The sequence below is a fragment of the Pseudacidovorax sp. DMC4 genome (assembly GCF_056314265.1).
On sequence record NZ_JBQUYR010000022.1, the window covers coordinates 1 to 56219 of the forward strand.

Genomic DNA, 56219 nt, shown 5'->3' on the forward strand with positions numbered 1-56219 from the left:
AGTTCTGCCGCGGCCCGTCTGTCCGAGCACCGGAGGGGAGTCGGCGCGCAGCGCCGACCGCCCCACTTGAAGCGCCGCCACGCCCTCACCGGCGCCAGGGCCGGACCATCGCGCACACACTTCGAAGCCCAAAGCCCAAAGCCCAAAGCCAACAAACACCGCGCACAACAGCGCCGAGATCGCCCGTCACGGGTGCCGACAGTGGCCGCTCCGGATCAACCCAGTCCTAGGCCGATTCGTCCTGCAGTTCGTTCACCGGCACGCAGCTGCAGAACAGGTTCCGGTCGCCATAGACGTTGTCCACCCGCCCGACCGGCGGCCAGTACTTGGCCTGCTTGAGGGTGGCCAGCGGAAAGGCCGCCACCTCGCGGGAGTAGGGATGCGCCCAGTCGGTCGCCACCAGCGTGGCTGCCGTGTGCGGCGCGTTCTTCAGCGGGTTGTCCTCGCGCGGCCATACGCCTTCCTCGATGCGACGGATCTCACCGCGGATGGCGATCATGGCCTCGATGAAGCGGTCCAGCTCGGCCAGCGGCTCGCTCTCGGTGGGCTCCACCATCAGCGTGTTGGCCACCGGGAAGCTCAGCGTCGGCGCATGGAAGCCGTAGTCGATCAGGCGCTTGGCCACGTCCTCGGCCATCACGCCGCTGCTCTCCTTCAGGCCGCGCAGGTCCAGGATGCATTCGTGGGCCACATGGCCGTTGGCGCTGGCGTAGAGCGTGGGGTAGTGGTCGGCGAGGCGTGCGCTGATGTAGTTGGCGTTGAGGATGGCCGTTTCGGTGGCCTGCTTCAGCCCCTCGGCGCCCATCATGCGGATGTACATCCAGCTGATCGGCAGCACGGCGGCGTTGCCGAAGGGCGCGGCGGACACCGCCCCCACGGTCGCCGGCTTGCCGCCCGTCGCATGGCCGGGGAGGAAGGGCACCAGGTCCTCCACCACGCACACCGGACCCACGCCGGGGCCGCCGCCACCGTGGGGAATGCAGAAGGTCTTGTGCAGGTTCAGGTGGCTCACGTCCCCGCCGAAGTCGCCGGGCGCCGCCACGCCCACCAGCGCGTTCATGTTGGCGCCGTCCACGTACACGCGGCCGCCGTGGGCATGCACGATCTCGCACAGCTCCTTCACTCGCGTCTCGAACACGCCATGCGTGCTGGGGTAGGTGATCATGATGCAGGCCAGCTTGTCGCCGTGCTTCTCGCAGGCGCGCTTCAGGTCGTCGATGTCGACGTTGCCGTTGGCGTCGCAGGCCGTCACCACCACCTGCATGCCCGCCATCTGCGCGCTGGCCGGGTTGGTGCCGTGCGCGGAGGAGGGGATCAGGCAGATGTTGCGGTGGCTGTCGCCGCGGCTCTCGTGCCAGGCCTTGATGGCCAGCAGGCCGGCGTACTCGCCCTGGCTGCCGGCATTGGGCTGCAGGCTGATGCCGGCATAGCCCGTGGCCTGGCACAGCCAGTCGCGCAGTTGCGCGTCGAGTTCGGCATAGCCGGCCAGTTGCCCGGCGGGCGCAAAGGGATGCACATCGGCGAACTCGGGCCAGGTGATGGGGATCATCTCGCTGGTCGCGTTGAGCTTCATCGTGCAGCTGCCCAGCGGGATCATGCTGCGGTCCAGCGCGAGGTCCTTGTCGGAGAGGCTGCGGATGTAGCGCAGCATGGCCGTCTCGCTGAGGTGCGTGTTGAAGACCGGGTGCGTCAGGAAGGCACTGGTGCGCCGCAGGCTGGCGGGAATCAGCGAGGGCAGCTCGGCTTCGAAGTCCTCCACGCGCGGCAGCGCCTGGCCGTCGGCGGCGAAGGCCTGCCAGATCAGCGCCAGGTCGGCGCGGGTCGTGGTTTCGTCCAGGGCGATGCAGAGGTATTCGCCGAAGTACACGCGCAGGTTGAGGCCCAGCGACAGGGCCTTCGCCAGGATCGCCTGGGTCTGGTCCTTGGTGTGCAGCGACAACGTGTCGAAGCTGGGCACCTCGCGCAGCGGCGCGCCCAGTTGCTTCAGACCCGCGGCCAGGATGGCGGTATAGGCGGCCACGCGGCGTGCAATGCGCGTCAGCCCGGCGGGGCCGTGGTAGACGGCATACATGCTGGCCACGACGGCCGGCAGCACCTGCGCCGTGCAGATGTTGGAGGTGGCCTTCTCGCGGCGGATGTGCTGCTCGCGCGTCTGCAGGGCCAGGCGGTAGGCGGGCGAGCCGTGGCTGTCCACGCTCACGCCCACCAGCCGGCCGGGCAGCGAGCGCTTGAACTCGTCGCGGCAGGCCATGAAGGCCGCGTGCGGGCCGCCGGCGCCCATGGGCATGCCGAAGCGCTGGGTGCTGCCGACCACGATGTCGGCGCCCCATTCGCCGGGCGGCGCGATCAGCGTCAGGGCCAGCAGGTCGGTGGCGACGATCAGCGCGGCCTGCTTGCCGTGGATCAGCTCGGCGTCGGCGCGCAGGTCGTCGATGCGGCCGCTGGTGGCGGGGTACTGCGCCAGCACGGCGAAGTAGTCGCCGGCTAGCAGATCGTTCCATTGCTGCAGTGAGTTGGCCAGCACCACCTCGATGCCCAGCGGCGCAGCGCGGGTCTGGATCACCTCGATGGTCTGCGGATGCGCGTCGCCGGCAACGACGAAGCGGCTGCTCTTGCTCTTGACGCTGCGCTTGGCCAGGGTCATGGCCTCGGCGGCGGCGGTGGCCTCGTCCAGCATCGAGGCATTGGCAATGGCCATGCCGGTCAGGTCGGTGACCATGGTCTGGAAGTTGACCAGCGCCTCCATGCGGCCCTGGCTGATCTCGGCCTGGTAGGGCGTGTAGGCGGTGTACCAGGCGGGGTTCTCCAGCACGTTGCGCAGGATGACGCCTGGCGTGTGCGTGCCGTGGTAGCCCTGGCCGATGAAGCTCTTCACGCGCTGGTTCTTCGATGCGATGGCCTTCAACTCGGCCAGCGCCACGGCCTCGGTCACCGCCGGCGGCAGCTGCATCGGCTGGCTCCGGCGGATCGAGGGCGGCACGATGCTGTCGATGAGCTGCGCGCGCGAGCTTTCTCCCACGGTGGCCAGCATGCGCGCCTCGGCTTCGGCGTCGGGGCCGATATGGCGGGCGATGAATTCGGTGGGGTTCTCGAGGTCGCGCAGGGAGGGGGCGGAAGAGCTCATGGCAGCGAACCGGCGGGGTGGTGGGAAGAAGAGAAAAAAAGAGGGGCTCTCGCACAGCGGGAGCTCTGGGCCGTGGGAAATGGAAGCGCGGAGGGTGAAGGAGAGGCCGTGGCCCTCACCCCGACCCTCTCCCAGAGGGAGAGGGAGTGATGCCAGCGCGTCCACGCGAACGCGCCGGCGGGGGCCTCAGGCGCCTTCGGTGAACTTGGCGTAGCCCGGCTCGTCCATCAGCTGGTCGAACTCGGCCATGTCCTTGTCCTGCAGCAGCACCTTGAAGAACCAGCCGGCGCCCATCGGGTCGCTGTTGGCCAGCGAGGGGTCGGCGCGCAATGCTTCGTTGACCTCGACGACTTCACCGGTCACGGGCATGTAGATGTCGGCGGCCGCCTTGACGGACTCGACCACGCCGGCCACTTCGCCCTGCTTGAAGGTCTTGCCCACCTCGGGCAGGTCGACGAAGACCACGTCACCGAGCGCTTCCTGCGCATGCACGGTGATGCCGACGGTGGCGGCTTCGTGATCGGCGATCTCGATCCACTCGTGGTCCTTGGAGTAGTGAATGGTCATGCGGGGCTCCTGAAAGAAGAAGAGGGGGATTGAATGAAAAGGTCGAGCGACGAGTATCAGCGCAGGGCGGGGCGGCTGCGTGTACGCCCCGGGCGCAGGCGCGTCGGCATTTGTCTGACGGCACGGACGCGGTGCGGCATGTCGGAACGCAGGCGGAGAGGGGCGCGCGCAGCGGCTCAGCCGCGGTAGTAGCGTGCCGGCACGAAGGGCATGGGAACGACCTCCATCGGCACCGGCTTGCCGCGCACCAGGGCGTCGATGCGGGTGCCGACAACGGCGTGGGCCGTATCGACGTACGCCATGGCGATGGGCCGGTCGACCGTGGGCGCCAGCAGGCCGCTGGTCACCTCGCCGATGGCTGCGCCGCCGGGCACATGCAGGGCCGTGTGCTCGCGCACCGGCACGCGCTCCAGCGCCACCAGGCCGACGCGGCGGCGGGCGACCGGGGCGCTGCCGTCCAGCTGGGCCAGCACCTTGTCCGCGCCCGGGAAGCCGCCTGCGCGTTCGCCGCCCGTGCGGCGCACTTTCTGGATGGCCCAGGTGAGCGCGGCCTCGACGGGCGTGGTCGTGGTGTCGATGTCGTTGCCGTAGAGGCACAGGCCGGCTTCCAGCCGCAGCGAGTTGCGGGCCCCCAGGCCGATGGGCGCCACCTCGGGCTGGGCCAGCAGCAGGCGGGCCAGGCGCTCGGCGTCGGCGGCGGCGACGGAGATCTCGAAGCCGTCCTCGCCGGTGTAGCCGCTGCGGGTGGCGAAGACCGGGATGCCGCCGATGGCCATGGCGCCGCCGGTCATGAACACGTGGCGCTCGCTGCCCGGCGCCAGCCGCGTCATCACGGCCGCCGCCTGCGGGCCCTGCAGCGCCAACAGTGCGTGATCCGGCAGGGGCTGCACCGTGCAGCGCCGGCCGATGCGGGCCTGGATATGGGCGATGTCGGCCGCCTTGCAGGCGCCGTTGACGATGACGAAGAAGGAATCGCCGCCCTCGTTGAAGAACATCAGGTCGTCGAGGATGCCGCCTGCGTCGTCCAGCAGCAGACCGTAGCGCTGCTTGCCGGGTGCCAGGCCGATGACGTCCACCGGCATCAGCGTCTCCAGCGCCGCGGCGGCTTCGGGGCCCGAGACGCGCAGCTGTCCCATGTGCGAAATGTCGAACAGCCCGGCGGCGGTGCGCGTGTGGCGGTGCTCGGCGATCAGGCCGGCGGAGTACTGCACCGGCATCGAATAGCCGGCAAAGGGCACCATGCGGGCGCCGAGTTCGACATGCAGGCCGCGCAGCGGGGTGTCAAGAAGGGGTGTGGCAGGAGAGGGGGCAGCAGCGGACATGGGCATCTCACGGGGTGTACAGCGCCACGACGGCTGTCGTGGTCCACCCCGGCTGTCCGCTTTACCTGAGAGATTCACCCCGCGATGGGGGCTTGCTCCTTCGGTGGACGCGCGGCCTGGGCCGCGACGCCTCTCTCCAGCAGGGAAACGCCCCGAACCCGGGGCGTGCCGCCAGTCCTTTTGCCTGAGCGTTCGGAACTCGTCGAGTCCTGCGCCTTCGGCGGCCCCGTCGCGCGGGGCTCTCTCCTGACGAAGCGCGCAGTGTAAGGGACAAGGCGCGCGTCGCGGACGCTATCTGAAGCCGCTCAGCGCCCGTACACCAGGTCACGCAGGCCCAGCGACACCGCCGGCACGTAGGTGATGACCATCAGGCAGGCCAGCACCACCAGGATGAACGGGATCAGCCGCGTCACGATCTTGTCGAGCGAGATGCGCGCCACGGTGCAGGCGGCGAACAGGTTGACGCCGAAGGGCGGGGTGATCATGCCCAGCGCCAGGTTCACCACCATGATCAGCCCGAAGTGCACCGGATCGATGCCGAAGTGCTGGGCCACGGGCGCGAGGATGGGGGCGAGCACGATGATGGCGGCGCTGGTCTCGATGAACATGCCGATCACGAACAGCGCCGCGTTGACGCCGAGCAGGAACATGGTGGGCGACTGCAGCACCGCCTCCAGCCAGTGGCCGATGGCCTCGGGCACGCCGGCGCGGGTGATCAGGAAGGCGAACAACCCCGCATTGGCGATGATGAACATGATCACGGCCGAGGACAGCACCGACTTGCGCAGGATGGCGTAGAGGTCCGGCAGGCGGATCTCGCGGTAGATCACCATGCCGACGACCAGCGCGTAGAACACCGCCACGGCCGACGCTTCGGTGGGCGTGAACACGCCGCCATAGATGCCCCCTAGGATGATCACCGGCATCAGCAGCGCCCAGCCGGCCTGCCACAGCGCACGGCCGAAGGGCATGCGGCCCTCGCCATCGTTCTTGCCCCAGCCCTTCCATTTGCAGTAGACCCACACGAAGAGCATCAGCGCCCCGCTGATCAGCAGGCCCGGGCCGAAGCCGGCGATGAACAGCTCGCCGATCGACACCTCGGCGCTCACGCCGTACAGGATCATGGGGATCGAAGGCGGAATGATCACGCCCAGTTCGGCGCTCGTCGCCTGCAGCGCCGCCGCGTAGTTGGTCGGATAGCCATGCTTGATGAGCGCCGGGATCAGGATGGCGCCGATGGCGAAGGTGGTGGCCACCGACGAGCCCGACACCGCCGCGAAGATCATGCAGGTCAGCACGCAGGTCATGGGCAGGCCGCCCTGGATGCCGCCCACGATGCTCTTGGCGAACTCCACCAGCCGCCGGGAGATGCCGCCGGTCTCCATCAGGTTGCCCGCCAGGATGAAGAAGGGAATGGCCGCCAGCGGAAACTTGTTGATCGAGTTGAAGATCTCCTTGGCGGAGATCAGCATGTTGGCGCCGTTGACCTGGATGCCGACGATGGACGCGAGGCCGATGGACACCGCCACCGACACCGACAGCGCGAAGCACAGCACCATCGTGCCGACCATGATGGGGGTCATTGCGCGGTCTCCAGTTCGAGGCGCTTGGGGTCGAGGTAGTTGCCCACGATGCCGAAGATCGAGAACGCGGCGCCGACGGGCAGCGCCAGGTAGGCCCACACCATCGACAGGCTTTCGAGCCCCGCCATCGACTGCACCCGGCCGCGCATCGCGTAGTCGAAGCCCCACCACAGGATGACGGCGATCAGGGCCAGGGCCGCCAGGCTAACCGCCGCGTCGAGCAGGCGGCGCACGCGCGGCGGGCTCCAGCGGTAGAGCACGTCCACGCTCACCATCGCGCCCTGGCGGAAGGCCATGGGAATGCCCAGGAACACCATCCAGATCAGGCTGATGCGGATCAGGATCTCGCTCCACTCGGCCGGCTGCTCCAGCACGAAGCGGGTGACGATCTGGAACATGCCGAGCGACGCGGCCACCACCAGCATCAGGCAGGCCAGCGCCATGGACAGTGCGGTGGTCCGGCGTTCGAAGGCCAGGAACTTGTCTTTCATCTCACAGGCGTTTCTTGGGAATGAAAAAGCCCGCCGGCGGGGGCGGGCCAAAGGCGCAGGCGTGTTGCCGAGGCGCGGTCAGGGCTGGTAGTTGCGGATGCGGTCCAGGTTGGCCTTGCCGAAGTCCTTCTCGAACTGGGCCTGGGCCGGGGCGAGCGCCGCCACGAACTTGGCCTTGTCGAGGTTGTCGATCACCGTCATGCCCTTGGCACGCAGGTCGGCCACGCCCCGGGCGTCGTCCTCGTCCACGCGGGCGCGGTTGGCCTTGGCGGCCTCCTTGGCGGCGTCCAGGAAGGCCTGTTGGTCGGCCGGTGCGAGCTTGTCGAACACGCCCTTGTTCATCACGAAGATGCAGGGCGAGTAGACATGGCCCGTGAGCGACAGGTGCTTCTGTACCTGGTCGAACTTGGCCGAGATGATCACGGGCAGCGGATTTTCCTGGCCGTCCACCGTGCCCTGCTGCAGGGCGGTGAAGACCTCGGGGAAGGCCATGGGCGTGGTGATGATGCCGAAGGTCTTGTACGCAGCGATATGGACCGGGTTCTCCATCGTGCGCATCTTCAGGCCCTTGAGGTCCTCGGGGGCCTTCACGTCGCGCTTGCTGTTCGTCATGTGGCGGAAGCCGTTCTCGGCCCAGGCCAACGCCTTGAAGCCCTTGGCGTCGAACTTCTTCAGCAGGTCCTGCCCGATGGGGCCGTCGAGCACGGCGCGCGCATGGGCCTTGTCGCGGAACAGGAAGGGCACGTCCAGGATCTTGGTCTCGGGCACGAAGTTGGGCACCGGACCGGTGGACGAGAAGGCCAGCTCCTGCGTGCCCAGTTGCACCGCCTCGATGGATTCGCGTTCGCCACCCAAGGCACCGTTGTAAAAGGTCTGGACCTTGTAGCGCCCGTTGGTGCGCTTCTCGACTTCCTTGGCGAAGGTGTCGATGGCCACGCCCTGGTGTGAGTTCTGCGCGACCGAGATGCTGATCTTCATGGTGGTCTGCGCCAGCGCGGCGCAGGCCATGCCGAGGCCCAGTGCAAGGCCGGCGGCCAGGCGGGTGAGTTTCATGGGGGAGTCTCCTGATTCGCTGCAGCAAGGCGGCTGGATTGCCCAGCGCCTGAAGGGATCCTGACTATGCCCCGCAGCCCCCGCCCAGCGAGTCGGGACTTTCACGGACGGAGCGTCCGCGGACACCGCGTCGCCCGGTCGTGCAGGCGACAGGCCGCTCCCGGGGGCTGACCGAGGGCTGACGCCATCCGCACGCCGGGCGCGCCGCGCGCCCATACTGTCCGACGCGCCCGCAGCAGCAAGCGCGCGGCCGCGCATCCGACGGCAAGAGGAGACAACGCATGGAAGACATCGCACGGCGCACCGTGTCCAAGCTGAGCTGGCGGCTGCTGCCGCTGCTCATGGTCAGCTACTTCATCGCCTACCTGGACCGGGTCAACCTGGGCTTCGCGGGCGCCTCGATGTCCAAGGATCTGGGCTTCACCAGCACCGTGTTCGGCAATGCCGCCGGCATCTTCTTCGTTGCCTACTTCCTGCTCGAGGTGCCGAGCAACCTGGCACTGGAGCGCTTCGGCGCGCGGCGCTGGATCGCCCGCATCATGCTCAGCTGGGGCGTGCTGTCGGCCATCCAGGCCGGCGTGGGCGGCGCCACCAGCTTCAACCTCGTGCGCTTCCTGCTGGGCGCGGCCGAAGCGGGCTTCTTTCCCGGCGTCCTCTTCTACCTGACGCTCTGGTTCCCGGCGGCGTACCGGGCGCGCATCGTGGGCTGGTTCATGTTCGCGGTGCCCATTTCCACGGTGATCGGCTCGCCCATTTCGGGCTACATCCTCAACATGGAAGGCGCGATGGGCCTGCACGGCTGGCAGTGGCTGTTCATCCTGGAGGCGCTGCCGGCGCTGGTGCTGGCCGGGGTGGTGCTGGCCTGCCTGCCCGACGGGCCGGCCGACGCCAAGTGGCTGACGAGCGAGGAGCGCCAGTGGCTCACGACCACGCTGGCCGCCGAGCGCCGCAACCGCGAGGCGCTGCATGCCATCTCCTGGACGCAGTCGCTGCGCAACTGGCGCGTCATCGCCATGGGCTTCATCTACATGGGCATCACGGTGCCGCTGTACGGCCTGGGCTTCTTCCTGCCGCAGATCATCAAGGGCTTCGGCGGGCTGGGCAATGTGGAGGTCGGCTTCGTCAACGCCTTCCCCTACCTGGTGGGCGCCATCGCCATGCTGTTCTGGTCGCGCGCCTCGGACGCGCGGCGCGAGCGCAAGGCCTTCCTGCTGATTCCGCTGGCCTGCATCTTCGTCGGGCTGGTGGCCGCGGCCAACATCGCGGCGCCGGTGCCCAAGATGGCGGCGGTGACGCTGGCCGCGTTCGGCATCTTCAGCGCGCTGCCGGTGTTCTGGACCTTTCCCACTGCCATCCTGAGCGGCGTGGCCGCGGCGGCGGGCATCGCATGGATCAATGCCATCGGCAACCTCGGCGGCTACATCGGCCCGACGATCTTCGGCATGCTGCGCGACCGCATGGGCAACGACGTGTTCGCGGTCATGTTCCTGGCGCTGCTGTCGGTGCTGGCCTTCGTGCTGGTGCTGCTGGTCGGCCACGACGCGCGGGCCGAGCAGGCGCAGCAGGTGCCGGCGCGCGCCTGAGCTTCGCAGGCGCAGGCCGTGGTGGTCTGCTGCGCGGGCCGTGAACCTGCCAAAAAGAAGAAGGGCGCCGATGGCGCCCTTGCTGCTTACATGCCGGTGTAATTCGGCCCGCCGCCGCCTTCGGGCGTGACCCACACGATGTTCTGCGTCGGGTCTTTGATGTCGCAGGTCTTGCAGTGCACGCAGTTCTGCGCGTTGATCTGCAGCCGCTCCTTGCCGCCGCCGGCGGCTTCGTCGGGCACGAACTCGTACACGCCGGCCGGGCAGTAGCGGCTCTCGGGGCCGGCGTACTGGGGCAGGTTGATGCGCGTGGGCACCGTCGGATCCTTCAGCGTCAGGTGCGCCGGCTGGTTCTCTTCGTGGTTGGTATTGCTGATGAACACCGAGCTCAGGCGGTCGAAGGTGAGCTTGCCGTCGGGCTTGGGGTACGCGATCTTCTTGCACTCGGCCGCCGGCTTCAGACGGGCATGGTCGGCCTCGGTGCGGTGGATGGTCCAGGGGATGTGGCCGCGCAGCACGAACTGCTCGATGCCGGTCATCACCGTGCCCACCGTCAGGCCCTTCTTGAACCACTGCTTGAAGTTGCGGGCCTTGTACAGCTCGGTGTGCAGCCAGCTCTTCTCGAAGGCCTCGGGGTAAGACGACAGTTCGTCGAACTGGCGGCCGGCCTGCACCGCCTCGAAAGCGGCGTCGGCGGCCAGCATGCCGGTCTTGATGGCGGCATGGCTGCCCTTGATGCGGCTGGCATTGAGGTAGCCGGCTTCGCAGCCGATCAGCGCGCCGCCCGGGAACACCGTCTTGGGCAGTGAGAGCAGGCCGCCGGCCGTGATGGCCCGCGCGCCGTACGAGATGCGCTTGGCGGGCTTCAGGCCCTGGTCCTGGCCTTCGAGGTACCAGCGGATGTTGGGGTGCGTCTTGAAGCGCTGGAACTCCTCGAAGGGGCTCAGGTGCGGGTTCTGGTAGTCCAGGCCGACCACGTAGCCGATGATCAGCTGGTTGTTCTCGGCGTGGTAGACGAAGGAGCCGCCGTAGGTGTCGTTGGGCAGCGGCCAGCCGGCGGTGTGGATCGCCAGGCCAGGCTCGTGGCGGGCGGGGTCGATCTCCCACAGCTCCTTGATGCCGATGCCGTAGCTCTGCGGATCGCGGCCGTCGTCGAGCTTGAAGCGGTTGATCAGCTGCCGGCCCAGGTGGCCACGCGCGCCTTCGGCGAACAGCGTGTACTTGGCATGCAGCTCCATGCCGAGCTGGAAGTTCTCGGTCGGCTCGCCGTCCTTGCCGATGCCCAGGTTGCCGGTGGCCACGCCCTTGACCGAGCCGTCCTCGTTGTAGAGCACCTCGGCGGCAGGGAAGCCCGGGAAGATCTCCACGCCCAGCTCCTCGGCCTGCGTCGCGAGCCAGCGCACCACGTTGCCCAGGCTGACGATGTAGTTGCCCTCGTTGTGGAAGTTGGGCGGCAGCATGAAGTTGGGCACGCGCGTCGCACCCGTCTCGCTCATCAGCAGGAAGGTGTCGGCCGTGACCGGCTGGTTCAGCGGTGCGCCCTTGGCCTGCCAGTCGGGGATCAGCTCGGTGAGTGCCCGCGGGTCCATGATGGCGCCCGACAGGATGTGCGCGCCGGGCTCCGAGCCCTTCTCCAGCACCACGACCGAGATCTCCTTTTCGTTGAGCGCCGCAAGCTGCTTCAGGCGGATGGCGGCCGAGAGGCCGGCGGGGCCGCCGCCGACGACGACGACGTCGTACTCCATGGCTTCGCGCGGGCCGAACTGGGCGAGGATCTCTTCTTGTGTCATCGGGTGGGATCGGAGAATGGGTTCGAGGGGGCGCGGCCATGGGGCTGGCACGCCTGTGAAGCACTGCGCATTCTAGAGGTCAGGCCCTGGTCACATAGGCGACGCCAGCCCGGGGAGATACCGCTCCTGATGGGCCCGCGGACGGGCCTACGATGCCATGCCATGCGCATCGAGATTCCCGAACAGAAGAAGCTGGTCTACGAGATGGCAATCCCCATCCGCTGGGGCGACATGGACGCCATGGGCCATCTCAATAACGGCAGCTATTTCCGCTACATGGAGACGGCACGCATCGACTGGATGCGCGCCATCGGCTTCCAGCCCGACCCGAAGGGCGAGGGCATGGTGATCGTCAATGCCTTCTGCAACTTCTACCGCCAGATCGAGTATCCCGGCGACGTGCTGCTGCGCATGTACGTGAGCGATCCGGCGCGCACCACCTTCGAGAGCTGGGCCACCATGGCCCGCGCCGAGGCGCCCGAGGTGATCTGCGCCGCGGGTGGCGCCACGACCATCTGGGTGGACTTTCCGGCGCAGAAGGCCAAGCCCCTGCCGGGCTGGCTGCGCGCCCTGGTCGGCGGCTGAGTTCAGCCGGGCATCGACAGCCGCGCCTCGAAGCCGCGGGCGCGGCCGGGGGGCGGCGACAGGAGCTGCAGCTCGGCCCCCTGGTGCTCGGCGATCGTGGTGACGATGGACAGGCCCAGGCCGTAGCCGGTGCGGTCGTCGGTCTGCCGGACGTGGCGCTCGCGCAGGGCCTGCAGCTTGTCGGGTGCCACGCCCGGGCCGCTGTCGCGCACCAGCACCGTGCGGGGTGCGACCACCTCCAGTTCGACCGCGCCCTCGGGGGCGTAGCGCAGCGCGTTCTCGATCAGGTTGCGCAGGGCGATGGCCAGGGCATCCACGTCACCCTGGACGGGGGACATCGTCTCCTCGGGCACATGCAGGGTGAGCCGTTCGGCGGCGCGGGCGTCCTGCCAGAACTCCTCGGCCACCGCGCCAGCGAGCTTGACCAGGTCGACCGGCCGCCGTGCCAGCGCAGCCCCCGATTCGGCGCGCGAGAGCTGCAGCAGCTTCTCGGCCCGGTGGCTCAGCTGCCGCAGCGAATCGAGCGCAGCCTGTACGTCCTGGCGCGAGAGGCCGTGGTCCAGCGCGGTCTGCAGGCGCAGGCGGGCCGCCGCCAACGGCGTGCGCAGCTCGTGCGCCGCATTGGCGGCCAGCGCGCGCTCCACGTTCAGCGCCTGGGCCAGCCGCTCCAGCAGGTGGTTGACGTCGTCGCACACCGAACGCAGCTCGTGCGGCAGGCCCGCCAGCTCGATGGGCCGCAGGTCGGTGCTGCTGCGGCTGGCGATCTCGTCCGCCAGCGTCTGCAACGGCCGCAGTTCGCGCCGGGCGATGCGCCAGAGCACGAGCCCCAGCAGCGGCAGGGCGGTGATCAGCGGCACCATCAGGCCGAACAGCGTGCGGTCCACCGCCTCGCGCCGTTCGGAGATCGGGTCGGCCACCTGCAGGAAGAGGTCGCGCGTGGGATGCCGGACGGTGTAGATGCGCCAGTCCGGCGTGTCGGCAAAGCCCGGCGCGAGCGGCACGTCGAAGTAGTCGGGCCGTGCGTTGGACGAATGCAGCAGCAGTCGCGTGCCGCCGTCGACCATCTGGTAGACCACTTCGTCCTGGATGAACAGCGGCGCGGGCGCCACCAGCGGCTGCTCGGGCTTCTTGCCGCCGGAGAGGCTGTCGTACTGCTCCACGGCGATGTCGAACATGCGGTGCGACACCTCGACCAGTTCGTTGTCGAAGTTGAAGCTGATCTCGCGGTCCACATACCAGACGACGGCCAGCACGCACAGAAGCCAGATGGCGCCGACGGAGAGGATCAGCGTGCGCGTGAGGCGGGCCGCGAGGGAAGCCCGCTCCGGCCTCGCGTCGGCGTCGGACTGGCCGTCGGTACGCGCGCCCTTCTGGACCGCGGCCCCGCCGGAGGCGACGGGCCGTCCGGCCTCGTCGATGGGACGGGCGCTCACGGGCCCGGCTCCGGACTGGCGTCGGGGGCATCGTCCCCAGGAGCCAGCCGGTAGCCGAGGCCACGCAAGGTCTGGATGTGCGACCGGCCCAGCTTGCGGCGCAGCCGGCTGACGAAGACTTCCAGCGTGTTGCTGTCGGTGTCGTCGTCGAAGCCGTACAGCGCATCGAGCAGGGTCTCCCGGCTGTGGATGCGGTCGGGGCGGCTGGCCATCACGCGCAGCAGCGCCCATTCCTTCTGCGTGAGCGTGACCGGCGCGCCGTGCACGCGGACCTGGTCGTTGCCCAGGTCGATCTCGAGCGAACCCAGGCGGACGGTGGCCGACTCGACGCTGCTGCGCCGGCGCTCCACGGCGCGCAGCCGGGCCAGCAGCTCGGCGGGGTCGTAGGGCTTGATCAGGTAGTCGTCGGCGCCGGCATCCAGGCCCCGGATGCGGTCGCTGACCTGGTCGCGGGCCGTCAGCACGATGACGATGGGCCGCTCGGGCAGGGTGCGCAGGCCGGGCATGAGCATCAACCCGTCGCCGTCGCCCAGGTGCAGGTCGAGCAGCACCGCGGCATAGCGCGCGCTGGCCAGCGCCGCGCGCGCGCCCGCCAGGCTGGGCACCGCATCGACGATGAAGGCCTTCGCACGCAGGTAACTGCAGACGGCGTCGGCGAGGTTGAGGTCGTCTTCGACGAGAAGGATGCGCATGGGGCGGAGTCTAGTGCGGGGCACCGTCCGGGGCCGGCGCCAGCCGCCGAGGTGGGCCGCTTCAGGCTGCATTCACGGCCCGGGCTTAGGCTGCGCGCCGCCCATGGATGCGTCTTCCCGTTCCGTTTCCCCCCTCTGGCCGACACTGGCCGTCACCGCGGCCCTCGTCGGCTGGGACCTGGGGGGCGGCGACCTGTGGCTGGCCAGCCTGCCGGGCACGCCCTTCGGTTTTCCGCTGCGCAGCAACTGGGCACTGGCCAGCCTGATGCACGAAGGGGGCAAGGCGCTCAGCTGGGTTCTGGTGCTGGGGATGCTGGCTGCCGTGTGGCTGCCAATGGGCCCCTGGCGCCGGCTGTCGCGCCCCGAGCGCTGGCAGCTGCTGCTGTCGGTGCTGGCGGCGGTTGGCGCCGTCACCCTGCTCAAGAAGTTCAGCCTGACCAGTTGCCCGTGGGACCTGCGTGTCTTCGGTGGCGTGGCCGAGCATGTCTCGCACTGGCGCTGGGGCGTGGCCGATGGCGGGCCGGGGCACTGCTTTCCGGCGGGCCATGCCTCGGCGGCCTTCGGCTTCGTCGGCGGCTGGTTCGTGTGGCGGCGGCATTCGGCGGCATTCGCCCGGGGATGGCTCATGGCGGTCGTCGTGGCCGGGCTGGTGCTGGGCGTCGGCCAGCAGCTGCGCGGCGCGCACTTTCTGAGCCACACGCTGTGGAGCGGCTGGGCATGCTGGATGGCCGGTTGGGCGGTGGACATGGCCATGACGGGCCGGCGCCGGCGCGCAACTGACGCCAAACTGAACGCAGCCTGAAGAAGAGGTTCAGGGTGACTTCAGTGCCGACACCTACGCTGTCGGCATGCCGTTGATCTCTCCCGCGCCGCGTCTGGGCGCGTATTCCGCGCCCGACTTTGCGGGTCCCCGCGGCTGGCTGTTGCGCGCACGCTCGCCGCGCACGATCGTCCTGGTGCTCACCGCCTACCTGCTGCTGGCAGCGAACTGGCCGCTGTGGATGGAACTCGCCGAACTCGGCCGCGCCCCCAGCCTCTACATGCCCAACATCGTCGGCATGGCCTGGCTGCTGGGCGGCGGTCTGGTGGCGCTGCTGTCGCTCACGGCCTGGTCGCGCTTCATGAAGCCGCTATGGATGCTGCTGGTGGTCGTGGCTGCGGTGGTGCAGCACTACATGGCCACCTACCGGATGGTGATGGACCCGTCCATGGCGCTCAACGTGCTGCAGACCGATCCGGGCGAGGCGCGCGATCTGCTCAGCCTGACGATGGCGCTGCGTGTGCTGGTCGTGGCGGTGCCCGCGATCTGGTGGCTGTGGTGCGTGCCGGTGATCCCGCAGCGGCCGCTGCGTGCGCTTTGGCGCAATGCGGTGCTGTTTGCGGCCGCGGTCGCCGTCACCGTGGGCGGCGGCATGGTCATGTCGCGTCAAATCGCGCCGCTCATGCGCAACCAGCCCCATCTGCGCTACATGATGAATCCGCTGGCCAGCGTGTATTCCTTCGGCATGGCGGCCACGCGCCCCTTGCTGCATCGCAGCCGCAAGCTGGTGCCGATTTCCGGTGGTGCGGCGCTGGGCGCCAGCTATGCGGGGCAGAGCCGGCCGCGCCTGCTGCTGCTGGTGGTGGGCGAGACGGCCCGGGCCGACCACTTCGGCCTCAACGGCTATGCGCGCGACACCACCCCTGCGCTCAAGGCCCGCAACGTGGTGAGCTTCCACGACATGCGTTCCTGCGGCACCAACACCGCCGCGTCGGTGCCCTGCATGTTCTCGCACCTGGGCAAGCAGGACTACGAAGGCCGCAAGCAGGACTACGAGAACCTGCTCGACGTGGTGCAGGCCGCCGGGCTGGCCGTGCTCTGGATCGACAACCAGTCGGGCTGCAAGGGCGTGTGCGAGCGCGTGCCCCATGTCGAGGCCAACGACGCCAAGGAGATTGCGGCCAACCCCACGCTGTGCAGCGGCGACGAATGCCTGGACGACGTGATGCTCAAGGGCCTGGACGCGCGCATCGCCGCCTTGCCGCCCGAGCGCGTGGCGCGCGGCGTGGTGCTGGTGATGCACCAGATCGGCAGCCATGGCCCGGCCTACTTCCGCCGCTCACCGCCGGACGGCAAGCCTTTCCAGCCCGAATGCCGCACCGTGACGCTGTCCGACTGCGCGCACAGCGAGCTGATCAACGCCTACGACAACTCGATCGCACACACGGATCGGTTCCTGGGTGACGCCATCGACTGGCTCAAGGCCCGCCGCAACCGCTTCGACACGGGCATGCTCTACCTCAGCGACCATGGCGAATCGCTGGGCGAGTACGGCCTTTTCCTACACGGTGTGCCCTATGCCTTTGCGCCGGACGTGCAGAAGCACGTGCCCTTCGTGGCCTGGCTCGATGGCGGGCTCGGCGGGCGCACCGGCGTGCGAGACGCCTGCCTGCGCAAGTCGGTGGACATGCCGTTGACGCACGACAACCTGTACCACACCGTCATGGGGCTGGTAGACGTCAAGAGCCCCACCCACAAGCCGACGCTGGATGCCTTCGAAGGGTGCCGGCAGGCGGCCGGCTGATCCCTCCGTGGCAGCCGGTCCGGGCGTTCCGACCCGAACCTTCTTCACTCCCGATGCGCGCGAACAGCGGAAGCCGGCATGGCCTGGGCCGCGGACAGCGCCTCGTGACACAGCAGCAGGAGTTCGAAGGCCCGCCGTGCCGCAGCCGCGGCTGCATCCAGCCGGGCGTCGCTGTGCAGTGCGGTCCGGAGCTCGGCAATGAAGAGTTTCCACCTCGGACCCGTGTCGGCCCCGCTCCCACGCAGATAGTTCAGCGCCAGCGGCGCCATCGCAGGTCCCAGCCGCTTGCGCAGCACCTGGCCACCCAGCCGGGAGCCTTCCAGCACATACGCGAGTCCCCAGTCTGAACCTTCGGCCTGGAACAGGGGTTCCCGCGCAGCCGCCAGATCGATGCGTGGCGCACGCTGGCCCAGCAGGTCCTGGGCCTCGGCCAGCTCTGCATCCAGGGCGCCTCGCTCCTCCTCCAGGCGCGGCAAATCGGCGCCGGACCGCTGAAGCAGGTCGACCCAGCCGCGCAGCAATGCAAGGTGCCGGAGGTAGTCGACCGGACCGGCGCCCTCGCGTGCGATGGGCAGCCCCGTATCGAGCCGGGCATGCAGTGACGAGGTCGCTTCGCGCAGGCGCTGCAGGGGATCGGTGGCCGCAGCCGTGGGGGAATGGGCCGAGGCGGCGGAGGGCGCAGAGATCATGGAGGACGCGAGCGGGTGTGGCCAGCCATCATAGGCAGGCGGCCTCCGTCATCCTTGCTGCGGGGGCTTGTCGGCCGGCTTCTCGCGCGGCACCCGGCCCATCAGGAAGAACTCCGGATTCGGCTGCATGCCGCTGAAGCTGGCCAGCCGGTTCGACAGGCCGAAGAAGGCGGTGATGGCGGCGATGTCCCAGATGTCCTCGTCGTCGAAGCCGTGGGCATGCAGGGCGGCGAAGTCGGCCTCGTCGACCTCGTGCGACCGCTCGCACACCTTCATCGCAAAGGCCAGCATGGCGCGCTGGCGCTCGGAGATGTCGGCCTTGCGCCAGTTGACGGCCACCTGGTCGGCCACGAGCGGCTTCTTCTCGTAGATGCGAAGCAGCGCACCGTGCGCCACCACGCAGTAGAGGCACTGGTTGGCCGCGCTGGTGGTGGTGACGATCATCTCGCGGTCGCCTTTGCTGAGTGCGCTGGTGCGGCCCACGCTCTCGGGCTCCATCAGCGCATCGTGGTAGGCGAAGAAGGCGCGCCACTCGGCGGGGCGGCGGGCCAGCGCCAGGAAGACGTTGGGCACGAAGCCTGCCTTTTCCTGCACGGCCAGAATGCGGGCGCGGATGTCCTCGGGGACCTGGTCGAGTTCGGCAAGCGGGTAGCGTTGGCTCATGGCGGATGTCTCCTGTCTCGTTGGAGCTGTGTGGTCCAGCGTTCGATCATAGGCAGCGGAGACTGGGGCCGCGGTCGCGCGGATTGCGCCCGGGCGCAGGGCCTGCGGCGTTGGCTATGGCTGCGATGAGGACGTTCGAATTCACAGCGCAGGACCTGCTGCCTAGCATTGACGTCCATGAACACCGCCATCACCGCTCCCCGTCGCCTCCTCGGTCTCGTCATCAACGCCGGCGGCCTCGCCGTCGGCATCGCGCATGGCCTGAGCCTGCTGCGCTGACGCGCCAGGCGAAGCCCGGCGTCAGTCGATGCGCGGCGGGCGGTCGTCGTCGAGCACCGCGTCGTCGCTTTCGTCCTTGAGCTGAACGCCGGTCAGGCCACGTCGCAGCGCCTCGCGCACCAGCCAGCCGAGCTTGAAGGCGGCCGCCTCGTAGCCCAGGCCCTCCGGACGTACGTTCGAGATGCAGTTGCGCTGCGCGTCATGTCGCCCGCGTTGTGGTTCGTGGGTGAGGTAGATGCCCAGGCTGTCCGGGCTGGAGAGGCCAGGCCGCTCGCCGATCAGGATCGCGCCGAGGCGCGCGCCCAGGGCCTCGCCCACCTCGTCGGCCAGTGCGACGCGCGCCTGCGTCGCCACGACGACGGGCGCGATGCGCAGGTCGGTCGGCAACTGCGCGCGAAGGGCGGCCAGCAGCGGCCGCGCATGGCGCTCGATGGCCAACGACGACAGGCCGTCGCCCACCATCAGGCAGAGATCGCAGCCTCGTTCCGGACGCCCGCGCAGGGCCTCGGCGTCGGCCGGGTCCAGGCTGCGGCCCAGGTCGGGCCGGCGCAGGTAGGTGGCCCGGTCGGGCGCCTGGCTGCGGGCACGCAGGACGGACCAGCCGTCTTCTTCGAGCGACCGGGCGAGCGCGTCGGCGTCCAGCGCCGCATGGATGGCATCGCGCGCCATGGCATGCGCCCAGCCGAAGCGCAGCGTCTCGTCGGTGGGCATGCCGCTGCCGGCGCGGCCGAGGGCCAGCCGGGCGGGCGTGGCGGCGCGCCAGGCCTGCCAGGGGTCGGGCGTCACGGGCGGGGCAGATCGGTCTTCTGCTGGAGTAACCCGGGTAGAGGCTTGGGTCGGTTCGTTCGATGCGGTGCTCATGCGGCGGCTCCCAGAAGGCGCAGCCGCTGCATGCCCTGCTGCAGCATCGGTGCAGGCCCTGGCACCAAGCGGCCATCGGCACCGGTGATGCCCATGTGCTGAAGCCAAGCCTCGAACTCGGGTGCGCGCTTCAAGCCCAGGGTGTCGCGCAGGAACAGAGCGTCGTGGAAGGACGTGCTCTGGTAGTTGAGCATCACGTCGTCCGCCCCCGGCACGCCGATCAGGAAGGTGAGCCCAGCCGTGGCCAGCAGCACCAGCAGCGTGTCCATGTCGTCCTGATCGGCCTCGGCATGGTTGGTGTAGCAGACGTCGCAGCCGATGGGCAGGCCCAGCAGCTTGCCGCAGAAATGGTCTTCCAGCCCGGCGCGGATGATCTGCTTGCCGTCGAACAGGTATTCCGGCCCGATGAATCCCACGACGGTGTTGACCAGCAGCGGCCGGTAGCGCCGCGCCAGCGCATAGGCCCGCGCCTCGCAGGTCTGCTGGTCGACGCCGTGGTGCGCATTGGCCGACAGCGCGCTGCCCTGGCCGGTCTCGAAGTACATGACGTTGTCGCCCAGCGTGCCGCGGCCCAGTGCGCGGGCGGCTTCGCAGGCCTCGTCCAGCAGTTCGGGCGTGACGCCGAAGGAGAGGTTGGCCTTCTCGGTGCCGGCGATGGACTGGAACACCAGGTCCACCGGCGCGGCCCGTTCCATGAGCTTCATCGTGTTGGTCACATGGGTGAGCACGCAGCTCTGGGTGGGAATGGCAAAGCGCTCGATGACCTCGGCCAGCATGTGCTGCAGCCGCTCGAGCACCGGCAGGCTGTCGGAGACAGGGTTGACGCCGATCACCGCATCGCCTGCGCCGTAGAGCAGTCCGTCCAGCGTGGAGGCGGCGATGCCGCGCAGGTCATCGGTCGGATGGTTAGGCTGCAGCCGGACGGCCAGATGGCCGGGAAGACCGAGGGTGTTGCGGAAGCGGCTGGTGACCCGGCACTTGCGCGCGACGACGATCAGGTCCTGGTTGCGCATGATCTTGGAGACGGCAGCCACCATCTCCGGCGTGAGCCCGGGCGCCAGCGCGGTCAGCGCCGCGGTGTCCGCCGCATCGGACAGCAGCCAGTTGCGGAAATCGCCCACGGTGCGATGCGCGACCGGTGCGAAGGCGGCCGCGTCATGGCCGTCGAGGATCAACCGGGTGATGTTGTCCTCTTCGTAGGGCACCAGCGCCTCGCTGAGGAACTGCTTGAGCGGCGTGTCGGCCAGCACATGCCGCGCCGCCATCCGTTGCTGCGCGGTGGCGGCGCCGACGCCGGCCAAGTAGTCGCCCGAACGTGCCGGGCTGGCACAGGCCATCACCTGGCGGAGATCGTCGAAGTCGAAGACCTGATGCTGGATCGTCGTGCGGTAGCGCATGGGCGGTGTCGGTGGGCGAGGGGCCGGCCGTGGCGGGAGACCGACGCATGATCGCGCTTGCCGCCCGGCTGCCGGGTAGGACAAGCGATGCAGGTTCCGGGCCCGCGCTCGGCCTGACCTGCTGCGGCGGGGGCGCAGAGAGCGTCAGGGGCGCGGCTTATGATCCGCCGCTTTTCCACCTCGGGAGAGCCCATGACCATCGTTTCGCGTGCCCTCGGCGCCGCTGCCGCCACCCTTCTCTTCGCCTGTGGCGCTGTCCACGCCCAGAGCGCCGCCGTCACCACGCCCAGCGGCCTGGTCTACCAGAGCGTCAAGGAGGGCACCGGCCCCAGCCCCTCGGCGACCGACACAGTGCGGGTGCACTACCGCGGCACCTTCCCGGACAGCGGCAAGGAATTCGACAGCTCCTATGCCCGCAACCAGCCGGCCGAGTTCCCGCTCAACCGCGTGATTCCGTGCTGGACCGAGGGACTGCAGAAGATGAAGGTGGGCGGCAAGGCCAAGCTGGTGTGCCCGCCGGCCATCGCCTACGGCAGCCGCGGCGCGGGCGGGGTGATCCCACCCAATGCCACGCTGAACTTCGAGGTCGAATTGCTGGGTATCCAGGGCCGCTGAGCCCCGGCGGCCCGCCGCCGTTCAGGTTCAGCGGCGGCCTGCGCGGCCCACCGCAAGCCGCAGCAGCGCCAGCAGGATCAACGCCGCGGCGCCCAATGCCGCGGCCGCCATGATCCAGAACGCCAGCGGCGAATGTTGCGCCGGCCTGGGCCCGAGGCCGTGGTAGGCCAGCCAGTAGCCGCCGCCCAGCCCCACGCCCCACAGCAGGGCGCAGTACACGAGCAGCGGCGCGACCGTGATGCGGAAGCAGCGCAGCACGAAGATGCACAGCGTCTGGGTCGCGTCGGCCAGGTGGTAGGCGGCGCAGGCCGCGAGCAGGCCCGCCGCCAGATGGGCCACGGCCGCCTCGCGCGTGTAGAACTGGACGATGGTGCCGCGCAAAGCCAGCAGCGAGCCGGCCACCATCAACGCGGCCAGCACCGCCATGCCCAGACCCTGCCAGCAGGCGCGCCGCGCCTGGTCCGGCCGGCCGGCGCCCATCCAGTAGCCGACCCGGGCGCTGGTGGCCAGGCCCAGCGAGAGCGGCACCATGTAGGCCACCGCGGTGAGGTTCGATGCGATCTGGTGTGCCGCCGTGGCCGTGCTGCCCAGGCGGGCGATGAACAGGGCCATGAAGGTGAAGGAGCTCACCTCCACCATCACCGACAGCCCCGCCGGCACCCCCAGCCGGGCAAAGGCGCCCAGTTGCGGCCAGTCCGGCCGCTCGGGCCGGCGCCAGAGGCGATAGGGTTGGTATTCGGGGCGGTGGCGCAGCATCAGCACCGCAACGGCCAGCATCAGCCAGTTGACGGTCAGCGTGCCGAGTGCGCAGCCCATCAGGCCCAGTGCGGGCACGCCCAGGCCGCCGAAGGTCAGCCAGATCGACAGCGGCACCTTGACCGCCAGCGCGCCGACCTGCAGCCAGGTGACGAAACTCGGCCGGCCGATGGACTGGTTCAGGGTGGCGTAGATGCGAAACAGCAGCGCCGCCGGCAGGGCCGCGGCCAGCACGGCCAGGTACTGGCCGACCGCGCCCCGCATGGCGGGCGGCACCTCGGTCCAGGCCAGCAGCGGGCCGGGCGACAGCAGCAGCGTCGCGCCGACCGCCGTGGTGGCCGCGCACAGGTACAGCGCCTGCCGCACCGAGCGGCCCATGGCCTCGCGCCGGCCGGCCCCGTGCAGCTCGGCCCAGACCGGCAGCAGCGCCTGCAGTGTGCCGGTCAGCGCCACGAACACGCTGATGAAGATGGCCGCACCGATGGACAGCGCCGCCAGCGCATCCTGGTCGAAGCGGCCGGCGACCACGGTGTCGGTGACGCCGAAGGCCATGGTCGCCATCTGGCCGACCAGCACCGTGCCGGCGTGGCGGGCGATGAGGCGCCGCTCGCTCACTGCGGTGCCTGTCGGCGGAACAGCAGCAGGTCGTCGCTGGGGCTGGTGGGCCGGCGGAAGGTGCCCTCGAAATGCCAGTCGGCCATGCGGACCCGGTTGGGCAGGCTGAACAGGTAGTCCGGATGCACGAGCAGCCAAGTGCACCGGCTGCCGTCGGCCAGCGGTTGCAGCGCCACGCGGCCGTGGTGGCGCAGCGCGGCGATCTGGGCGCGGTTGAGGCCGAGCTCGTCCACGCAGCCGGGCTGCGCGCCCATGCGTTGCGAGAGGGCGCGCACCTGCGGCTCGTAGCTGCGGGCGTAGTCGAGCAGCGGCAGCCACAAGGTCATCAGCAGCAGCCAGCACAGCGCGGCGCCGCCGGCGGGCAGGGCCATCGTCTTCCAGAGCGCGGCGCGGTGTCGCCCGGTGCGCCAGCGCACCAGCCAGGCCCAGGCGATGGTGGCGGCCAGCGCCAGACCGAAGCCGATCCAGGAGAAATCGGGCACGAAGCCCGGCGCCAGCCGGTACACATTGGCGGCGGGTTTGGCCGGCACGCCGGTGTGCAGCGAGATCCAGTACACCCAGATGAACAGCGCCACGCCGCTGAAGAAGAGCAGGGTGAACCAGTCGATCAGCGCCGAGACGCTGCGCCGGAAGGTGGGCAGCGCGAAGGCCGCCAGCGTGGCGAAGGCGGGCAGACCGATCAGCAGGGAGCGTTCGCCGAAGTCCGTGAAGATGGTCGAGAACGAGGCCGCCAGCATGAAGCCCAGGGGCAGCGCCACGTGCCGGGCCGTCAGTTGCCGGCGCCAGCGCCACAGCGTCCAGATCGCCAACGGCCAGGCCGGCCAGGTGAACCAGAGGAAGAGCTTGAGCAGGCCGCGCGCCTCGGCGATGAGGCGCTCGTTGGGGTCGCTGCCGGGCAGGGAGAGGTTCCAGTGGAACTGGCCCAGGGCAGCCGCCACGGCTGCCCCGATCAGTGCCAGGGCGGCCAGGCCGAAGACGCCGGTGCGGTCGTACACCGGACTGGCGTCGCCGTCGGGCTCGCGCTGGCCGAGCAGCCATTCGCGGCAGGCCAGCACCGCGCAGCCACCGCTCAGGATCAGGCCCATGGAGGGCGCACCGCTGAGCGACAGCCCCAGCGTGCCGATGCCGAAGGCGGTGAGGGGCGCTGCGCGCCGATAGGGCAGCGCCGCGGCGCCATAGAACAGCAGCGAGGCAAAGAAGAGCTGTGCCAGCGCCGGCGTGGTTTCATGGCCCAGTTGGGCCAGACCCAGGCTGGCGATCAGTGCGAGCAGCCCGCCATCGGCCACCGCGCGCGCATAGTCCGTCGGCCGGGCCTCCCCGCCGAAGGCAAAGGCCACCGGCTGGGCCCGCGGCGTCCGTGCCAGGTAGTACACGGCATACCAGGTGGCGGTGAAGGTGCACCACAGCATCAGCGCGAACACGATGCGCACCGCCAGGTCGGGCGGCAGCCACGAGGGTGAGAGCTGGATCGCCCAGGCCCCGATCCAGTAGGGCAGCAGGGCCGGAATCTCCGGCCGCAGGCCCAGCAGCAGCGGGTCGAGCCAGCGTGCCAGGCCGCCGCCCTCGGCCAGCGCCGCCATGTAGCCGAAGGAGGCGACATCCGCACTCTTCCACGGCCCCCGGCCCAGCAGGCCGGGCATCAGGTAGGCGGCACACAGCAGCAACAGCGCCGCCCGGGGCAGGCGGCGCACGGCGTTCTGGGCAACGATGGCGGGATTGGGGGGGCTCAATGCGCGGGGCTCACGGTCTGGCGGGCGGGCGTGCGGCCCGGATCATCGGGCGGCGCATGGGGGAAAAAACAAAGGGCAGCACGGAGATCCGGGCTGCCCTCGGTGCACCGCACGGGGCGGCGCTGTGTGCAAAGACGGCTTACTTGGAGGACAGCGCGGTCTTGCCGAACTTGTTGCGGAACTTCTCGACGCGGCCGCCCATGTTGTCCACCGACTTCTGGGTGCCGGTGTAGAAGGGGTGCGACTCGCTGGAGGTGTCCAGCTTGTACAGGGGGTATTCCTTGCCTTCGAAGGTCTCGGTCTCGCGCGTGTTCACGCAGGAGCGGGTGACGAACTTGAAGCCGTTGGACAGGTCCAGGAACAGGACTTCGCGGTAGTCGGGATGGATGCCTTCTTTGGCCATGGTGGTTCCTTGAGCGTCGATGCGGGAGCCACTGTGCACAACCATCGTGCCAGCACTTGCCGCGAAAAGCCCTCGATTCTAGCGCGGCAGTTCACAGAGCGCCAGTGCAGGGCGCGCTCGGCCGCTCAGGCTTCCACCACGCCGCACCAGTCGACGATGAACTGCGCCATGGCGGCCGTCACGCGCTGCATGCTTTCGAGGGAGACAGCCTCGTCGATGCCGTGGATGTGGCGGGCCACGGGCCCGTAGTTGGTCACTGGGATGTCGCTCATCAGCCGGAAGTGCCGGCCATCAGTTGTGGCCGTGCAGGCGAGGCGCGCCGGTGGCTGGCCCGCGATCTTCTCGTGGGCGTCGGCCAGCGTGCGCATGGCGGGCGCCTCCAGGTCGTAGACGCAGCCGGGCGAGCGGTGGCCGCGTGCGTCGATCTCGACCATCAGCGCCGGGTTGAGCGCCTGAGCCTTGGCACGGATGCGCGCGCCGACCTGGGCCTCAACGTCCGCCGGGTCCATGCCGGGGTAGTAGCCGATCCGCAGACCCAGCGTGCAGGTGCAGGGCACGGAAGAATTCCATTCCCCGCCGTCGATCCGGCCCAGGTTGAAGTTGACCGGATGGGCCACGTCGGCGAAGGCGGGGTGGCGGTTCTCGGGACGGTTCCACTCGGCTTCCAGCTCCTTCAGGTCGGCCATGATCGCCATCGCCGCCTCGATGGGGTTGAGCCCCTGGCCCATGTAGGCGACGTGGGCCGGCCGCCCGGTCAGGGTGACGAACAGCCAGCTCACGCCCACCTGGGCGCTCATCAGCGTCTCGCCGAAGGGCTCGGGAATGATGACGGCGTCGAAGTCGTTGAGCTTCGCCTTGGCCCGGGCGGTCTGCAGCGCATGCAGGGTCGCGAGCGTGCCGTTGCCGGTGTTCTCTTCGTCCAGCACGGCGTTGAAGCCGACAGTGCCGGCCGGGGTGAATCCCAGCGTGCGCAGCAACTGGAGCGCCGCCAGCGCGCAGACGATGCCGCCCTTCATGTCGCCGGCGCCGCGGCCATACAGCCAGCCGTCCTCCACGCGCGGCACGTAGGGGCCGGTGGTCCACAGCGATTCCGGGCCGGTCGGCACCACGTCCAGGTGGCCGTTGAAGAGCACCGAGCGGCCTTTGGAACCCGTGGGTGGCAGATGGCGGGCGAGCAGGTTGTGGCGGCCGCCGTCCGGATCGCAAGGGCAGGAGAACAGTGCCAGGCCCTCGATCTGCCGGCTGTCGAGCACGATGCGCTCGCAGTCCAGGCCCATGTCCTGCATCAGGCGTTCCAGGAAGTCGGCAGCCGGTTGCTCGGCGCCGGAAGGGCTGGGCGCAGCAACAAAGGCGCTGAGCGTGTCGATCATCCAGGGCGTCAGGGCCTGGGCCGCGTCGCGCAGCTGGTCGGGGGTCGGGATGGCAGCCATGGGCGGTTCCTGGTTCAGAGTCGGGCCAGCACGTCGTCCAGCGTCTGCACCAGCAGGTCGGCATGGGCACGCTCGAAGACCAGGGGCGGCCGCAGCTTGAGGATGTGGGCCGCTTCGCCCGTGGCGCTGAGCAGCACGCCGGCCTGCCGCAGGCCGTTGACGACGCGCGCCGCCTCGGCCGTGGCCGGCGTGCGGCGGGCGCGGTCGGTGACCAGTTCGACGCCGATGAACAGGCCCGCGCCGCGCACCTGGCCGATCAGCGCATGTTTCTCGGCCAGTTGTCGCAGGCCGGTCATCAGATGGTCGCCGACCGCCTGCGCGTTGGCCTGCAGCCCACCGTCCTGGAGCACATCGAGCACGGCACTTGCCGCTGCCATCGAGACCGGGTTGCCGCCGAAGGTGTTGAAGTAGCGGCACTGCCGGCCGAAGGCTGCCATCACCTCGGGCTGAACGGCCAGGCCCGCGACCGGATGCCCATTGCCCATCGGCTTGCCCATCGTGACGATGTTCGGGACCACGCCGTGCCGCTCGAAGCCCCAGAAGGCCTCGCCGGTGCGTCCGAAGCCGGGCTGCACCTCGTCGGCGATGAACACGCCGCCGGCCTCGCGGATCGCGGCCACGGCTTCCTGCAGGAAGCCGCGCGGGCCGGTGAAGATGCCATCGCTGGAGAAGACCGTGTCCACCAGCAGCGCCGCCGGCCGGATTCCGTCGGCCTGCAGTTCGGCGATGGCGCGCCGCACGCCGTCGGCGAAATGGCCGCCCAGCGTTTCGGCGTCCAGGTCGTCGCCATCGGGCGGGGGCACGGTGCGCACCGCCCGGCCCAACTGCACATAGCGGCCCAGCGAGGGCGAGGCCTCGGCCAGGCTGGCGGTGACGCCGTGGTACGCGAAGCTCGTGATGATCACGCCCTCGCCGCCGGTGTGGGTGCGGGCGATGCGCAGGGCCAGGTCGTTGGCCTCGCTGCCGGTGCAGGTGAAGACGGCATGGCCCAGTTCGGCGGGCATCGTCGCCAGCAGGCGCTCGGCATAGTCGAGCACCCCCTCGTGCAGGTAGCGCGTGTGGGTGTTGAGCGTGGCGGCCTGCCGCGCGATGGCCTCGACCACCTGCGGATGCGCATGGCCCACGCAGACGACGTTGTTGTACGCGTCAAGGTAGCGGCGGCCCTCGGCGTCGAACAGCCACACGCCTTCGCCGCGCACCGGGTGCAGCGGCTCGTCGTAGAACAGTCGGTAGCTGGGGCCGAGCAGTCGGGCGCGGCGTTCGATCAGGTCGGCAGTGGTTGTCGGCATGGGCAGGCGCCTCGGGGTGTGTCAGGGGCAGGCGTGGCGCAGCGCGTCGTCGAGTGCAGTGGCAGGCAGGGCAGCCAGCGCCGCCAGCCGCGCCCAGGAGGCGCCGTTGTTGCGCAGCAGGTACGCCGCATTGGCCGGCTCGCGCGCCGCCCGCCAGCCGCTGATGGCGACCACCATGGCCAGTCGCGTGGCGACCAGGAGCGGCAGCAGCGTCCGCTCTTGCGTCGAAAGCGGCGTGACCGCGTGGTACGCACCGGCGAAGGCCGCGATGCTCTCGGCGGGCGCCTGCGTGTCGAGCTGGTAGGAGGCCGCGACCGCCAGGTCCACGATGCGCGGCGCGGCGACCATGTCGCCGAAGTCCAGGATGCCGACCAGGCGCTCGGGCGCCTGCGGGTCCACCAGCAGGTTGGATGGGTTGAAGTCGTTGTGGATGGGCTGGCGCGGCAGTGTGCGCAGCACCGGCAGCGCGTCGGCGGCAAAGCGGTCCAGCGCCGCCTGGGCGAACGCGCGGCGGGCGGGGTCGTCCACATGCGCCAGCAGGCTGCGGGTGCCGAGGGCGCGTTGAAGGTCCCAGGGCAGGGGCAGTTCGCCCGCGGGATGGGACAGGCCGGCGAGGGCGGCATCCAGCCGGGCGAGCAGCGCGCCCGCGTGGGCGGCCCGGCCCGGGGTGGGCGGAGCCTTGGGCAGGGGCAGGCCCTCGAGGTAGCTGAACAGGCGCACGACGCGGGGGACATTGCCCACCGCGGTGTCCACCACCGAGAACGCGCCGCTGCGCATTGGCAGGAGGCGCTGCACCGGCAGATCCGGAGCCGTCGCTGCAAGGTGCAGCAGCGCCTGCGTCTGGAAGTCGGCGACGGCGGCGCTTTCGACCGGGTGCGACACCTTGAGCATGCAGGGCGCGCCGCCATCCGCAGGCTGGAACAGGAAGTTGGCATCGCGCTCGCCGCCCAGCGGCGTCAGCGTTCCGCTCAGTCCGTAGTGACGCTGGAGCAGGCGCGTGGCCTCGTTCAGATCGACCGGCGCGGGAGGCGCGCACAGAACGGCGGCTTCGGGCAACTGCTCGAAAGCGTCGTCTTCGCTTCCAGTCCGTTCGGGCTGAGCCTGCCGAAGCCGGGTCACATCGGCCGGCGCGCCGTTTCGCCCTTCGACAGGTTCAGGGCGAACGGATCGAGCGCCGTCGGGCGCGCCGGGCGCAGGGCGGACGGGTTGGGAGGTCGGTGGCGCTTGCAGACTCATGCCGCCGCCTCGAAGCCGCCCAGTGCGCTGCGCAGGTTGGGCCCCAGGTCGGGCGACAGGTAGCCGCCTTCCTGCACCAGCACCGTGGGCAGCCCCAGCCGCGCGATCTCCGCCGCGATTCGGGCGAAGCCTTCCGTACTGACCGCGAGTGCCCGGTACGGGTCGTGTTCATGGGCGTCCAGGCCCAGCGCCACCACCACCGCGCCCGGGGCGTAGGCGCGCACCGCGTCCAGAGCACCCCGCAGGGCGACCAGGTAGCCCTCGGTGTCGGTCCCGCGGGCCAGCGGCACATTCAGGTTGAAGCCCAGCCCATCGGCCTCGCCATGCTCGTGCGCATGGCCGGTGAAGAAGGGCGTGCAGAAATGCGGGTCGCCATGCAGCGAGACGGTGAGCACGTCGCGCCGCCGCCAGAAGATGCCCTGGGTGCCGTTGCCGTGGTGCACGTCCACATCGACGATGGCCACGCGGTCGAAGCGCTGGCGCAGGTGCTGCGCGGCGATGGCGGCGTTGTTGAGGTAGGTGAAGCCGTTCGCCCGGTCGGCATAGGCATGGTGGCCGGGCGGGCGGCACAGCGCATAGGCCGCGCGCTCGCCGTCCAGTACCAGTTGGGCCGCATGCGTGGCCGTATGGGCGGACCACACCGCCGCCTCCCAGGTGTGCTGGCCCACCGAGCAGGCCATGTCGCCCAGGTGGTAGCCCGCCTGGCCGACCAGGCTGTCGGGGTAGGTGAAGGGCTGGCCCGGGAAGGGATGCACGTTGGGGATCACCTCGAAGGAGGGATCGTCCAGCTGCTGCCAGCGCGCCCAGGCCGTCTCCAGGAATCGCAGGTACTGCGGCGTGTGGATGGCAGCGCGCGGGCCCGGGCCATGGTCCTCGGGCGCGATGACCTCATGGCCCTGTTCGCGCGCGGCCTGCAGCAGCAAATGAGCGCGCTCGGGCTGCTCGTTGCTGCGCTTGAATTTGCCGCGCACGATGAACTGCTGCGGATCGTGGCCGACGTGGCGGTCGCTGTAGATGACTTTCATGGGCGGTGGACGTCGGTGCGGTGAGGGTCGAGGGAAAAGCGCGTTCGTTCAGCGCGTGGCCAGCCGCAGCCGCGAGACATGCTCGCGTGCGTCCTCCAGGTGGAAGCGCAGCGCCTGCTCTACGGCCGGCGCGTCGCGGCGGCGCAGGGCGTTGGCGATGGGTTCGTGCGTCTGGGCCAGCGAGGCCGGGTCGCCGTAGCTGTCCTCGGTCAGCGCGAGGAACATGCGCACCTCGTTGACCATGTTGGAGAAGAGCTGCTGCAGGTAGTCGTTGCCCGACAGGGCGCAGAGCGCGGCATGGAAGTCCAGGTCCAGCGCCACGCGCTCGGCCTGGCTCAGTGTGGCGGCGCGGGCGACCATGTCGTCCACGCGGCCCGCCATGGCATCGAGCTGCGCGTCGCTGGCGTGGCGGCAGGCCAGCGTGGCGCCCATCACCTCCAGCGTGATGCGCACGGCATAGAGGTCGTCGATCTGCTTGGTGCTGACCGTGCGCACGGTGAAGCCATGGCGAGGGCGCGAGACCAGCAGGCCCAGGCTTTCGAGCCGGCGCGCGGCCTCGCGCACGGGCGCGCGGCTCACGCCCATCTGGCGGGCCAGTTCGGCCTCGACCACGCGGTCGCCGGGGCCGATGCGGCCTTCGAGAATGGCCCGCTGCAGCTCGGCCTGGATCAGCCCGACCAGGTCGGGCGCCTGGATCGAGGCGAAGGCGGGGGCGGATGTGGGCAGGGCGGCGTTCACGCGGTCTCCGGATGTCGTTGTCGTGGCGTTGCGGCGGATCGTGCCAGATACACCCCGGCCACCGCGATGCAGGCCATGCCCGCCATCGCCAGGCCATCGGGCGGGCGATGGAACCAGAAGGCGCTGATCAGCACCGCCAGCAGCAACTGCACATAGTTGAGCGGCGCCAGCGTCGAGGCCTGGGTGCGCCGGAAGGCCGCCAGCAGCAGCAACTGCGCGCCGCCGCTGGCCAGGCCGCCCGCCAGCAGCACCAGGGCCTGCGGCCAGGGCGGCACCTCGACGTCCTCCGAAAGTGCCGTCAGCACCAGCGTGACGGCCAGGCAGACGAAGGCCGCATGCGCGAACTGCACCGGTGCCGGCACCACCCCCGACAGTCGGCGCGTGAAGATCTGGAACAGCGCATAGCCGGTGGCCGACACGGCCATCAGCAGCGTGCCGGCCAGCGGGAGGTCATGTCCCGGCCGGACGATCAGCAGCATGCCCGCAAAGCCGCCCGCCACGGCGAGCCACTGGGCACGGCGCACCCGCTCGCCCAGCAGGCTGGGCGCCAGCGCCACCATCAGCAGCGGCGCCGTGAAGTAGATGGCGGTGGCCTCGGCCAGTGGCATGGTCACCAGCGCCGTCATGAAGCAGGTGGCCACCAGGGCCAGCATGCTGCTTCGCGCCAGCAGCAGGCCCTGGTGCGGCTGGCGCCAGAAGCGCAACTGGCCGTGGCGCAGCAGCAGCCCCAGGCCCACGGTGCTGATGCAGACGTAGCGCGACAGGTTGACGACCACCGGCGCATGGCTGGCGACCATCTGCTTGGCGAAGGCGTCGTAGAAGGCGAAGAGCAGCAGCGCGCCCAGGAAGAGCAGCACACCCGCCCCCGGCCCGTGGCGCCAGTCGGGCAGCGGCGCGGCCGTGGCGGGCAGGGCGCTCATCGGCAAGACCTTTGCACCGCTTGCGGCTGGGCCTGACGGGCGATCACGGATTCAGCCCGGCCAGCAGCGCCGCCAGCCCCGGGCCGAGCGCTTCGACCATGTAGCCGCCTTCCTGCACGATCACCGTCGGCAGGGCCAGCGCGCGCAGGCGCTCGCCGATGGCGCGGTAGGCGTCGAAGTCCAGGCGCAGCACGCTGATCGGGTCGTCGCGGTAGGTGTCGAAACCCATGGGCAGCACCAGCGCCGCGGGAGCGAAGCGCTCGATGGCCGCCACGGCCTCGTCCAGCGCCGCGATGAACTCGGCATTGCCGCTGCCGTGGGCCAGCGGCAGGTTGAGGTTGAAGCCCTCGCCCGCACCCGCGCCACGCTCGTGCGCATAGCCGGTGTAGAAGGGAAAGTAGCCCGCTGGGTCGGCATGGGTGGAGACGGTCAGCACCTCGGCGCTGGCATAGAAGATGTTCTGCGTGCCGTCGCCGTGGTGCGCGTCCACGTCCAGCACGGCCACCTTGCCGAAGTGCTGGCGCAGCGCCTCGGCCGCCACGGCGCTGTTGTTGACGTAGCAGAAGCCGCTGGCGCGGTCGTGGTGCGCATGGTGGCCCGAGGGCCGGCACAGCGCATAGGCCAGCCGCTCGCCACCGGCCACGGCCATGGCCGCCGCATGCGCGGTGTGGGCCGAGCGCAGGATGGAGCGCCAGCTGTGCGGCCCCAGCGGCGAGGCGAGGTCGCCGACGTAGTAGCCGGTCTGCGCCAGCAGCGAGGGGCTGGGGCAGGGCGGACGTCGCTCGCCGGGCGCCACGCCGTAGTAGGGCGACAGGTTGGGCAGGACCTCGATGCCGGGCTCCAGGCCCGGGCGGCCGAGCTTCTGCCAGCTTTCGTAGGCGGCGGACAGGTAGTCCAGGTAGTGCGGCGCATGCACGGCCTCCAGCGGCGCACGGCCGGCCTCGGGCGGCGAATACACGGGGATGCCCTGCGCCAGCAGCGTGGCCTGCAGCGCCTCGGCGCGCGCGGGCAGGTCGGCCGGCTTGTGGATGCGGCCGATGCGCATGTACTGCTGCGGCTGGTGCAGCAACTGGTCGGGGCAGAAGAAGGCCTGCATCGTGGTGTCCCGCTCAGAGCGTCTTCTCGAAGCGGTCGAGCGCGCGACCCAGGCGGGCGAACATCTCGTCCATCTCGGCCGGCGTGATGATGAGCGGCGGGCACAGGGCCACGGTGTCACCCATGGCGCGCACGATCAGGCCTTCTTCCTGGGCGTACTGGGCCACCTGGTAGCCGGCCTTCAGCGCCGGGTCGAAGGGCGTGCGCGCGGCGCGGTCGGCCATCAGCTCCAGCGCGCCGATCAGACCCACGGCGCGCATGTTGCCGACGATGCGGCGCTCGGCCTGCACGGCCAGGCCTTCGGCGAAGCGCGGCGCGAGCTCGCGGGTGCGGGCCAGGATGCCTTCGTCTTCGTAGACCTTGAGCGTCTCCAGCGCCACGGCCGCGGCCACGGGATGGCCCGAGTAGGTGTAGCCATGGCCGAAGGTGCCGATGCGGCCGCTGTTGGTGGCCATGGCCTCGTGGATCTGCTGCGACACCATCACCGCCGAGATCGGCACATAGGCCGAGGACAGCGACTTGGCACAGGTGAGGATGTCCGGCCGCATGCCGAAGGTGGTGGAGCCGAACATCTCGCCCGTGCGGCCGAAGCCGCAGATCACCTCGTCGGCCACCAGCAGCACGTCGTACTTGCGCAGCACGGCCTGGATCTTCTCGAAGTAGGTGGGCGGCGGCACGATCACGCCGCCCGCACCCATCACCGGCTCGGCGAAGAAGGCGGCGACGGTGTCGGGGCCTTCGTTCAGGATCAGCTGCTCAAGCTCATTGGCGCGGCGGGTGGCGAAGTCCTCGGCCGATTCGCCGAGCCGCGCGTCGCGGTAGTGGTGCGGGCTGCCGGTGCGCAGGATGCGGGCGATGGGCAGGTCGAAGTCCGAATGGTTGGCCGCCAGGCCGCCCAGGCTGGCCGAGGCCACCGTCACGCCGTGGTAGGCGCGGTCGCGGGCGATGATCTTCTTCTTGGCCGGCTTGCCGATGGCGTTGAAGTAGTACCAGATCATCTTCACCGCCGAGTCGTTCGCCTCGGAGCCCGAGTTGGCGAAGAACACCCGCGCCATCGGAACCGGCGCCAGGGCCAGCAGCCGCTCTGCCAGCTGCGCCGCGGCTGGATTGCTGCGGTGGTTGAAGGTGTGGTAGTAGGGCAGCGTCTTGAGCGCATCGATGCCGGCCTGCACCAGCCGCGGATGGCTGAAGCCCAGCGAGGCGCACCACAGGCCGGACATGCCTTCGATGTAGCGGCGGCCGGACTCGTCCTCCACATGGATGCCGTCGCCGCGCGTGATGAGCAGCGGCTCCACCTGGCCGTGGGTGGCGAGGTTGGTGTACGAGTGCAGGTGGGCCGCGACGTCGGCGGCGGCGTTGGGGGTGCGTGCGTTCATGGTCGGGTCTCTGGTGTTCAGTAGCCGCGTTGAAGGTCGACGGCGACCTGGGCAGCCTGGCCGGCGCGGATGCGTTCCAGGTTCAGGCGGGTCTGCCGCGCGATGACGGCCGGCTGGGTGCGGGTGGCGATGTGGGGCGTGACGAGGATGCGCGGGTCGCGCCAGAAGGGGTGCTCCGGCGGCAACGGTTCCTGCACGAAGGCGTCCAGCGTGGCGGCGCCGAGGTGGCCGGCGTCCAGCGCCGGGATCAGGTCGGCCTCGACCAGGTGGGCGCCGCGGCCCACGTTGATCAGGTGCGCGCCGCGCGGCAGCTGCGCGAAGAGTTCGCGGTTCAGGATGCCCGTGGTCTCGTCGGTGAGCGGCAGCAGGCACACCAGCGTGTCGCAGCCGGCCAGGAACTCGGCCTGCTGCGCCTGTCCGTGGAAGCAGTCCAGGCCCTCCGGTACCTCGTGCGGACTGCGGCTCCAGCCACGCACGTTGTAGCCCAGGGCCATCAGGGCACGGGCGCAGACCAGGCCCAGCGTGCCCAGGCCGGCGATGCCGACACGGTGCGCGCGCGGCGGCTGGATGGGCGCTTCTTCCCAGCGGCCGGCGGCGGCGCTGGCCAGGTAGCGGCCCATGTGGCGCTGGCCGTGGATCACGGCCCAGGTCACATAGGCGGCCATGCCCGAGGCCATGTCGGTGTCGACGATGCGGCACACGGGTACAGGCGGCAGTTCGGCATCGGCCGTGAGGTGGTCGATGCCGGCGCCCACGGACTGGATGAGTGCGAGATTGGGCATGCGCGCCATCAGCCCGACCGGCGGGCACCAGCAGACGGCGGCATCGATGGCGTCCAGCGGGCCCAGGTCGGCCATGGTGCGCAGATCGGCATCCGGGAACTCGGCGCGGAATGCCGGCAGCAGGTAGCCGAGGTCGAGGTTGGCGCTCAGGAAGGCGAGGGTGGTCAACGCGAAGTGTCCTTTTCAGCCGTGAGGCGCGGCACCGCCTCGATCAGCATGCGGGTGTAGGGATGCTGCGGGTCGGTCAGCACCTGCGCGGCCGGGCCGTACTCGACGACGGCGCCGCGCTGCATGACGGCGATGTGGTCGCACATCTCGCCGGCCACGCGCAGATCGTGGGTGATGAAGACCATGGCCAGCCTGAAGCGCTCGCGCACCTCGGCGAAGAGCTGCAGCACTTGCGCCTGCACCGAGACGTCGAGCGCGGAGACGGGCTCGTCGGCCACCAGCAGTTCGGGCTCCATCGCCAGCGCGCGGGCGATGCCGATGCGCTGGCGCTGGCCACCGCTGAATTCGTGCGGATAGCGCTCTGCCGCCTCGGGGCCCAGGCCCACCAGGCGCAGCAGTTCCAGCGCGCGGGCCATGGCCTCGGCCTTGGGCACGCCCTGGGCAATCGGGCCTGCCGCCAGCGTGGGGCCGATGCGGTGGCGCGGATTGAGCGAGGCATACGGGTCCTGGAAGACCATCTGCACCTTGCCCTGGGTCTGCCGGCGCATGGCCGCGCCGGAGAGCAGGCTCTTGCCCTTGAACAGGATGCGCCCGCTGTCGAAAGGCTCCAGCCCCACGATGCAGCGCCCGACGGTCGACTTGCCCGAGCCCGATTCGCCCACCAGCCCCAGCGTCTCGCCGCGGCGCAGCTGGAAGCCGATGCCCTTGGCGGCCTCGACCCGGCGACCCTTGCTGAAGAAACCGCCGCCGCTCACATACGTCTTGCGCAGGTCCTGCACCTGCAGCACGTAGTCCTCCTGCGTGCCGGTGGCCGGCTCGCGCAGGCGGCCCTGCGGGATGGCGGCGATGAGCTTGCGGGTGTAGTCGTGCTTCGGGTGCATCAGCACCTCGTGCGCCGGGCCGGATTCGACGGCCACTCCGGTCTGCATCACGACCACGTGGTCGGCGATCTCGGAGACCACGCCGAAGTCGTGCGTGATGAAGAGCAGCGCCGTGCCCTTGCGCTGCTGCAGTTCGCGCATCAGCGTGAGGATCTGCGCCTGCGTGGTCACGTCCAGCGCCGTGGTCGGCTCGTCGGCGATCAGCAGGCGCGGCTCCAGCAGCAGCGCGCAGGCGATCATCACCCGCTGGCGCTGGCCGCCCGAAAGCCGGAAGGGATAGCTGTCGGCCAGCAGTTCAGGGTCGGGCAGGCCCACGTCTGCCAGCGCGGCGACGATGCGGCGGCGCTTCTCGGTCGCGGGCAGCGTCATGTGCGAATCGAAGACCTCGGCCAGCTGGTCGCCAATGCGCATCACCGGGTTGAGCGCGGTCATGGGCTCCTGGAACACCATGCCGATGCGCCGGCCGCGCAACTCGCGCATCTGGGCCTCGGTGAGCGTGAGCAGGTCGGTGCCTTCGAAGAGGATGCGGCCGGCCACCGGCGCCACATGCGGCCGCGGCAGCAGGCCCATGATGGCGTTGGCGATCATGGACTTGCCCGAGCCCGATTCGCCCACCACGCACAGGGTGCGGCCGGGCAGCAACTCGAAGCTGGCGCCCTTCACGGCGAGGGCACGGTCGCCGCCGGCGGGCAGGCAGATGTCCAGGCCTTCGACGCGCAGCACCGGCTCCTCCGGTTCGACCTCGGGCAGCGGCTTGAGCAGGGCGTTCATCGGGTGCGGCCTCCCAGCCGGGTGTTGAGTCCGTCGTTCAGGCCTTCGCCCACCAGGTTCAGCGCCAGCACGGTCAGCACGATGGCCACGCCGGGAAAGACCGCCATCCACCAGGCCTGGCGCAGCACGGTGCGGGCGGTGCCGACCATGTAGCCCCAGCTCATCTGGTTGGGGTCGCCCAGGCCCATGAAGCTCAGGCTGCTCTCCAGCAGGATGGCCGAGGCGATCATCAGCGAGGCCATCACCACGATGGGCGAGGTGGCGTTGGGCAGGATCTGCGTGAGGATGATCCGCGACGTCGATTGGCCCGCCAGCTGTGCCGCCGCCACGAAGTCGCGCTGGCGCAGCGTGAGGAATTCGCCGCGCACCAGCCGCGCCACCGGTGGCCAGGACACCAGCGCGATGGCCGTCACGATGGAGCCTACGGAAGGCTGGAAGATTGCCACCAGCACCAGGGCCAGTGCGAAGCTGGGCACGGCCTGGAACAGCTCGGTGAAGCGCATCAGCGCCGCGTCGATCCAGCCGCCGAAGTAGCCGGCCACGGCGCCCAGGCCCACGCCGATCAGCAGCGACACCACGGTGGAGACCACGCCGATCAGCAGCGAGATGCGCGCACCGCGCACCACACCCGAGAAGATGTCGCGCCCCATGGTGTCGGTGCCCATCAGGAAGCCGGCCTCCTGCCCGGGCCGCAGGAAGGGCGACTGCACCATGTCCCAGGGGTCGTTGGTGGCCAGCAGCGGCCCGAAGGCCACCATCAGTGCCAGCAGCACCAGTACCACGAGGCCGAAGACCGCGCCCTTGTTGCGGCAGAAGCGCCGCCAGAAACCGGAGTTGTTCATTGCCGTGGGCTCCTTGTCGGCGTCACAGCCGGATGCGCGGATCGACCAGTGTGTAGACCAGGTCGGTGATCAGGTTGAACAGGATGGCCATGGCGGCCGTCACCAGGAAGCAGCCCAGCAGCAGGTTGTAGTCGCGCTGCAGCAGGGCATCGAACATCAGGCGGCCGATGCCGGGCCAGGCGAAGACGGTCTCGGTGAGCACCGCGCCGCCGATCATGCTGCCGGCCTGGATGCCCGCCAGCGTGACCACCGGCAGCAACGCGTTGCGCAGGATGTGCGCGCGCTGGATGCGGCCGGGCTTCACGCCCTTGGCGCGGGCGGTCTTCACGAAATCCATCTGCGCGACTTCGAGCATCGAGGCGCGCGTCATGCGGGCGTACACGGCCATGAAGAACAGGGCCAGCGTGAGCGAGGGCAGCACCAGGTGCTGGGCGATGTCCCAGGCCAGGGAAAGGCCCGAGAGGCCCGAGCCCACCGTCATGTAGCCGAAGCCCGGCAGCCAGTTCATCTGCACGGTGAAGAGCAGCACGGCCATCATGGCCAGCCAATAGAGCGGCGTGGCATAGAAGACCAGCGCGACCACCGTGATGGCGCTGTCGAGCCAGGAGCCCGCCTTGCGCGCCGCCAGCGCGCCCAGCACCACGCCGAAGATCAGCGACAGCACGAAGGCGCTGCCGGTGAGCAGCAGCGTGGCCGGCAGCCGGTCGGCAATGAGCTTGGCCACCGGCTGCTGCTGGCGGTAAGAGAAGCCCAGGTCCAGCCGCACGACATGGCCGAGGTAGGTGGTCAGCTGCGTGCTTAAAGGCTGGTCCAGCCCGAACTCGCGGCGCAGCTGGCTGACGAACTGGGCGTCGGAGGCGCCGGCCTCGCCGGCCATCACCGACACCGGGTCTCCGGGCGCCGCCCGCACCAGCATGAAGTTGACGGTGGCGATCAGCACCAGGGCCACGAGGCCCTGCGCCACCCGGGTGAGCATGAACTGCAGGCGTTTCATGGGTGCGTGCGCGGCGTGGTCAGGCGATGGAGGCGCGGCCGAGGCTGTCGTTCAGGCCGATGCCGGAGCTCACGGGGTTCTTCACCTTGCTGCGGTAGAGCGTGGGGAAGTTGATCTCGTGCAGCCAGGCCACGGGCGCTTCCTCCAGCAGCAGCTTCTGCACCTCGAGGTAGAGGGCCTTGCGCTTCTCGGGGTCGGCTGCGACGGCACCGGCGGCGAACAGCTCGTCCACCTTGGGGTTGGAGTAACCCTCGACGTTGTTGAAGGGCGAGCCCTTGGCGATGTTGCTGCTGGTGTAGTTGCGGGCCACGCCCAGAGCCGGGTCGCCGTACTGGTACACGTAGGTGAAAGCCAGGTCGTAGTCCCACTCGTTGAGGCGCTGGTTCCAGCCGGCCACGTCGGTGGGCGTCATCTCGATCTTGATGCCGGCCTGGCCCAGGTGCTGGCGCACCATCTCGGCCTGGCGCTGCCAGGTCTCGCCGTAGGGCAGGGGCAGCAGGCGCAGGGTCTCGCCCTTGTAGCCGGCCTCTTCGAGCAGCTTCTTGGCCTTGGCGATGTCGCGCGGGTACTTGGGCACGTCCTCGCTGTAGAACTTGATGTGGCTGTTGAAGGGGCCCGTGGCAGCCTTGGCGTAGCCCTGCCAGGCCACCTTGGCGATGGCGTCGCGGTCGATGGCATGCATCACCGCTTGGCGGAACTTGACCTTGTCCATCGGCGCCTTGCGGTTGTTGATCCACAGCCAGGAATGGGGCGCGAAGAACTCCCAGCCCTTGGTCGTGACCTCCACGCCGGGCAGCTTGGCCAGGCGGGCCACGTCGAAGTACTCCACCGAGCCACCGGGGGCGATGTCGATCTTTCCGGACTCGAAGGCCGCGGCGCGCGAGGCCGCATCGGGAATGACGTGGAAGTACACGTTCTCCACCTTGGGCACGCCCGGCTGGTGGTACTGCTCGTTGGCCACCAACTGGATGTAGGAGCCCTTGACCCATTCCTTGAACTTGAGCGGACCGGTGCCGATGGGCGTGGCGTTGGCCGGGTTGGTCAGGAAGTCGGTGCCGTCGTAGATGTGCTTCGGGATCATCGGCATGGTGCCGGTCTCGAAGATGCCCATGAAGGGGCCGAAGGGCTGCTTGAGGGTGAACTCCACGGTCAACGGGTCCAGCGCCTTGATGCTCTCGATCTGCTGCAGGCTGGCGCGGAAGCGTGCGTGCGTCTTGCGCAGGAAGACGTCGGCGGAGAACACCACGTCGGCCGAGGTGAAGGGCTTGCCGTCGTGCCACTTCACGTTGGGCTTGAGCTTGAAGGTGTAGACCGTGCCTTCCTTGTTGGCGGTCCACGAGGTGGCCAGCAGGGGCTGCGGATTTAGCTTTTCGTCGTAGCGCAGCAGGCCTTCGTAGATGTTGCCGGCGATCATCTGCGTGGGACCGTTCTGCACGATGCCCAGCATCAGGCCGGGGGGCTCGGGCTGGACCAGCACGTTGATGGTGCCGCTTTTCTTTTCCTGCGCCAGCAGGTGCAGCGGCACGCCCGCGATGGAGACGCCCAGGCCGGTGGCGCCCAGTTGGATGAGTCGACGACGTTGCATGTCAGGCTTCCTTTCAGTCAGCGCAAGTTGGCGTTAGTGGGGATGGGGTCAGTCGCGGAAGGAGGCGGCGGCCGTGGGCTGCTCCAGCCGCTGCAGCAGGGCGCGCCATTCGCGCGCATCGGGATCGGCGGCGCCGGGCAGGCGGTTGCTGTCGCCGCTTTCGTACTGGCGGGCGGTGAGTTCGCAGACTTCTTCAGGCACGGGGTGGATCGGCTGGCCGCTGGCCTGGATGGCCAGTTGCACGCGGCAGGCACGCTCCAGGTTGTGCATCAGGATGAAGGCCTCGGCCACCGTGCGGCCCAGCGTCACCAGGCCGTGGTTGCGCAGGATCAGCACGCGGGCGGTGGGGCCCAGGTCGGCGATCAGGCGCTCGCGCTCGCCGTGGTCCAGCGCGATGCCCTCGAAGTCGTGGTAGACGACCCGGTTGTGGAACTGCAGCGCCCACTGGTTGCAGGGCTGCAGCCCGCAGGCGAGCGATGAGACGGCCACGCCGGCCACTGTGTGCGTGTGGAGCACGCACATGGCGTCATGCCGCGCCATGTGCACGGCGCTATGGATCGTGAAGCCGGCGGGGTTCACGTCGTAGGGCGAGGGCTCCAGGATCCGGCCCTCGGTGTCGATCTTCACCAGCGACGACGCCGTGATGTCCCGGAACAGCATGCCGAACGGGTTGATGAGGAACTGGTCCTCGGCGCCCGGTATACGCGCGGAGATGTGCGTGTAGATGCTGTCCTCCATGCCGTAGTGAGCGACCAGCCGATAGGCGGCGGCCAGGTCCTCGCGCACGCGGCGCTCGGCATCGGAGAAGGTCTCGGGGGTCAGGTCCTGCATCAGCATCACAACGCTCCGTCAATTACTGTCAGCTGTCGACAGATGACATTACGCACGATGCGTGCCAGATTGCAGATCCTTGATTTCCCTCAGGGCGGGCGTGAAAAGCCGGCTCCAGAGGTCGTTGGAACGGGTGGCGTGGTGCGCGGGCGCACCGTCAGGAAGCACGCGCACCAATGAAAAACGCCGCGCGGAGCGCGGCGTTTCGGAGGGAGGCGGAGGCCCGGCGGATCAGCCGCCGCGGCGCATCATGTCGAAGAACTCGACGTTGGTCTTGGTGGCCTTCATGCTTTTGAGCACCATCTCCATCGACTCGATCTCGTCCATGTTGTACATGAACTGGCGCAGGATGCGGGTCTTCTGCAGCACCTCGGGCGCCAGCAGCAGCTCTTCGCGGCGGGTGCCCGAGCGGTTGAGCTGGATCGAGGGAAAGACCCGCTTCTCGTACAGCCGGCGGTCGAGGTGGATCTCGCAGTTGCCGGTGCCCTTGAACTCTTCGAAGATCACTTCGTCCATGCGGCTGCCGGTGTCGACCAGCGCGGTGCCGATGATGGTGAGCGAGCCGCCTTCCTCGACATTGCGGGCCGCGCCCAGGAAGCGCTTGGGGCGCTGCAGGGCGTTGGCGTCGACGCCGCCGGTCAGGACCTTGCCTGAGGAGGGCACCACGTTGTTGTAGGCGCGGGCCAGACGGGTGATGGAATCCAGCAGGATCACCACGTCCTTCTTGAGTTCGACCAGGCGCTTGGCCCGCTCGATCACCATCTCGGCCACGTGCACGTGGCGGGCGGCGGGCTCGTCGAAGGTGGAGGCGATCACCTCGGCCTTGACCGAGCGCTGCATCTCGGTCACTTCTTCCGGCCGCTCGTCGACGAGCAGCACCATCATGTGGATCTCGGGGTAGTTGGCGGCGATGGCGTGGGCGATGTGCTGCATCATCACCGTCTTGCCGCTCTTGGGCGGCGCCACCAGCAGTGCGCGCTGGCCCTTGCCGATGGGGGCGATGATGTCGATCACGCGGCCGGTGATGTTCTCTTCGCTTTTGAAGTTGTCGCGCTCCAGCTTCATCTGCTCCTTGGGGAACAGTGGCGTGAGGTTCTCGAACATCACCTTGTGCTTGTTCGCCTCGGGCGCGCCGTCGTTCACCTTGTCCAGCTTGGTCAGCGCGAAATAGCGCTCGCCGTCCTTGGGAATGCGCACCTCGCCCTCGATCATGTCGCCGGTGTGCAGGTTGAAGCGGCGCACCTGACTGGGGCTGATGTAGATGTCGTCCGTGCTGGCCGTGAAGCTGGTGTCGGGGCTGCGCAGGAAGCCGAAGCCGTCCGGCAGGATCTCCAGCACGCCGTCCGCAAATACCTGCTCGCCGGCCTTCGCCCGCTTCTTGATGATGGCGAACATCAGCTCCTGCTTGCGCATGCGGCCGACGTTTTCGATCTCGAGCGCTTCGGCCTGCTTCAGGAGTTCGGAGACGTGCAGTGCCTTGAGTTCGTTCAGGTGCATGGAATGGCCCCGCGGGCGGAGATGCTTGGTGACGGTGGGAGAGGAGGGGGGCTTGCGTCAGGGCGAGAGAGATGCCCCGGAAGCCTTGGACTCGAACCGTGCCCTTGTGTTGGGGCCGGCGAATGGCAGGAATTATGACAGGAAAAAACAAAGGCCGGCGCAAGGATGCGTCGGCCTTTTCATTTGGGGCAGAAGGCGATCAGGCGAGCTGCTGATCGATGAAGGCGGTGAGCTGTGCCTTGCTCATGGCGCCGACCTTGGTGGCGGCGAGCTGACCGTTCTTGAACAGCATCAGCGTGGGGATGCCGCGGATGCCGAACTTGGCGGGGATCTCGCGGTTCTCGTCCACGTTCATCTTGGCGATCTGCAGCTTGCCGTCGTAGGTGTTGGACACCTCGTCCAGGATGGGCGCAATCATCTTGCAGGGGCCGCACCATTCGGCCCAGTAGTCGACCAGCACGGGCTTGTCGGACTGCAGGACGTCGGCTTCGAAGGAGGAGTCGGAGATGTGCTTGATGAGTTCGCTGGCCATGATGTCTGCCTTGCTACTTACACGATGAAGAGGATGCTCGCAGGGAGCGGCGAAAGATTGATTTCATTGTGACAGAAAGCCCTGTGCGGCGCGGCAGCCCGCGGCTATGCCGCCGATAGCCGAAACCCTGCGGACGCGACAATGCCGCCAATGACCAAGCTATCGAATGTGGCCGTGATCGGCGGTGGCCCGGCCGGCCTGATGGCGGCCGAACGCCTCGTCGCCGCGGGCTGCACCGTCGACCTGTACGACGCCATGCCCTCCGTGGGCCGCAAGTTCCTGCTCGCCGGCCGCGGCGGCCTCAACCTCACCCATTCCGAGCCCTTCGACGCTTTCGCTTCGCGCTATGGCGAGCGCCGCGCGCAGGTCGAGCCGCTGCTCAGGTGCTTCGATGCCGATGCGCTGCGCGCCTGGACGCACGCACTGGGCATCGAGACCTTCGTCGGCACCTCGGGCCGCGTCTTCCCACGCGAGATGAAGGCCGCTCCGCTGCTGCGCGCCTGGCTGCACCGGCTGCGTGCGAGCGGCGTGCGCCTGCACATGCGCCATCGCTGGACGGGCTGGCAGGACGACGGTGCGCTGAGCTTCGACACGCCGCAGGGTGGGACGACGGTGCGTGCGGATGCACTCATCCTGGCCTGCGGCGGCGCCAGCTGGCCGCGGCTGGGCTCGGACGGAGCGTGGGTCGGTCCGCTGGCCGCGCGTGGCGTCACCGCCGCGCCGCTGCGGCCGGCGAACTGCGGCTTCGACGTGGCCTGGACATCCTTCTTCGCCGAGCGCTTCGCGGGCCAGCCGCTCAAGTCGGTGGTGCTCGACGTGCGGGACCGCGACGGCCGCCACTTCCGCCGCAAGGGCGAATTCGTCGTGACGTCCACGGGCGTGGAGGGCAGCCTGGTCTATGCCGCCTCGGCTCTGCTGCGAGACGAGATCGCGGCCGCCGGCCAGGCGGCCGCCACGCTGGACCTTCTGCCCGACTGGACGCCCGAGCGCGTGCTGGCCGCAGTGGCCCATCCGCGTGGCAGCCGCTCCATGGGCAGCCATCTCAAGAGCCGGCTCAACCTCGATGGCGTGCGTTCCGCGCTGCTGCACGAGGTGCTGGACAAGGCGGCCATGCAGGACGCCGCACGCGTGGCCGCGACGCTCAAGGCCTTGCCGCTGACCCTGCTGCGGCCCCGCCCGGTCGACGAGGCGATCAGCACTGCTGGCGGCGTGCGTTTCGACGACCTGGACGAAGGGCTGATGCTGCGCGGGCTGCCCGGCGTCTTCTGCGCCGGCGAGATGCTGGACTGGGAAGCGCCCACCGGCGGCTACCTGCTCAACGCCTGCATGGCAAGCGGCCTCGTGGCGGCGGAAGGCGCCTCGGCCTGGTTGCGGCGCCAGGCCTGACCTGGCCGCTCCACGGCTGTCTCAGATCAGCTGGTTGCGGATGGCGTAGGCCGTCAGCGCCGCATCGTTGTTCAGGTGCAGCTTCTCGCGCACCCGCATGCGGTAGACGTTGACGGTCTTCGGGCTGAGCATGAACTCTCGCGCGATGTCCGCCATGGTCTTGCCCGAGGCGATGCGCACCAGCGTCTCCAATTCGCGGTTCGACAGCAGCTGGTGGGCAGGCGCCTCGGCGTCGGGGCGGGCCACCGTGTCGGCCAGCAACTGGGTGGCCTCGGGGCTCAGGTACTTCTGGCCCTGGCCCACCATGCGCACGGCCGTGACCAGCAGCCGCGGGTCGGACGCCTTCGACAGGAAGCCGTAGGCGCCGGCACGCAGGCATCGCACGGCGTACTGCTGTTCCGGCTCGCCCGAATACACCAGCACCTTGACCGTCGAACCGGCCTCCACCAGGTCGGCCAGCACATCCAGCCCGCTGCGGCCGGGCAGGGCCAGGGCCAGCAGCAGCACGTCGCACTGGGTGGTGCGCAGCATCCGCTTGAGTTCCTCGGCACTGGCCGCCTCGCCGCTGAGCCGCACGTCCACCGCTTCCGCCAGGAATTCGCGGATGCCGCGGCGCACGACGCCGAAGGGGTCGCAGGTGATGACATGGATCATGAGCGCCCCCGGGAGGTGGGCGACAGCAGGCGCGCGCGGCGCCGGCAGCAGCAGGTCATGGCGGTGGTCGAACGGCGGGAAATGCCGTTTAGATGTTAATTTTGGTTAACCGCCGATGATATTCAGAAGCCGAGGCGCCGGATGTGGCAAGAGTGAGTCCGGTGCCGCCGAGCAGCCGGCGGGAGCGCTGGCCACCACGGTGCCACGCGTCGCCTTCGCCCACCATGGCGAGCCTCCGAGCCTCCGAGCCTCCGAGCCCCTGAGCCCCCGAGCGTCTGCGCAGCCCGCAGCCCGCAGCCCGCAGCCCGCCGTGCGTGGGCTGCGGCTCCAAGGCGCGGGCCGCCCTCAGCCTCTGGGCCGCGCAAGCAGGCGCCGCCGGGCCTGCTCGATGTTGTGGCGCAAGGCGTACAACTCCTCGGCATAGGACAGGGGCACCGTCACCTTGTTGGCGACGCGGTCCAGTTCGTCCAGCTCGTCCAGCAGGGCGTCGCGCGCTCCGGGATCGGACTCCATCCGCGCCTCGATGTCCCGGAGCCGTGCGTACCAGCGGAACACCCGCCGCCGCACGCGGAAGGTGTAGAGCGGCGGCACCACCCGCGACAGCGGCAGCAGCAGCACGATCAGGCCGCCGATCACCAGCCACATGCGCTCCAGCAGGTTGCTGGCCCAGAAGGGCAGCCAGCGTTGCCAGACGGGCGGTGTGCCATTGATGGCGCGATCGCCCTCGGTGCTGACCGGCAGTTCGCTGGCCCGGGTGTTGGGAAACTCCCGTGCCCGGTTGAACCAGCCGGCATGGCCATGCAGGGTCTGCGCCGCCTGCGCGAAGAGTTGACGCAGCGCCGGATGGGTGTCCTCGCGGGTGAGCAGCGAGGTGGTCGTTGCCACCAGCGACACGTCCCTGGACGGTACGTCCGAGGCCAGGTCGACCACCCCGCGCGGCAGCGTCACCGCGGTAAGGAAGGGAAAGATGCGGGTGTAGGCCTCGGCCTGGCCCAGGTCGAGCAAGGCGATGCCGGGCGTGCGCAGCAGCTGCTGCACGCGCGGGGATTCGGGTGCGGAGGCCAGCACGATGGCGTCCAGTCGGCCGGCGATCAGGGCGGCGGCGGCATCGTCGGGTGCCTGCGCGCTGATGCGCATGCGGGCGGTGTCGATGCGATTGGCCGACAGCATCCGGGTCACCAGTTCCGGCACGCCGCTGCCGGCCCGGTCGGTGCCCAGGCGCAGCGGACGCAGGCCGGCCAGCGAGGGCAGCTCGGCCTGGACCTGCCCAGGGGGCCGCCCGGCATCGGCCCGGTGCACGGCCGCGGGCCGGTAGAAGACCCACAGCGGTTCGTAGAAGAGGGCACCGAGCGACAGGATGCCAGCCTCCGGGTCGGCGACCGGATCGGCGACGCCGCCGCGCACGAAGCCGAGGTCGGCCCGGCCTTCGCGCAGCAGGCGCAGGTTCTCCAGGGAGCCCTCGGTGCCGATCAGCTGCACGGTGATGCCGTTGGACCGGAGGGCCGCCGCATAGCGCTCGCCGAAGGTTGCGTAGGCGCTGCCCTGCGGCCCGGTCGCCAGCCGCACGATGCGCGGCGGCTGCGGATCCAGGTAGATGTAGGCCGCGACCAGCACGCCCACGGCGATCAGCGCGAGCGGCCCGGCCGAGAGCAGCAGGTCGCGCAGGCCCAGCAGGGCCAGCATCAGGCTGCGCGAAAGGCGTTTCATCGCGTGCGTCCGTCCTGCCGCTGCGGCCAGTCGCGCGCGGCCGGGATCGACAGCTCGGCCGTGGCGATGGCCCGGGCCGCGAGCACGGCGCGCACCGTGGCCTGCGCCGCCACCTCGGCCGCCATGGTCGAGAGCACCGTCATGCCCGGCGCTTCGTCCTCCAGCGCCACGCGGCCGGTCGCCAGGGCGAACAGGGTGTCGCCGTCGCTCATGGTGTGCACCGGGTTGATGGCGCGGGCCAGGCCGTCGTGGGCGACTGCCGCCAGCCGCTGGGCCTGCACCTTGGTCAGCACGGCGTCGGTGGCGATCACGCCGATGGTGGTGTTGGTGCCGGCCAGCAAGGGCTTGGGCAGCTCGCCGCGCAGCAGGCTGCGGCGGGTGTCGCGCAGGGCGCGGCCATCGTCCGTGCGCGATCCGGCCAGCAGTTCGCCGGTGTCCGGATCCAACACGTCGCCCAGTGCATTGCAGGCGATCAGGGCGCCGACCGTCACGCCGCCCACCTTGACCGAAGCGGTGCCGATGCCGCCCTTCATCGCGTGCTGGGCGCCGAAGAGCTTGCCCACCAGCGCGCCTGCACCGGCGCCCACGTTGCCTTCGGCGGGCGCGGCGGTGGAGGCGGCCTCGCAGGCCGCGTAGCCGCTGGCCGCGTCAGGACGGATGCGGGCGTCGCCCACCGGCAGGTCGAAGAGCACCGCGCCGGGCACGATGGGCAGGCGGCCGAAGCGCACGTCCAGGCCCACGCCGCGCTCCTCCAGCCAGCGCACCACGCCGTCGGCTGCCGCCAGCCCCCAGGCGCTGCCGCCGGCCAGCAGGATGGCGTGCACCTGCTGGACGAAGTTGCCGGGAGAAAGCAGGTCCGTCTCACGGGTGCCGGGGGCGGCGCCGCGCACGTCCACGCCGGCCACGGCGCCCTCGCGCGCCAGGATGACGGTACTGCCGGTGGGGCGACGGCTGTCGGTGTGGTGGCCGACCTCGATGCCGGCGACGTCGGTGATGGCGCCCGAATAGGGCAGGTCGGGAAGGGCAGGGGCTGACATAGGGCGCCGATTATGGGCGGCACCCCATGGGCGACAGGCCGCCCTCTACGATGCGCGGATGCAATCGACGATGGAAGGGCGCACGGGGCGCCACGTGGTGGTGATCGGTGCCGGGGCGGTGGGTTGTGCGAGCGCCATCGAGGCGCTGCGCCGGGGCTGGCGCGTGACGCTGCTGGAGCCCGGCGAGCCCGGCGGCGAGCAGGCGACGAGTTATGGCAATGCGGGCTGGCTGTCCTCGCATTCGGTGATCCCGCCAGCGCTGCCGGGGGCCTGGCGCAAGGTTCCGGCCTGGCTGCTCGACCCGCTGGGTCCGCTGGCCTTGCGCTGGCGCCATGTGCCCCGCGCCTTGCCCTGGCTGCTGCGCTACCTGGCGTCGGGCTGGACCGAGGAACGCGTGCAGCGCACGGCCGATGCGCTGCGGCTGATGCTCGCGGATTCGCCCGTGCTCCACGCACGGCTGGCGGCCGACGCCGGCGTGCCCGGGTTGATCGAGCATCGGGGCCTGCTGCATGTGTACCGCTCACGGGCCGAGTTCGAATCCGAGTCCCTCGCCTGGCGCGTGCGGGCACGCACCGGCGTGCAGTGGACCGAGTGGGACGCCGCCCGCCTGGCCGCCGAGGAGCCGGACCTGGACCGACGCTACACCCTGGGCATCCACGTGGCCGAGGCCGGGCACTGCCGGCATCCCGGCGCCTACGTCGCGGCCCTGGCGCGCCATGCGCAGGCCACGGGCGCCCGCCTGCTCAAGGCGCCGGCGACGGGGCTGCAGATCGAAGGCGGCCGCCTGCGGGCAGTGCGGACGGCCGCGGGCGACATCGCCTGCGACGCCGCCGTCATCAGCGCGGGCGCGCGTTCCGCGGCGCTGGCCCGGGCGGCCGGCTCGCCGGTGCCGCTGGAGTCGGAGCGGGGCTACCACGTGATGCTGGAAGGCGCGCTGCCGGTGGGCCCGCGCACGCCCATGATGGCCGCGGACGGCAAGCTGATCGTGCATGCCATGGTGCCGGGCCTGCGTGCCGCGGGCCAGGTGGAGATCGCCGGGCTGGCCGCCGGGCCCGACTGGCGCCGGGCGGAGATCCTGCGCCGGCATCTCGTCTCGATGTTCCCGGCCCTGGGCGAGGGCGCGGCGGGCGAGGCGCTTGTCGTGCGGCAATGGCTGGGGCACCGCCCCAGCCTGCCCGACGGGCTGCCCTGCATCGGCCATGCGCGCGCCACGCCGGATGTGGTGCTGGCCTTCGGCCACGGCCATGTGGGCCTGGGCGGATCGGCCAGGACCGGCCAGTGGGTGGCCGAGCTGCTGGGGCGGGCGGAGCGTCCGGCGGCGCTCGCGCCCTTCGATCCGGCGCGTTTCGGCGGCTGATCGCTGCCGCGCGGAAGGGCCGAAGATCAGTTGCTGATCACGCCCAGGTGAAAGAAGCCGGCGGTGGCGGTGTTGCCCCGCGCGCCGATCACCATCTCGAGTTGCGCGGAGCGGGCGACGAAGTAGTAGCGGCCGTCTCCCGTGGAGCTTCCCATCATGCCCTTGGGCCCGACCGAGCCCAGGGTGTTCAGCGTCAGCGCGGTCTGGACGACGCCGGCGGCCGATGCGGATCTCAGGGTGTAGGTGCTCAGGTCGGCCGTGGACTGATCCTGCGTGCCGAGGATGGACCAGCCGAAGGCGTTGTTGAACGACGCCCAGCCACCAGGCTGCTCCGGCAGGCCGACGCTGAATTGCGCCGAGCTCGGATCGGTGGCGCTGGGGCCCGCCACGAGCAGCATCTTCTCGCTGCCAACCCGTGCGACCGACACGCGGCCTTCGTAGACCCCGCTGCTGTTCGTGACACGCCACAGACCGGGCGTCGTCGGATCCGGCGCCAGGGTGGCGGTGGCCAGCGACCCCGCCGGGCAGTCGTCCACACGGGTGATGGCCACCTCGTTGCAGCGCACAAAGAGCGTCCCCGAGCCGGCGAACTGGACCTGACTGATGGACGAGTCCTTGGTGGTGCCGCTGTAGTTGACCCGGAAGCGGTTGAAGTTGCCGTCCAGATCCGCCGCCGTCGTGATGAGCGCACGCGTGGCGACGAAGGGGAAGGGCGCGTAAGCGGCGGGGCTCGCACCCGGCACCAGGAAGGGGAAGCTGCCCACCAGCGTATCGGGCAGCACCTGCAGCCCGGAAATGCGCTGCGCCGTCGTTTCACGACTCGAAAGCAGCCCATACACGGCGCTGCCACTGGCCGGCTTCACGAGCGTGCCCGTGTTGCTCACGCCCGAGGTATCGACGAATTCGAGGCTGCCCAGGTCGAAGTCCGCCTTGAGTTGCTGGCGGCTGCCGTTGGACACGTAGGCCATGTACTCGCCATTGCGGCTGTCGCCCGCCCGCACCCTGAGGCGCACGGTGGTCGTCTGGCCCGAGGTGGCGGTGGCCACCAGCGGATAGTCCTCGGTGGCGCCCAGGTTGGCGTTGGCCAGGCGCGCCTGCCATTGCTGGTCACTGCTGCTGGTGCCCACGGCGGTCACCTTGCCGCTGGGCGAGCTGCCGCTCCAGCTCACGGTCTGGTTGGACTTCACCGTGATCACCTGGCCGGGCTTCACCACATAGGCGTCCCCCTCGGCAGCGACGGTCGTCCCGTCGGCCACGACGGCCAGTTGCGGTGCCTGCGGGGCGGCGGCCGGCGGCAGGAAGAAGCCTCCGCCACCGCCGCCGCCTCCACCCCCACAGGCCGCCAGTGCGAGCACACAGCCCAGCCCGATGGCCCATTTCAGGCCGGCATTTCTCCTCGGATTCCCATTGCGCATGTGAGCGCCCCTCTTTCTTTTCTTGCCTGAGGCAAATTGTCAACAAAGTGTGTCCGCCAGAGGCGGCGGGCGCAGTGTAGGGAGGGTCTCCGGCTCGGGCGTTGCGGCTGTTGTGCCGCAGCTTCATCCATTTGGAGGATAGGCAGGCTCCACGCGCGCGACGCCATCGTCTGATCGGCTTGACGACCGCAGACCGCTGCATTAATCTTCGTTCATTCCATATATGAACATGCGTTTCTCTAAAGAAACAAACGGATTCGCCCGATGAACATGACGCCCGACCCCGAGAGCCTGCGCAGCCTGATGGCCGAGATTCCGCCCACCCTGCTGGCTGGCCGGCGCGTGCTGGTGACGGGTGGTGCGCGTGGGCTGGGCCTGGCCTTTGCCAAGTGCATTGCACAGGCCGGTGGGCGCGTGGTCATCGCGGACATCCTGGCCGAGCTGGCCGCCAGCGAAGCGGCCGCGCTGCGCGGGCAGGGCCACGAGGTGCATGCGCTGGCACTGGACCTGACCGATCCCGCCTCCGTCACGGCCTGCGCCGACGAGGCCGTGCGCCTGCTCGGCGGGCTGGACGGCCTGGTCAACAACGGCGCCATCACCAACTCCGGTGGCCGCGATCCGCACGCGCTGGAGATGGAGATGTGGGACCGCGTGATGGACGTCAATGTCCGCGGCACCTGGCTCCTGAGCCGCGCCTGCCACGGCGCGCTGGCGGCCAGCGGCCGTGGCGCCATCGTCAACCTGGCCTCCGACACCGCCCTCTGGGGCGCCCAGAACCTGCTGGCCTATGTGGCCAGCAAGGGCGCCGTGGCGGCCATGACCCGCTCGCTGGCGCGTGAATGGGGCGGTGCCAACATCACGGTCAATGCCATCGCGCCCGGCCTCACGCTGGTCGAGGCCACCGAATACGTGCCCAAGGCGCGCCACGACAAGTACCTCGAAGGCCGCGCCCTGCCGCGCGAGCAGCAGGCGGCCGATGTGTGCGGCGCGGTGCTGTTCGCGCTGTCGCCGCTGTCGCGCTTCGTCACCGGCCAGTTGCTGCCCGTCAACGGCGGCTTCGTGCTCAATTGATTTCCGCCTTCCGTCCCGAAACCGTTTGTAGGAGAGCCCCATGACCGATCTGTCCGTCCAGCAGCAACTCGATCCTTCCAAGCCCAGCTGGGAGCGCCCCGAAGGCGCCAGCCTGGAGCAGTGGATGAACACGCGCATCGCGCGCTATTCCACCCGCCAGTACGACTGGGACGCGCTGAAGTTCCAGGCCGACTTCGACCCCAAGTACCGCCGCGCCCAGATGCGCTACGTGGGCACCGGTGGCACCGGTGTCGCCTCGGACAACAACACTGTGCCGGCCGAGCACTTCACCTTCTCGACCATGGTGATCCCGGCCGGCCACGAAGGCCCGTCGCACCTGCACATCGATGTGGAAGAGGTCTTCTTCCTGATCCGCGGCAAGCTCAAGGTGGTGCTGACCACGCCCGAGGGCGAGCGCTACGAGACCGTCATGACCGACCGCGACCTGATCTCGGTGCCGCCCGGCGTGTACCGCGAGGAGATCAACATCGGCGACGAGGACGCGCTGATGTGCGTGATGCTGGGTGCCAAGAAGCCCATCACGCCGACCTACCCGGCCGACCATCCGCTGACCAAGGTCAAGCGCGGCTGATCGCCCGTTGCCCCTGCCATTGGCCAACCCGAGCTTGCCCATGACCGCTGCTGCCGCCCCCGCCCCGCTGCCCGAAGCCGAAGTCGAGGCCCTCGACCGCCGCTTCCCCGTCCGTGAGGTGGCCCTGGCCCAGGGCGGCGTCGTGGCCGTGCGCGAGGCGGGGCAGGGCGCAGGTGGCCTGCCGTTGGTGTGCCTGCACGGCATCGGCTCGGGCTCGGCCTCCTGGCTGGGCGTGGCCGATGCGGTGGGTGGCGGCGCGCGGCTGATCGCCTGGGACGCGCCCGGCTATGGCACCTCCACGCCCGTGGCACGGCCGGCGCCGCGCGCCACCGACTACGCCGCGCGTCTGGCGGGACTGCTGGATGCGCTGGGCATCGCGCGCTGCGTGCTCGTCGGCCATTCGCTCGGCGCGCTGATGGCGGGCGGCGCCGTGCATGCCGGCGCACCCCTGGCCGGCCGCATCGCGCGGCTGGTGCTGATGAGCCCGGCCCGTGGCTATGGCGCGGCCGGCCGCGAGGCGCAGGCGCAGAAGGTGCGCAGCGAGCGCCTGGCCACGCTCGACCAACTGGGCATCGTCGGCATGGCCATGCAGCGCAGCGCGCGGCTCGTCTCGGACAACGCCAGCGAGCGTGCCCGCCAATGGGTGCGCTGGAACATGGGCCGGCTCAACGATGCCGGCTACCGCCAGGCCGTCGAACTGCTGACCGGCGACGACCTGCTGGCCTACCTGCCGCCGGCCATGCCCGTGCAGGTGCTCTGCGGCAGCGAGGACGTGGTCACCACGCCCCTGGCCTGCGGCGAGGTGGCCCGGGCCTGTGGCGTCGAACTCGCCCTGCTGCCCGGTGCCGGCCATGCCTGCTACGTGGAGCAGCCGGCGCCCGTCGCGCAGTTGCTGATGGCCGCCGCCCAAGAACAAGACGCGTGAGGAGAGACACACCATGAGCCAGACCGACACCCCTGACGCCCCCAGCGACGACAGCGGCGACCGCTACAACGTTCCCGCGCTGGAGCGCGGCCTGCGCCTGCTGTGCGAGTTCAGCCGCGACACGCCCACGCTCTCCGCCCCGGAGTTGGCCCGCCGCTTCAACCTGCCGCGTTCCACCGTCTTCCGCCTTCTATCCACGCTGGAGAACATGGGCTTCATCGAGAAGACCGAGAGTGGCCGCGACTACCGCCTGGGCCTGGCCGTGCTGCGCCTGGGCTTCGAATACCTGGCGTCGCTCGAACTGACCGAGCTGGGCCTGCCGGTGCTCACCCGCCTGTCGGAGGACATCGGGCATGCCTGCAACATGGTGGTGCGCGATGGCCGTTCCATCGTCTACGTGGCCAAGACCGCGTCGCCCACGCCCTTCCGCAGCGCGGTCACGGTGGGCACCCGCCTGCCCGCCCATGCCACGGTGCTGGGCCATGTGCTGCTGGCCGACCTGAGCCTGCCGCAACTGCGCGCGCTCTATCCCGAGGACAAGCTCGAGGTCTTCTCGGACAACACGCCGCGCACCGTCAACGCCCTGTTCGACATGGTCCAGACCGTGCGCGACCATGGCTACGTGCTGGGCGAGGGCTTCTTCGAAAGCAACATCTCCACCATCGCTGCGCCGGTGCGCGACCGTGCGGGCCACACCATCGCTGCGCTGGGCGCGACCTTCACCACTGCGCACATCGACGAAGGCCCGGTGGACCAGCTGGTGCAGCGCGTTTGCTCCGCGGCCGATGAGATTTCTGGCCTGCTCGACGGCGCCCACCCGGGCATGACGCGCAAGGTCATCCCCTTGCGCCGCTGAACACGCTTTCTTCCGCCATGAATCCCACGTCTTCCTTCTTCGCCGCGGACGCCCTGGCCGGCCGCACAGCCGTCGTGACCGGTGGCTCCTCAGGCATCGGCTTGGCCACCGTTCAGGTGCTGCTGTCGGCCGGAGCCTCGGTCGCGCTGTGCGGCCGCAATGTGCAGCGGCTGGACAGCGCCGTCGCCGGCCTGCGCGAGCAGTTCCCCAACGCCAAGCTGTTCGCCCGCACCTGCGACGTACTCGACGCCGAATCGGTCAAGTCCTTCGCCGCCGAGAGCCAGGCCGCGCTGGGCCCGGCCGCCATGCTGGTCAACAACGCGGGGCAGGGCCGCGTCTCCACCTTCGCCGACACCGACGACCAGGCCTGGATGGACGAGCTCAAGTTGAAGTTCTTCTCGATCATCCATCCGACCCGCGCCTTCCTGCCGCAGCTGGTGGCCGAGCGCCTGCGGCTGGGCGACGCGGCCATCGCCTGTGCCAACTCGCTGCTGGCCCGCCAGCCCGAGCCGCACATGGTGGCCACCTCGGCCGCGCGCGCGGGCATCCTGAATCTCGTGCGCTCGCTGGCCACCGAGTTCGCGCCGCAGGGCGTGCGCGTCAACGGCATCCTGATCGGCCTGGTCGAGTCCGGCCAATGGCGCCGCCGCTTCGAGGCGCGCGAGGACAAGTCGCAGGACTGGGCCACGTGGAGCGCCGAGCTGGCCATCAAGAAGCACATCCCGCTGCGCCGCCTGGGCCTGCCGGTGGAAGCGGCGCGCGCGCTGGCCTTCCTCGTCTCGCCCTTCTCGTCGTACACGAGCGGCAGCCACATCGACGTCTCGGGCGGCCATTCCAGAGCAGCCTGAAACAGCCCCGTCTTCGATTCCGGAATACCCATGACCTCCACCCCCAAAGTCACCGTCGGCACGGTCGTCGCCGCCTTCCTCGAACAGTGCGGGGTCAAGGCCGCCTTCGGCGTGATCTCGATCCACAACATGCCGATCCTGGACGCCTTCGCGCTGCGCGGCCAGACGCGCTTCGTCATGGCCCGCGGCGAGGCCGGTGCCGGCAACATGGCCGATGCCTATGCCCGCTCCACCTCCAGCCTGGGCGTGTGCATCACCAGCACTGGCCCGGCCGCGGGCAACATCGCCGGCAGCCTGGTCGAGGCCCGCAACGCCGGCACACCGCTGCTGCACATCACCGGTCAGATCGAGACCCAGTACCTGGACCAGAACCTGGCCTACATCCACGAGGCACCCGATCAGCTGGCCATGCTGACAGCGGTCTCCAAAGCCGCCTTCCGCGTGCGCAATGCCGAGACCTGCCTGTCCACGCTCAAGGCCGCGGTGCAGGCCGCGCAGACCGCGCCCACCGGCCCGGTGAGCGTGGAGATTCCGATCGACATCCAGCAGTCGCTGATCGAGATGCCGGCCGACCTGTCGCCGCTGCCCATCACCGTGCCGGTGCCGAGCGAGGCCGCCATCGACGCGCTTGCCGAGCAATTGGCCGCCAAACGCCGTCCGCTGCTGTGGCTGGGTGGCGGCGCCCGCCATGCCGGCGCGGCCGTGGCCCGCCTCAAGGCGCTGGGCTTCGGCATCGTCAGCACCGTGCAGGGCCGCGGCATCGTGGCGGAGGACGACCCCGCCTCGCTGGGCGCCTACAACATCCAGAAGCCGGTCGAGGCCTTCTACCAGCGCTGCGATGCCATGCTGGTGGTGGGCTCGCGCCTGCGCAGCAACGAGACGCTGAAGTACGAACTCAAGCTGCCGCGCCCGCTGCTGCGCATCGACGCCGATGCCGCCCAACAGGGCCGCTGCTATGCCGACGACGGCTTCGTCTGGGGCGATTCCGCGCTGGTGCTCAATGGCCTGGCCGACCGGCTGGAAGCCCGCGGCTGGAAGGCGGACCCGGAACTGCTGGTTGACCTGCGCAAGACCCACGACGAGGTGGTCGCCACGCTGCACGACGGCCTGGGACCCTACACCGCGCTGGTGCAGCAACTGCAGAAGCAGGCCGGCCGCCGGTTCAACTGGGTGCGCGACGTCACGGTTTCCAACAGCACCTGGGGCAACCGCGAGCTGCGCTTCTTCGAGGCCAATGCCGGCGTGCACGCCACGGGCGGTGGCATCGGCATGGGCATGCCCATGGCCATCGGCGCCGCGGTAGGCGCGGCCGTGACGGCCTCTGGCCGCAAGACGCTGGCCCTGGCCGGCGACGGCGGCTTCATCCTCAACCTGGGCGAGCTGGCCACGCTGGTGCAGGAAGAGTGCGATGCGCTCATCGTCCTGATGAACGACCAGCGCTACGGCGTGATCCAGAACATCCAGGACGCCTCCTACGGCGGCCGTCGCTGCTATGTCGAGCTGCACACGCCCGACTATGCGCAGCTGTGCGCCTCGATCCGGCTACCGCATGCCCGCGTGACGGATCTGGCCGAGCTGCCCGGC

The 56219-nt window shown here is 69.8% G+C and carries 49 protein-coding genes and 2 riboswitches (1 of these 51 running past the window's edge); of the genes, 13 read left to right on the plus strand and 36 right to left on the minus strand.

Annotation, left to right across the window (positions count from 1 at the left end; translation table 11 throughout):
* Positions 1-226 precede the first annotated feature (226 nt).
* From gcvP to ACT54X_RS27595, 6 genes are all read right to left on the minus strand, one after another.
* The gene (gene gcvP, locus ACT54X_RS27570) at positions 227-3124 is read right to left on the minus strand and encodes an aminomethyl-transferring glycine dehydrogenase (RefSeq protein WP_476349766.1); all 2898 of its coding nucleotides are present in this window, start codon (positions 3122-3124) and stop codon (positions 227-229) included.
* Positions 3125-3310: 186 nt separating this feature from the next.
* Entirely contained in the window at positions 3311-3691 is a 381-nt protein-coding gene (gene gcvH, locus ACT54X_RS27575; protein ID WP_294378189.1) for a glycine cleavage system protein GcvH, read from the minus strand.
* Positions 3692-3867: 176 nt separating this feature from the next.
* Positions 3868-5013, minus strand: a complete 1146-nt coding sequence (gcvT, locus tag ACT54X_RS27580; RefSeq protein WP_476349768.1) for a glycine cleavage system aminomethyltransferase GcvT — start codon at positions 5011-5013, stop codon at positions 3868-3870.
* Between the two features lie 42 nt (positions 5014-5055).
* Positions 5056-5163: riboswitch (glycine riboswitch) on the minus strand.
* A 12-nt stretch (positions 5164-5175) separates the two neighbouring features.
* Positions 5176-5272, minus strand: a riboswitch (glycine riboswitch).
* Between the two features lie 46 nt (positions 5273-5318).
* Positions 5319-6596, minus strand: a complete 1278-nt coding sequence (locus ACT54X_RS27585) for a TRAP transporter large permease (RefSeq protein ID WP_476349770.1) — start codon at positions 6594-6596, stop codon at positions 5319-5321.
* Positions 6593-7087 carry a TRAP transporter small permease gene (locus ACT54X_RS27590; protein ID WP_476349772.1) on the minus strand — a complete coding sequence of 165 codons (495 nt, stop codon included), beginning with the start codon at positions 7085-7087 and terminating at the stop codon, positions 6593-6595. The genes ACT54X_RS27585 and ACT54X_RS27590 overlap by 4 nt, the downstream gene beginning before the upstream one ends.
* A 78-nt stretch (positions 7088-7165) precedes the next feature.
* Positions 7166-8140 (minus strand): TRAP transporter substrate-binding protein, encoded by a 975-nt coding sequence (locus ACT54X_RS27595; RefSeq protein WP_476349774.1) that lies wholly within the window; start codon positions 8138-8140, stop codon positions 7166-7168.
* A gap of 281 nt (positions 8141-8421) precedes the next feature.
* Here ACT54X_RS27595 and ACT54X_RS27600 point away from each other — a divergent pair, with 281 nt between their 5' ends.
* Positions 8422-9723, plus strand: a complete 1302-nt coding sequence (locus tag ACT54X_RS27600) for an MFS transporter (RefSeq protein ID WP_476349776.1) — start codon at positions 8422-8424, stop codon at positions 9721-9723.
* Between the two features lie 86 nt (positions 9724-9809).
* Here ACT54X_RS27600 and ACT54X_RS27605 read toward each other — a convergent pair whose 3' ends face one another.
* Positions 9810-11513: an electron transfer flavoprotein-ubiquinone oxidoreductase gene (locus ACT54X_RS27605; protein WP_476349778.1), complete on the minus strand. Its 1704-nt coding sequence runs from the start codon at positions 11511-11513 to the stop codon at positions 9810-9812.
* Between the two features lie 162 nt (positions 11514-11675).
* On the opposite strand from ACT54X_RS27605, the gene ACT54X_RS27610 reads away from it, so the two are divergent.
* Positions 11676-12098, plus strand: coding sequence for an acyl-CoA thioesterase (locus tag ACT54X_RS27610; protein WP_476349780.1), 423 nt, complete (start codon positions 11676-11678; stop codon positions 12096-12098).
* Positions 12099-12100: 2 nt separating this feature from the next.
* On the opposite strand, the gene ACT54X_RS27615 is transcribed toward ACT54X_RS27610, so the two are convergent.
* Both ACT54X_RS27615 and ACT54X_RS27620 read right to left on the minus strand, forming a co-directional pair.
* Positions 12101-13387 carry an ATP-binding protein gene (locus ACT54X_RS27615; protein ID WP_476349834.1) on the minus strand — a complete coding sequence of 429 codons (1287 nt, stop codon included), beginning with the start codon at positions 13385-13387 and terminating at the stop codon, positions 12101-12103.
* 140 nt (positions 13388-13527) lie between these two features.
* Positions 13528-14223: a response regulator transcription factor gene (locus ACT54X_RS27620; RefSeq protein WP_354321755.1), complete on the minus strand. Its 696-nt coding sequence runs from the start codon at positions 14221-14223 to the stop codon at positions 13528-13530.
* 103 nt (positions 14224-14326) lie between these two features.
* On the opposite strand from ACT54X_RS27620, the gene ACT54X_RS27625 reads away from it, so the two are divergent.
* Together ACT54X_RS27625 and ACT54X_RS27630 are read left to right on the plus strand one after the other, a co-directional pair.
* Positions 14327-15025 (plus strand): phosphatase PAP2 family protein, encoded by a 699-nt coding sequence (locus tag ACT54X_RS27625; RefSeq protein ID WP_354321754.1) that lies wholly within the window; start codon positions 14327-14329, stop codon positions 15023-15025.
* A 46-nt stretch (positions 15026-15071) separates the two neighbouring features.
* Positions 15072-16787, plus strand: coding sequence for a phosphoethanolamine transferase (locus ACT54X_RS27630; RefSeq protein ID WP_476349783.1), 1716 nt, complete (start codon positions 15072-15074; stop codon positions 16785-16787).
* Positions 16788-16831: 44 nt separating this feature from the next.
* Here the strand turns inward: ACT54X_RS27630 and ACT54X_RS27635 are convergent, their stop codons facing one another.
* From ACT54X_RS27635 to ACT54X_RS27650, 4 genes are all read right to left on the minus strand, one after another.
* The gene (locus tag ACT54X_RS27635; protein ID WP_354321752.1) at positions 16832-17476 is read right to left on the minus strand and encodes a biliverdin-producing heme oxygenase; all 645 of its coding nucleotides are present in this window, start codon (positions 17474-17476) and stop codon (positions 16832-16834) included.
* Positions 17477-17524: 48 nt separating this feature from the next.
* Positions 17525-18139, minus strand: coding sequence for a peroxidase-related enzyme (locus ACT54X_RS27640; RefSeq protein WP_476349786.1), 615 nt, complete (start codon positions 18137-18139; stop codon positions 17525-17527).
* 300 nt (positions 18140-18439) lie between these two features.
* Positions 18440-19204: an ethanolamine ammonia-lyase subunit EutC gene (eutC, locus tag ACT54X_RS27645; protein ID WP_476349788.1), complete on the minus strand. Its 765-nt coding sequence runs from the start codon at positions 19202-19204 to the stop codon at positions 18440-18442.
* A 71-nt stretch (positions 19205-19275) separates the two neighbouring features.
* On the minus strand, positions 19276-20676 hold the full coding sequence (locus ACT54X_RS27650; protein WP_476349790.1) for an ethanolamine ammonia-lyase subunit EutB: 1401 nt from the start codon (positions 20674-20676) through the stop codon (positions 19276-19278).
* A gap of 192 nt (positions 20677-20868) precedes the next feature.
* Between ACT54X_RS27650 and ACT54X_RS27655 the strand changes: the two genes are divergently transcribed.
* Positions 20869-21291, plus strand: coding sequence for an FKBP-type peptidyl-prolyl cis-trans isomerase (locus ACT54X_RS27655; protein WP_294378233.1), 423 nt, complete (start codon positions 20869-20871; stop codon positions 21289-21291).
* A 27-nt stretch (positions 21292-21318) separates the two neighbouring features.
* Here the strand turns inward: ACT54X_RS27655 and ACT54X_RS27660 are convergent, their stop codons facing one another.
* The 19 genes from ACT54X_RS27660 to trxA form a co-directional block, all read right to left on the minus strand.
* Positions 21319-22662, minus strand: coding sequence for an MATE family efflux transporter (locus ACT54X_RS27660; RefSeq protein WP_294378234.1), 1344 nt, complete (start codon positions 22660-22662; stop codon positions 21319-21321).
* Positions 22659-24392 (minus strand): hypothetical protein, encoded by a 1734-nt coding sequence (locus tag ACT54X_RS27665; protein WP_294378236.1) that lies wholly within the window; start codon positions 24390-24392, stop codon positions 22659-22661. Before ACT54X_RS27665 ends, ACT54X_RS27660 begins: the two co-directional genes overlap by 4 nt.
* A 139-nt stretch (positions 24393-24531) precedes the next feature.
* Complete coding sequence (locus ACT54X_RS27670; RefSeq protein WP_076504690.1) at positions 24532-24795, minus strand: type B 50S ribosomal protein L31; 264 nt, start codon at positions 24793-24795, stop codon at positions 24532-24534.
* A 125-nt stretch (positions 24796-24920) separates the two neighbouring features.
* A complete protein-coding gene (locus ACT54X_RS27675; RefSeq protein ID WP_476349793.1) occupies positions 24921-26225 on the minus strand; it encodes an ArgE/DapE family deacylase in 1305 nt (434 codons plus the stop codon).
* A gap of 14 nt (positions 26226-26239) precedes the next feature.
* Positions 26240-27514, minus strand: coding sequence for an aspartate aminotransferase family protein (locus ACT54X_RS27680; RefSeq protein WP_476349794.1), 1275 nt, complete (start codon positions 27512-27514; stop codon positions 26240-26242).
* 21 nt (positions 27515-27535) lie between these two features.
* On the minus strand, positions 27536-28570 hold the full coding sequence (locus ACT54X_RS27685) for a phosphotransferase (protein ID WP_476349796.1): 1035 nt from the start codon (positions 28568-28570) through the stop codon (positions 27536-27538).
* Between the two features lie 176 nt (positions 28571-28746).
* Entirely contained in the window at positions 28747-29775 is a 1029-nt protein-coding gene (locus ACT54X_RS27690) for a histone deacetylase family protein (protein ID WP_476349798.1), read from the minus strand.
* A gap of 48 nt (positions 29776-29823) precedes the next feature.
* A complete protein-coding gene (locus ACT54X_RS27695; RefSeq protein WP_294378263.1) occupies positions 29824-30513 on the minus strand; it encodes a GntR family transcriptional regulator in 690 nt (229 codons plus the stop codon).
* Positions 30510-31433: a DMT family transporter gene (locus ACT54X_RS27700; RefSeq protein WP_294378265.1), complete on the minus strand. Its 924-nt coding sequence runs from the start codon at positions 31431-31433 to the stop codon at positions 30510-30512. The genes ACT54X_RS27695 and ACT54X_RS27700 overlap by 4 nt, the downstream gene beginning before the upstream one ends.
* A 43-nt stretch (positions 31434-31476) precedes the next feature.
* Complete coding sequence (locus ACT54X_RS27705) at positions 31477-32529, minus strand: histone deacetylase family protein (protein ID WP_476349801.1); 1053 nt, start codon at positions 32527-32529, stop codon at positions 31477-31479.
* Positions 32530-32542: 13 nt separating this feature from the next.
* Positions 32543-33904 (minus strand): aspartate aminotransferase family protein, encoded by a 1362-nt coding sequence (locus ACT54X_RS27710; RefSeq protein WP_476349803.1) that lies wholly within the window; start codon positions 33902-33904, stop codon positions 32543-32545.
* Positions 33905-33921: 17 nt separating this feature from the next.
* Positions 33922-34854: a 2-hydroxyacid dehydrogenase gene (locus ACT54X_RS27715; RefSeq protein ID WP_476349805.1), complete on the minus strand. Its 933-nt coding sequence runs from the start codon at positions 34852-34854 to the stop codon at positions 33922-33924.
* The gene (locus ACT54X_RS27720; protein WP_476349807.1) at positions 34851-36506 is read right to left on the minus strand and encodes an ABC transporter ATP-binding protein; all 1656 of its coding nucleotides are present in this window, start codon (positions 36504-36506) and stop codon (positions 34851-34853) included. Before ACT54X_RS27720 ends, ACT54X_RS27715 begins: the two co-directional genes overlap by 4 nt.
* A complete protein-coding gene (locus ACT54X_RS27725) occupies positions 36503-37348 on the minus strand; it encodes an ABC transporter permease (RefSeq protein ID WP_476349809.1) in 846 nt (281 codons plus the stop codon). Before ACT54X_RS27725 ends, ACT54X_RS27720 begins: the two co-directional genes overlap by 4 nt.
* A gap of 22 nt (positions 37349-37370) precedes the next feature.
* Complete coding sequence (locus ACT54X_RS27730) at positions 37371-38342, minus strand: ABC transporter permease (protein WP_476349810.1); 972 nt, start codon at positions 38340-38342, stop codon at positions 37371-37373.
* A gap of 19 nt (positions 38343-38361) precedes the next feature.
* On the minus strand, positions 38362-39927 hold the full coding sequence (locus ACT54X_RS27735) for an ABC transporter substrate-binding protein (RefSeq protein WP_476349812.1): 1566 nt from the start codon (positions 39925-39927) through the stop codon (positions 38362-38364).
* 48 nt (positions 39928-39975) lie between these two features.
* Complete coding sequence (locus tag ACT54X_RS27740) at positions 39976-40764, minus strand: class II aldolase/adducin family protein (RefSeq protein WP_476349814.1); 789 nt, start codon at positions 40762-40764, stop codon at positions 39976-39978.
* A 225-nt stretch (positions 40765-40989) separates the two neighbouring features.
* Positions 40990-42255, minus strand: a complete 1266-nt coding sequence (gene rho / locus ACT54X_RS27745) for a transcription termination factor Rho (protein WP_017757832.1) — start codon at positions 42253-42255, stop codon at positions 40990-40992.
* 199 nt (positions 42256-42454) lie between these two features.
* Positions 42455-42787 (minus strand): thioredoxin TrxA, encoded by a 333-nt coding sequence (gene trxA / locus ACT54X_RS27750; protein ID WP_017757831.1) that lies wholly within the window; start codon positions 42785-42787, stop codon positions 42455-42457.
* Positions 42788-42937: 150 nt separating this feature from the next.
* Between trxA and ACT54X_RS27755 the strand changes: the two genes are divergently transcribed.
* Complete coding sequence (locus tag ACT54X_RS27755; protein WP_476349817.1) at positions 42938-44173, plus strand: TIGR03862 family flavoprotein; 1236 nt, start codon at positions 42938-42940, stop codon at positions 44171-44173.
* A 21-nt stretch (positions 44174-44194) separates the two neighbouring features.
* Here the strand turns inward: ACT54X_RS27755 and ACT54X_RS27760 are convergent, their stop codons facing one another.
* The 3 genes from ACT54X_RS27760 to ACT54X_RS27770 form a co-directional block, all read right to left on the minus strand.
* Positions 44195-44827 (minus strand): response regulator, encoded by a 633-nt coding sequence (locus tag ACT54X_RS27760; protein ID WP_017757829.1) that lies wholly within the window; start codon positions 44825-44827, stop codon positions 44195-44197.
* 345 nt (positions 44828-45172) lie between these two features.
* Positions 45173-46534 carry a TAXI family TRAP transporter solute-binding subunit gene (locus tag ACT54X_RS27765; protein WP_476349819.1) on the minus strand — a complete coding sequence of 454 codons (1362 nt, stop codon included), beginning with the start codon at positions 46532-46534 and terminating at the stop codon, positions 45173-45175.
* Positions 46531-47571: a P1 family peptidase gene (locus ACT54X_RS27770; RefSeq protein WP_294378299.1), complete on the minus strand. Its 1041-nt coding sequence runs from the start codon at positions 47569-47571 to the stop codon at positions 46531-46533. Before ACT54X_RS27770 ends, ACT54X_RS27765 begins: the two co-directional genes overlap by 4 nt.
* Positions 47572-47629: 58 nt before the next feature.
* Here ACT54X_RS27770 and ACT54X_RS27775 point away from each other — a divergent pair, with 58 nt between their 5' ends.
* Complete coding sequence (locus tag ACT54X_RS27775) at positions 47630-48928, plus strand: NAD(P)/FAD-dependent oxidoreductase (RefSeq protein ID WP_476349822.1); 1299 nt, start codon at positions 47630-47632, stop codon at positions 48926-48928.
* A gap of 26 nt (positions 48929-48954) precedes the next feature.
* On the opposite strand, the gene ACT54X_RS27780 is transcribed toward ACT54X_RS27775, so the two are convergent.
* Positions 48955-50343, minus strand: a complete 1389-nt coding sequence (locus ACT54X_RS27780; RefSeq protein WP_476349824.1) for a hypothetical protein — start codon at positions 50341-50343, stop codon at positions 48955-48957.
* 270 nt (positions 50344-50613) lie between these two features.
* Here ACT54X_RS27780 and ACT54X_RS27785 point away from each other — a divergent pair, with 270 nt between their 5' ends.
* The 6 genes in view from ACT54X_RS27785 to ACT54X_RS27810 are tightly spaced (at most 40 nt apart) and all read left to right on the plus strand, a layout consistent with a single transcriptional unit that may run on beyond the window.
* Positions 50614-51414: an SDR family oxidoreductase gene (locus ACT54X_RS27785; protein WP_476349836.1), complete on the plus strand. Its 801-nt coding sequence runs from the start codon at positions 50614-50616 to the stop codon at positions 51412-51414.
* 40 nt (positions 51415-51454) lie between these two features.
* The gene (locus tag ACT54X_RS27790) at positions 51455-52006 is read left to right on the plus strand and encodes a cupin domain-containing protein (protein ID WP_114804563.1); all 552 of its coding nucleotides are present in this window, start codon (positions 51455-51457) and stop codon (positions 52004-52006) included.
* 40 nt (positions 52007-52046) lie between these two features.
* Positions 52047-52931 (plus strand): alpha/beta fold hydrolase, encoded by an 885-nt coding sequence (locus tag ACT54X_RS27795; RefSeq protein WP_354321732.1) that lies wholly within the window; start codon positions 52047-52049, stop codon positions 52929-52931.
* A 13-nt stretch (positions 52932-52944) separates the two neighbouring features.
* Positions 52945-53787, plus strand: coding sequence for an IclR family transcriptional regulator (locus tag ACT54X_RS27800; RefSeq protein WP_294378313.1), 843 nt, complete (start codon positions 52945-52947; stop codon positions 53785-53787).
* A 17-nt stretch (positions 53788-53804) separates the two neighbouring features.
* The gene (locus ACT54X_RS27805; protein WP_476349826.1) at positions 53805-54635 is read left to right on the plus strand and encodes an SDR family oxidoreductase; all 831 of its coding nucleotides are present in this window, start codon (positions 53805-53807) and stop codon (positions 54633-54635) included.
* Positions 54636-54665: 30 nt separating this feature from the next.
* Positions 54666-56219 carry the 5' portion of a thiamine pyrophosphate-binding protein gene (locus tag ACT54X_RS27810; RefSeq protein WP_354321730.1) on the plus strand. The gene runs 138 nt beyond the window's last position, so only the first 1554 of its 1692 coding nucleotides appear in the window; its start codon is at positions 54666-54668; the stop codon falls past the right edge of the window.

Bases quoted from the DNA above. Each gene is read 5' to 3' on its own strand.
- gcvP (WP_476349766.1), bottom strand. From the start codon at position 3,124: ATGAGCTCTTCCGCCCCCTCCCTGCGCGACCTCGAGAACCCCACCGAA.
- gcvH (WP_294378189.1), bottom strand. From the start codon at position 3,691: ATGACCATTCACTACTCCAAGGACCACGAGTGGATCGAGATCGCCGAT.
- gcvT (WP_476349768.1), bottom strand. From the start codon at position 5,013: ATGTCCGCTGCTGCCCCCTCTCCTGCCACACCCCTTCTTGACACCCCG.
- ACT54X_RS27585 (WP_476349770.1), bottom strand. From the start codon at position 6,596: ATGACCCCCATCATGGTCGGCACGATGGTGCTGTGCTTCGCGCTGTCG.
- ACT54X_RS27590 (WP_476349772.1), bottom strand. From the start codon at position 7,087: ATGAAAGACAAGTTCCTGGCCTTCGAACGCCGGACCACCGCACTGTCC.
- ACT54X_RS27595 (WP_476349774.1), bottom strand. From the start codon at position 8,140: ATGAAACTCACCCGCCTGGCCGCCGGCCTTGCACTGGGCCTCGGCATG.
- ACT54X_RS27600 (WP_476349776.1), top strand. From the start codon at position 8,422: ATGGAAGACATCGCACGGCGCACCGTGTCCAAGCTGAGCTGGCGGCTG.
- ACT54X_RS27605 (WP_476349778.1), bottom strand. From the start codon at position 11,513: ATGACACAAGAAGAGATCCTCGCCCAGTTCGGCCCGCGCGAAGCCATG.
- ACT54X_RS27610 (WP_476349780.1), top strand. From the start codon at position 11,676: ATGCGCATCGAGATTCCCGAACAGAAGAAGCTGGTCTACGAGATGGCA.
- ACT54X_RS27620 (WP_354321755.1), bottom strand. From the start codon at position 14,223: ATGCGCATCCTTCTCGTCGAAGACGACCTCAACCTCGCCGACGCCGTC.
- ACT54X_RS27625 (WP_354321754.1), top strand. From the start codon at position 14,327: ATGGATGCGTCTTCCCGTTCCGTTTCCCCCCTCTGGCCGACACTGGCC.
- ACT54X_RS27630 (WP_476349783.1), top strand. From the start codon at position 15,072: ATGCCGTTGATCTCTCCCGCGCCGCGTCTGGGCGCGTATTCCGCGCCC.
- ACT54X_RS27635 (WP_354321752.1), bottom strand. From the start codon at position 17,476: ATGATCTCTGCGCCCTCCGCCGCCTCGGCCCATTCCCCCACGGCTGCG.
- ACT54X_RS27640 (WP_476349786.1), bottom strand. From the start codon at position 18,139: ATGAGCCAACGCTACCCGCTTGCCGAACTCGACCAGGTCCCCGAGGAC.
- ACT54X_RS27650 (WP_476349790.1), bottom strand. From the start codon at position 20,676: ATGCGCTACCGCACGACGATCCAGCATCAGGTCTTCGACTTCGACGAT.
- ACT54X_RS27655 (WP_294378233.1), top strand. From the start codon at position 20,869: ATGACCATCGTTTCGCGTGCCCTCGGCGCCGCTGCCGCCACCCTTCTC.
- ACT54X_RS27670 (WP_076504690.1), bottom strand. From the start codon at position 24,795: ATGGCCAAAGAAGGCATCCATCCCGACTACCGCGAAGTCCTGTTCCTG.
- ACT54X_RS27675 (WP_476349793.1), bottom strand. From the start codon at position 26,225: ATGGCTGCCATCCCGACCCCCGACCAGCTGCGCGACGCGGCCCAGGCC.
- ACT54X_RS27680 (WP_476349794.1), bottom strand. From the start codon at position 27,514: ATGCCGACAACCACTGCCGACCTGATCGAACGCCGCGCCCGACTGCTC.
- ACT54X_RS27690 (WP_476349798.1), bottom strand. From the start codon at position 29,775: ATGAAAGTCATCTACAGCGACCGCCACGTCGGCCACGATCCGCAGCAG.
- ACT54X_RS27700 (WP_294378265.1), bottom strand. From the start codon at position 31,433: ATGAGCGCCCTGCCCGCCACGGCCGCGCCGCTGCCCGACTGGCGCCAC.
- ACT54X_RS27705 (WP_476349801.1), bottom strand. From the start codon at position 32,529: ATGCAGGCCTTCTTCTGCCCCGACCAGTTGCTGCACCAGCCGCAGCAG.
- ACT54X_RS27710 (WP_476349803.1), bottom strand. From the start codon at position 33,904: ATGAACGCACGCACCCCCAACGCCGCCGCCGACGTCGCGGCCCACCTG.
- ACT54X_RS27720 (WP_476349807.1), bottom strand. From the start codon at position 36,506: ATGAACGCCCTGCTCAAGCCGCTGCCCGAGGTCGAACCGGAGGAGCCG.
- ACT54X_RS27725 (WP_476349809.1), bottom strand. From the start codon at position 37,348: ATGAACAACTCCGGTTTCTGGCGGCGCTTCTGCCGCAACAAGGGCGCG.
- ACT54X_RS27730 (WP_476349810.1), bottom strand. From the start codon at position 38,342: ATGAAACGCCTGCAGTTCATGCTCACCCGGGTGGCGCAGGGCCTCGTG.
- ACT54X_RS27735 (WP_476349812.1), bottom strand. From the start codon at position 39,927: ATGCAACGTCGTCGACTCATCCAACTGGGCGCCACCGGCCTGGGCGTC.
- ACT54X_RS27740 (WP_476349814.1), bottom strand. From the start codon at position 40,764: ATGCTGATGCAGGACCTGACCCCCGAGACCTTCTCCGATGCCGAGCGC.
- rho (WP_017757832.1), bottom strand. From the start codon at position 42,255: ATGCACCTGAACGAACTCAAGGCACTGCACGTCTCCGAACTCCTGAAG.
- trxA (WP_017757831.1), bottom strand. From the start codon at position 42,787: ATGGCCAGCGAACTCATCAAGCACATCTCCGACTCCTCCTTCGAAGCC.
- ACT54X_RS27755 (WP_476349817.1), top strand. From the start codon at position 42,938: ATGACCAAGCTATCGAATGTGGCCGTGATCGGCGGTGGCCCGGCCGGC.
- ACT54X_RS27760 (WP_017757829.1), bottom strand. From the start codon at position 44,827: ATGATCCATGTCATCACCTGCGACCCCTTCGGCGTCGTGCGCCGCGGC.
- ACT54X_RS27765 (WP_476349819.1), bottom strand. From the start codon at position 46,534: ATGAAACGCCTTTCGCGCAGCCTGATGCTGGCCCTGCTGGGCCTGCGC.
- ACT54X_RS27770 (WP_294378299.1), bottom strand. From the start codon at position 47,571: ATGTCAGCCCCTGCCCTTCCCGACCTGCCCTATTCGGGCGCCATCACC.
- ACT54X_RS27775 (WP_476349822.1), top strand. From the start codon at position 47,630: ATGCAATCGACGATGGAAGGGCGCACGGGGCGCCACGTGGTGGTGATC.
- ACT54X_RS27780 (WP_476349824.1), bottom strand. From the start codon at position 50,343: ATGCGCAATGGGAATCCGAGGAGAAATGCCGGCCTGAAATGGGCCATC.
- ACT54X_RS27785 (WP_476349836.1), top strand. From the start codon at position 50,614: ATGACGCCCGACCCCGAGAGCCTGCGCAGCCTGATGGCCGAGATTCCG.
- ACT54X_RS27790 (WP_114804563.1), top strand. From the start codon at position 51,455: ATGACCGATCTGTCCGTCCAGCAGCAACTCGATCCTTCCAAGCCCAGC.
- ACT54X_RS27795 (WP_354321732.1), top strand. From the start codon at position 52,047: ATGACCGCTGCTGCCGCCCCCGCCCCGCTGCCCGAAGCCGAAGTCGAG.
- ACT54X_RS27800 (WP_294378313.1), top strand. From the start codon at position 52,945: ATGAGCCAGACCGACACCCCTGACGCCCCCAGCGACGACAGCGGCGAC.
- ACT54X_RS27805 (WP_476349826.1), top strand. From the start codon at position 53,805: ATGAATCCCACGTCTTCCTTCTTCGCCGCGGACGCCCTGGCCGGCCGC.